46 protein-coding genes and 2 pseudogenes (1 of these 48 cut by a window edge) are annotated in these 57,538 nt (G+C 70.2%); 14 read left to right on the top strand and 34 right to left on the bottom strand.

Annotated elements, in window-relative coordinates; all coding sequences use genetic code 11:
- Positions 1-1,125, bottom strand: partial view of a SpoIIE family protein phosphatase gene (locus ACZ5VQ_RS30525; RefSeq protein WP_469107688.1) — the 5' portion only. It extends 951 nt beyond the left edge of the window; only the first 1,125 of its 2,076 coding nucleotides appear in the window; it begins with the start codon at positions 1,123-1,125; its stop codon lies off the left edge, out of view.
- Between the two features lie 99 nt (positions 1,126-1,224).
- The gene (locus tag ACZ5VQ_RS30530; protein ID WP_469107689.1) at positions 1,225-2,514 is read right to left on the bottom strand and encodes a DUF6777 domain-containing protein; all 1,290 of its coding nucleotides are present in this window, start codon (positions 2,512-2,514) and stop codon (positions 1,225-1,227) included.
- A 79-nt stretch (positions 2,515-2,593) separates the two neighbouring features.
- Between ACZ5VQ_RS30530 and ACZ5VQ_RS30535 the strand changes: the two genes are divergently transcribed.
- A complete protein-coding gene (locus tag ACZ5VQ_RS30535) occupies positions 2,594-4,015 on the top strand; it encodes a lipase maturation factor family protein (protein WP_469107690.1) in 1,422 nt (473 codons plus the stop codon).
- 20 nt (positions 4,016-4,035) lie between these two features.
- Here the strand turns inward: ACZ5VQ_RS30535 and ACZ5VQ_RS30540 are convergent, their stop codons facing one another.
- The 8 genes from ACZ5VQ_RS30540 to ACZ5VQ_RS30575 all read right to left on the bottom strand — a co-directional run bounded on the left by ACZ5VQ_RS30540 (position 4,036) and on the right by ACZ5VQ_RS30575 (position 12,110).
- Positions 4,036-4,902, bottom strand: coding sequence for an amidohydrolase family protein (locus ACZ5VQ_RS30540; protein ID WP_469107691.1), 867 nt, complete (start codon positions 4,900-4,902; stop codon positions 4,036-4,038).
- Positions 4,887-5,201 carry an L-rhamnose mutarotase gene (locus ACZ5VQ_RS30545; protein ID WP_362083780.1) on the bottom strand — a complete coding sequence of 105 codons (315 nt, stop codon included), beginning with the start codon at positions 5,199-5,201 and terminating at the stop codon, positions 4,887-4,889. Before ACZ5VQ_RS30545 ends, ACZ5VQ_RS30540 begins: the two co-directional genes overlap by 16 nt.
- A gap of 10 nt (positions 5,202-5,211) precedes the next feature.
- Complete coding sequence (locus tag ACZ5VQ_RS30550) at positions 5,212-6,216, bottom strand: aldo/keto reductase (RefSeq protein ID WP_469107746.1); 1,005 nt, start codon at positions 6,214-6,216, stop codon at positions 5,212-5,214.
- A 20-nt stretch (positions 6,217-6,236) separates the two neighbouring features.
- Positions 6,237-6,992, bottom strand: a complete 756-nt coding sequence (locus ACZ5VQ_RS30555; RefSeq protein ID WP_469107692.1) for an SDR family NAD(P)-dependent oxidoreductase — start codon at positions 6,990-6,992, stop codon at positions 6,237-6,239.
- Complete coding sequence (locus ACZ5VQ_RS30560; protein ID WP_469107693.1) at positions 6,989-8,341, bottom strand: L-fuconate dehydratase; 1,353 nt, start codon at positions 8,339-8,341, stop codon at positions 6,989-6,991. Before ACZ5VQ_RS30560 ends, ACZ5VQ_RS30555 begins: the two co-directional genes overlap by 4 nt.
- Before the next feature lie 154 nt (positions 8,342-8,495).
- Positions 8,496-9,533, bottom strand: coding sequence for an ABC transporter permease (locus ACZ5VQ_RS30565; RefSeq protein WP_307519318.1), 1,038 nt, complete (start codon positions 9,531-9,533; stop codon positions 8,496-8,498).
- On the bottom strand, positions 9,526-11,028 hold the full coding sequence (locus ACZ5VQ_RS30570; RefSeq protein WP_469107694.1) for a sugar ABC transporter ATP-binding protein: 1,503 nt from the start codon (positions 11,026-11,028) through the stop codon (positions 9,526-9,528). Before ACZ5VQ_RS30570 ends, ACZ5VQ_RS30565 begins: the two co-directional genes overlap by 8 nt.
- Entirely contained in the window at positions 11,025-12,110 is a 1,086-nt protein-coding gene (locus ACZ5VQ_RS30575; RefSeq protein WP_469107695.1) for a sugar ABC transporter substrate-binding protein, read from the bottom strand. Before ACZ5VQ_RS30575 ends, ACZ5VQ_RS30570 begins: the two co-directional genes overlap by 4 nt.
- 166 nt (positions 12,111-12,276) lie before the next feature.
- Here ACZ5VQ_RS30575 and ACZ5VQ_RS30580 point away from each other — a divergent pair, with 166 nt between their 5' ends.
- Positions 12,277-12,999 carry a FadR/GntR family transcriptional regulator gene (locus tag ACZ5VQ_RS30580; protein WP_361059993.1) on the top strand — a complete coding sequence of 241 codons (723 nt, stop codon included), beginning with the start codon at positions 12,277-12,279 and terminating at the stop codon, positions 12,997-12,999.
- A 118-nt stretch (positions 13,000-13,117) separates the two neighbouring features.
- On the opposite strand, the gene ACZ5VQ_RS30585 is transcribed toward ACZ5VQ_RS30580, so the two are convergent.
- The 6 genes from ACZ5VQ_RS30585 to ACZ5VQ_RS30610 form a co-directional block, all read right to left on the bottom strand.
- Positions 13,118-16,135 (bottom strand): alpha-mannosidase, encoded by a 3,018-nt coding sequence (locus ACZ5VQ_RS30585; RefSeq protein WP_469107696.1) that lies wholly within the window; start codon positions 16,133-16,135, stop codon positions 13,118-13,120.
- An 88-nt stretch (positions 16,136-16,223) separates the two neighbouring features.
- Positions 16,224-18,239, bottom strand: a complete 2,016-nt coding sequence (locus ACZ5VQ_RS30590; protein WP_469107697.1) for an endo-beta-N-acetylglucosaminidase — start codon at positions 18,237-18,239, stop codon at positions 16,224-16,226.
- A gap of 36 nt (positions 18,240-18,275) precedes the next feature.
- Positions 18,276-19,502 carry a glycoside hydrolase 5 family protein gene (locus tag ACZ5VQ_RS30595; RefSeq protein ID WP_469107747.1) on the bottom strand — a complete coding sequence of 409 codons (1,227 nt, stop codon included), beginning with the start codon at positions 19,500-19,502 and terminating at the stop codon, positions 18,276-18,278.
- Between the two features lie 140 nt (positions 19,503-19,642).
- Positions 19,643-20,554: a carbohydrate ABC transporter permease gene (locus tag ACZ5VQ_RS30600; RefSeq protein WP_469107698.1), complete on the bottom strand. Its 912-nt coding sequence runs from the start codon at positions 20,552-20,554 to the stop codon at positions 19,643-19,645.
- Complete coding sequence (locus ACZ5VQ_RS30605; RefSeq protein WP_469107699.1) at positions 20,551-21,492, bottom strand: carbohydrate ABC transporter permease; 942 nt, start codon at positions 21,490-21,492, stop codon at positions 20,551-20,553. The genes ACZ5VQ_RS30600 and ACZ5VQ_RS30605 overlap by 4 nt, the downstream gene beginning before the upstream one ends.
- 5 nt (positions 21,493-21,497) lie before the next feature.
- Positions 21,498-22,781: an ABC transporter substrate-binding protein gene (locus ACZ5VQ_RS30610; RefSeq protein ID WP_469107748.1), complete on the bottom strand. Its 1,284-nt coding sequence runs from the start codon at positions 22,779-22,781 to the stop codon at positions 21,498-21,500.
- 259 nt (positions 22,782-23,040) lie between these two features.
- On the opposite strand from ACZ5VQ_RS30610, the gene ACZ5VQ_RS30615 reads away from it, so the two are divergent.
- Positions 23,041-24,129 carry a LacI family DNA-binding transcriptional regulator gene (locus ACZ5VQ_RS30615; RefSeq protein ID WP_469107700.1) on the top strand — a complete coding sequence of 363 codons (1,089 nt, stop codon included), beginning with the start codon at positions 23,041-23,043 and terminating at the stop codon, positions 24,127-24,129.
- 149 nt (positions 24,130-24,278) lie between these two features.
- Here the strand turns inward: ACZ5VQ_RS30615 and ACZ5VQ_RS30620 are convergent, their stop codons facing one another.
- Both ACZ5VQ_RS30620 and ACZ5VQ_RS30625 read right to left on the bottom strand, forming a co-directional pair.
- The gene (locus ACZ5VQ_RS30620; protein ID WP_469107701.1) at positions 24,279-25,871 is read right to left on the bottom strand and encodes an alpha-L-fucosidase; all 1,593 of its coding nucleotides are present in this window, start codon (positions 25,869-25,871) and stop codon (positions 24,279-24,281) included.
- A 58-nt stretch (positions 25,872-25,929) separates the two neighbouring features.
- A complete protein-coding gene (locus ACZ5VQ_RS30625) occupies positions 25,930-27,822 on the bottom strand; it encodes a family 20 glycosylhydrolase (protein ID WP_469107702.1) in 1,893 nt (630 codons plus the stop codon).
- Positions 27,823-28,086: 264 nt separating this feature from the next.
- Here ACZ5VQ_RS30625 and ACZ5VQ_RS30630 point away from each other — a divergent pair, with 264 nt between their 5' ends.
- Positions 28,087-29,496, top strand: coding sequence for an amidase (locus tag ACZ5VQ_RS30630; RefSeq protein ID WP_469107703.1), 1,410 nt, complete (start codon positions 28,087-28,089; stop codon positions 29,494-29,496).
- Between the two features lie 49 nt (positions 29,497-29,545).
- Here the strand turns inward: ACZ5VQ_RS30630 and ACZ5VQ_RS30635 are convergent, their stop codons facing one another.
- The gene (locus tag ACZ5VQ_RS30635) at positions 29,546-30,028 is read right to left on the bottom strand and encodes a GNAT family N-acetyltransferase (RefSeq protein WP_469107704.1); all 483 of its coding nucleotides are present in this window, start codon (positions 30,026-30,028) and stop codon (positions 29,546-29,548) included.
- A gap of 65 nt (positions 30,029-30,093) precedes the next feature.
- The gene (locus tag ACZ5VQ_RS30640; RefSeq protein WP_189839336.1) at positions 30,094-30,264 is read right to left on the bottom strand and encodes a hypothetical protein; all 171 of its coding nucleotides are present in this window, start codon (positions 30,262-30,264) and stop codon (positions 30,094-30,096) included.
- Between the two features lie 392 nt (positions 30,265-30,656).
- On the opposite strand from ACZ5VQ_RS30640, the gene ACZ5VQ_RS30645 reads away from it, so the two are divergent.
- From ACZ5VQ_RS30645 to ACZ5VQ_RS30660, 4 genes are all read left to right on the top strand, one after another.
- Positions 30,657-31,745: an S-(hydroxymethyl)mycothiol dehydrogenase gene (locus ACZ5VQ_RS30645; protein WP_469107705.1), complete on the top strand. Its 1,089-nt coding sequence runs from the start codon at positions 30,657-30,659 to the stop codon at positions 31,743-31,745.
- Complete coding sequence (locus ACZ5VQ_RS30650) at positions 31,745-32,374, top strand: MBL fold metallo-hydrolase (RefSeq protein ID WP_469107706.1); 630 nt, start codon at positions 31,745-31,747, stop codon at positions 32,372-32,374. The genes ACZ5VQ_RS30645 and ACZ5VQ_RS30650 overlap by 1 nt, the downstream gene beginning before the upstream one ends.
- 185 nt (positions 32,375-32,559) lie before the next feature.
- The gene (locus tag ACZ5VQ_RS30655) at positions 32,560-33,015 is read left to right on the top strand and encodes an HD domain-containing protein (RefSeq protein WP_469107749.1); all 456 of its coding nucleotides are present in this window, start codon (positions 32,560-32,562) and stop codon (positions 33,013-33,015) included.
- A gap of 75 nt (positions 33,016-33,090) precedes the next feature.
- Positions 33,091-33,903, top strand: a complete 813-nt coding sequence (locus tag ACZ5VQ_RS30660) for an SDR family oxidoreductase (protein WP_469107707.1) — start codon at positions 33,091-33,093, stop codon at positions 33,901-33,903.
- A gap of 70 nt (positions 33,904-33,973) precedes the next feature.
- On the opposite strand, the gene ACZ5VQ_RS30665 is transcribed toward ACZ5VQ_RS30660, so the two are convergent.
- The 6 genes from ACZ5VQ_RS30665 to ACZ5VQ_RS30690 form a co-directional block, all read right to left on the bottom strand.
- On the bottom strand, positions 33,974-35,470 hold the full coding sequence (locus ACZ5VQ_RS30665; protein WP_469107708.1) for an SDR family NAD(P)-dependent oxidoreductase: 1,497 nt from the start codon (positions 35,468-35,470) through the stop codon (positions 33,974-33,976).
- A gap of 158 nt (positions 35,471-35,628) precedes the next feature.
- Positions 35,629-36,972: a wax ester/triacylglycerol synthase family O-acyltransferase gene (locus tag ACZ5VQ_RS30670; RefSeq protein WP_469107709.1), complete on the bottom strand. Its 1,344-nt coding sequence runs from the start codon at positions 36,970-36,972 to the stop codon at positions 35,629-35,631.
- A gap of 165 nt (positions 36,973-37,137) precedes the next feature.
- Positions 37,138-39,486 (bottom strand): GH92 family glycosyl hydrolase, encoded by a 2,349-nt coding sequence (locus ACZ5VQ_RS30675; protein ID WP_469107710.1) that lies wholly within the window; start codon positions 39,484-39,486, stop codon positions 37,138-37,140.
- A gap of 131 nt (positions 39,487-39,617) precedes the next feature.
- Positions 39,618-40,838, bottom strand: a complete 1,221-nt coding sequence (glgC, locus tag ACZ5VQ_RS30680; protein ID WP_307519348.1) for a glucose-1-phosphate adenylyltransferase — start codon at positions 40,836-40,838, stop codon at positions 39,618-39,620.
- Between the two features lie 93 nt (positions 40,839-40,931).
- Positions 40,932-42,083: a glycogen synthase gene (glgA, locus tag ACZ5VQ_RS30685; protein ID WP_469107711.1), complete on the bottom strand. Its 1,152-nt coding sequence runs from the start codon at positions 42,081-42,083 to the stop codon at positions 40,932-40,934.
- A 128-nt stretch (positions 42,084-42,211) separates the two neighbouring features.
- Positions 42,212-42,922, bottom strand: coding sequence for a (2Fe-2S)-binding protein (locus ACZ5VQ_RS30690; RefSeq protein WP_469107712.1), 711 nt, complete (start codon positions 42,920-42,922; stop codon positions 42,212-42,214).
- A 243-nt stretch (positions 42,923-43,165) separates the two neighbouring features.
- Between ACZ5VQ_RS30690 and ACZ5VQ_RS30695 the strand changes: the two genes are divergently transcribed.
- Complete coding sequence (locus tag ACZ5VQ_RS30695; RefSeq protein ID WP_469107713.1) at positions 43,166-44,446, top strand: DMT family transporter; 1,281 nt, start codon at positions 43,166-43,168, stop codon at positions 44,444-44,446.
- Here ACZ5VQ_RS30695 and ACZ5VQ_RS30700 read toward each other — a convergent pair.
- A pseudogene (locus ACZ5VQ_RS30700) lies at positions 44,436-45,125 on the bottom strand (M23 family metallopeptidase); the annotation flags it as partial. The gene ACZ5VQ_RS30695 and the pseudogene ACZ5VQ_RS30700 overlap by 11 nt on opposite strands.
- 192 nt (positions 45,126-45,317) lie before the next feature.
- Positions 45,318-45,608, bottom strand: a pseudogene (locus ACZ5VQ_RS30705) (transglycosylase family protein); the annotation flags it as partial.
- A 316-nt stretch (positions 45,609-45,924) separates the two neighbouring features.
- Here ACZ5VQ_RS30705 and gndA point away from each other — a divergent pair.
- Positions 45,925-47,364 (top strand): NADP-dependent phosphogluconate dehydrogenase, encoded by a 1,440-nt coding sequence (gene gndA / locus ACZ5VQ_RS30710; RefSeq protein WP_469107714.1) that lies wholly within the window; start codon positions 45,925-45,927, stop codon positions 47,362-47,364.
- A gap of 468 nt (positions 47,365-47,832) precedes the next feature.
- Here gndA and ACZ5VQ_RS30715 read toward each other — a convergent pair whose 3' ends face one another.
- The 3 genes from ACZ5VQ_RS30715 to panD are packed head-to-tail and all read right to left on the bottom strand — an operon-like array spanning position 47,833 to position 49,338.
- On the bottom strand, positions 47,833-48,489 hold the full coding sequence (locus ACZ5VQ_RS30715) for an aspartate/glutamate racemase family protein (protein WP_362086650.1): 657 nt from the start codon (positions 48,487-48,489) through the stop codon (positions 47,833-47,835).
- Positions 48,489-48,881 (bottom strand): GNAT family N-acetyltransferase, encoded by a 393-nt coding sequence (locus ACZ5VQ_RS30720; protein WP_469107750.1) that lies wholly within the window; start codon positions 48,879-48,881, stop codon positions 48,489-48,491. The genes ACZ5VQ_RS30715 and ACZ5VQ_RS30720 overlap by 1 nt, the downstream gene beginning before the upstream one ends.
- 37 nt (positions 48,882-48,918) lie before the next feature.
- On the bottom strand, positions 48,919-49,338 hold the full coding sequence (gene panD, locus ACZ5VQ_RS30725; RefSeq protein ID WP_469107715.1) for an aspartate 1-decarboxylase: 420 nt from the start codon (positions 49,336-49,338) through the stop codon (positions 48,919-48,921).
- 268 nt (positions 49,339-49,606) lie between these two features.
- Here panD and ACZ5VQ_RS30730 point away from each other — a divergent pair, with 268 nt between their 5' ends.
- Both ACZ5VQ_RS30730 and ACZ5VQ_RS30735 read left to right on the top strand, forming a co-directional pair.
- Entirely contained in the window at positions 49,607-50,224 is a 618-nt protein-coding gene (locus ACZ5VQ_RS30730; protein ID WP_469107716.1) for a TetR family transcriptional regulator, read from the top strand.
- A gap of 1 nt (position 50,225) precedes the next feature.
- Positions 50,226-51,170 (top strand): hypothetical protein, encoded by a 945-nt coding sequence (locus ACZ5VQ_RS30735; RefSeq protein WP_469107717.1) that lies wholly within the window; start codon positions 50,226-50,228, stop codon positions 51,168-51,170.
- 25 nt (positions 51,171-51,195) lie between these two features.
- On the opposite strand, the gene ACZ5VQ_RS30740 is transcribed toward ACZ5VQ_RS30735, so the two are convergent.
- A complete protein-coding gene (locus ACZ5VQ_RS30740; RefSeq protein ID WP_469107718.1) occupies positions 51,196-52,749 on the bottom strand; it encodes an amino acid adenylation domain-containing protein in 1,554 nt (517 codons plus the stop codon).
- Between the two features lie 217 nt (positions 52,750-52,966).
- Between ACZ5VQ_RS30740 and ACZ5VQ_RS30745 the strand changes: the two genes are divergently transcribed.
- Positions 52,967-54,301 (top strand): KamA family radical SAM protein, encoded by a 1,335-nt coding sequence (locus tag ACZ5VQ_RS30745; RefSeq protein WP_469107719.1) that lies wholly within the window; start codon positions 52,967-52,969, stop codon positions 54,299-54,301.
- An 11-nt stretch (positions 54,302-54,312) separates the two neighbouring features.
- Positions 54,313-55,566 carry a pyridoxal phosphate-dependent aminotransferase gene (locus ACZ5VQ_RS30750; RefSeq protein WP_469107720.1) on the top strand — a complete coding sequence of 418 codons (1,254 nt, stop codon included), beginning with the start codon at positions 54,313-54,315 and terminating at the stop codon, positions 55,564-55,566.
- Here ACZ5VQ_RS30750 and ACZ5VQ_RS30755 read toward each other — a convergent pair.
- A complete protein-coding gene (locus tag ACZ5VQ_RS30755; RefSeq protein ID WP_469107721.1) occupies positions 55,550-56,326 on the bottom strand; it encodes a thioesterase II family protein in 777 nt (258 codons plus the stop codon). The two genes, ACZ5VQ_RS30750 and ACZ5VQ_RS30755, sit on opposite strands and share 17 nt — an antisense overlap.
- A 134-nt stretch (positions 56,327-56,460) precedes the next feature.
- Entirely contained in the window at positions 56,461-57,462 is a 1,002-nt protein-coding gene (rfbB, locus tag ACZ5VQ_RS30760) for a dTDP-glucose 4,6-dehydratase (protein WP_469107722.1), read from the bottom strand.
- Between the last annotated feature and the right edge of the window lie 76 nt (positions 57,463-57,538).

Consider the following 57,538-nt stretch of genomic DNA (forward strand, 5'->3'; position numbering starts at 1 on the left):
GCCGATGACGGCCCCGACGCGGCCGCCGGGCAGCGGGATCACGTCGTACCAGTCGCCGCCGATGTCCCGCCCGAGGGAACCGGAGCGGTAGCGGACCGCGATGTCGGCGCCGGGGACGCTGGGGATGGAGCGCGGCAGCATGGCCTGCTGGAGTCCCTGGGCGAGGTCCTTCTCCTGCTCGTAGAACATGGCCCGCTGGAGGCTCTGCGCGATGCTGCTGCCGAGCGCGACGAGGACGTTGCGGTCCTCCGACGAGAAGCCGTGCCGGTCGTTGTAGAGCAGCCCTATGGCGCCGATGGGTCTGGCCTGGGCGATGAGCGGCAGATAGGCGGCCGAGGTGATCTCCAGACCCGTGATGTGCGGCCAGAGCAGCGGGTACCGCTCGGCGAACTCCTCCGGCGACTCGATGAAGCGCGGGGCGAGCGTGCGCACGGCCTCGCTCATCGGGTACTGCTCGTCGATACGGGTGACCAGCGTGCCCGGTACGAAGCTGCCCTCGGGGCCCTCGGCGACCAGCCGGATGCGGCCGGCCTCGACCAGGCCCATGACGAGGCTCTTGGCACCCAGGTGGGTGACCCCGTGGGTGTCCTTGAGGACGTCGATGACGTCCTGGACGGTGTGGGCGTGCGCGAGGGCCGCGGTGGTGATCTGCACGACGTTCGTCTGCTGGCGGCGTGCCTCGTCCTGGGCGGCCTGCTCGCGGCGGGCCTCGGCCTCGCCGAGTTCCTCCGTGGCGTCACGGACGATGCCGATGATGCGGCGCGGACGGCCCGTCTCGTCGCGCCGGATGTAGCCCTGGGTGTGGGTCCAGCGCAGGGTGCCGTCACGGCGGCGGACCCGGAAGTACGCCCCGTAGTTCTCGCTGCCGTCCTTGATGGCCTGGGAGACGTGGGCGTCCAGGCGGCGGCCCTCGGTCGGTGGCACCCGGGGGCTCAGCGATTCGGGACGGCCGTCGAACTCGTCGGGGCGCACGTCGAAGATCTCGTGGGCCAGGGCGTCCATCTGAAACGTTCCGGCGTCCAGGTCCCAGTCGAAGCTGCCCATGCGGTTGAGCGCCAGGATCGGGTCCGGGTGGGCGGGCCAGTCGTCCGGGAGTGACAGGGCGCTCGCTCCCCGATCAACCATGGGCCCACCTTGCCAGGATTTGGGCGATTCCTCGACCCGTGGGACGCCCCCGGGGACCGCTCGGCCGAGGGATGTACGGCAGGTTGCGCACGGCTCGGCCTAGTCGGGGATCAGGCCGCCGCCGGGCAGGTCGGGGCCTTCCGGGACGGTGTCGGGGCCGGCCTCGCTCTCCGGGGTGTCGGCCGGGGAGTCGTCCAGCGGCGGTTCGGGCTGCTCGACGGTGGGCTCGTCGGGGACGTCCGTGTCGGGCGGCGTGCCCGTGTCCGTGCCGTCCGGGGGTGACACCAGGTCGTCGGAGGGGTCAGGGGTGGCCGTCACGGTGACCGTGGGGCAGTCCGAGGGGTCCGGGGACGTGGTGTCCGTGAAGTCGTCCGTCGGAGTGCCCTCGGTGGTGCCGGGGGTGACGGTCACGGTCGGCGTCACGCAGTCGCTCGCGGATTCGTCGGCGCCTTCCGAGGAGCTCTCCGACGACGATCCGTCGGGCGACGACCTGTCGGGCGACGACTCGTCCGGCGGCAGCGAGGATCCGTCCGGGCGCGGGCTGTGCGGGTCGACGACGGGCGCGGGCACGATGCGGTCCTCGTCGCCGTCGTGGTCACCGATCCTCCGCTCGATCCAGGTGTTGTTCTGGATGTTGATGATCGTGATGTTGACGATCACCCGTGGGGCCGGAGTGACCACGATGACCTTGGTGGGCTCGTAGCCGGACCACGGGCGGCCGTTGTGTCCGGGGGTTCCCTGGAGGGCGACCGGCGGCTTGAGGGGGTTCCCGCAGGCGCAGCGCACGCGCGGTGCGCCCCGGTTGTCGACGAGGACGGCGGTGCCCGCCTGGAGGACGGCCTGGTACTCGGTGGCGCGCCCGTCCCGGAAGCCGTGGTTCGTGACCCTGGTGTCGGCGCGCAGCACGACCGAGGTCAGTCCCCGCAGATAGTCGGGGATGCCTGCCTGGGCGATGCCGGCGGCCTGTGCGAAGGCTCGCGCCTTGACCTGGTCGGCGGTGAGGAAGCGGATCTGCCGCTCGACGTCACAGCTGCCGACACGCTCGGTACCGCCGTAGAGGCCCGGTGTGCCGCCGGAGACGGACCGGACGCCCTCCGCCGTGGCGCTGCCGGTGGGGGCCGTGGACCGGGGCGTACGGGTGACGGGTGGCGGGGTCGTGGTCGTGGTGGCCGTGGAGTCGGTGAACGGGTCCGGACCCTGGGCCGCGACCGGCTGGAGGAAGACCTCTCCGCCGGAGGTGGTGGAGTCGGACGCCTTGTCCCCGTCGCCGCCGCATCCCCCGGTGAGGAGCGCCGCGGAGAGCGCGCAGGCCGTGACGAGGGTTCTGGTGGGTATGCGCACCACGTTCTCCCGTCCGTCCCGGTCCACCCCGGGCAATATGTCCACCATTGTCTGCGTCGGTCCTGGGAACTCCGCAAGCCGGAGAGAGTCACACAGCGTCACAATGGAAGGGAAGGGAGCGGGCTCCGTGGAGTGGTTCACAGCCCCCGAGTACTGGATGAGCCGGCTGGTCCTCCAGAAGGCTCTGGCCGTGATCTATCTCGTCGCGTTCCTGGGCGCGGCGCTGCAGTTCCGTGCGCTGATCGGCGAGCGCGGGATGCTGCCGGTGCCCCGGTTCGTGGCGCGGGTGCCGTTCAGGCAGGCGCCGAGTGTGTTCCATCTCCACTACTCCGACCGCTTCTTCGCGGCCTGGGCGTGGACCGGCTGTGCGGTGTCGGTGGCGCTCGTCGCCGGGCTCGACGGCCGGCTGCCCCTCTGGGGTGCCATGCTGCTCTGGCTGGTGCCCTGGGTCCTGTATCTGTCGATCGTGAACGTCGGCCAGACCTGGTACTCGTTCGGCTGGGAGTCCCTGCTCCTGGAGACCGGCTTCCTCGCGGTCTTCCTGGGCAACGACGAGGTCGCCCCGCCGGTCGTGGTGCTCTTCCTGCTGCGCTGGATCCTGTTCCGCGTCGAGTTCGGGGCGGGGCTGATCAAGATGCGCGGCGATGCGTGCTGGCGCAAGCTGACCTGCCTCGACCACCACCACGAGACCCAGCCGATGCCGGGCCCGCTGAGCTGGTTCTTCCACCATCTGCCGAAGCCTCTGCACCGGGTCGAGGTGGCCGCCAACCACTTCACCCAACTCGTCGTGCCCGTACTGCTGTTCACCCCTCAGCCTGTCGCCACGGCCGCCGCCGCCCTGATGATCCTCACCCAGCTGTGGCTGGTCCTGTCCGGCAACTTCTCCTGGCTGAACTGGATCACGATCGTGCTGGCCCTGTCGGCGCTGGAGCTCCCGGGCACGGCCCCGGACGTCCCCGGCGCCCCGCTCTGGTACGAGGTCGTGGTCCTCGCGGTCGCCGCGCTGCTCGTGACGCTGAGCTACCGCCCGGTCCGCAACATGGTCTCCCGCCGCCAGGTCATGAACCGCTCCTTCGACCCCCTCCACCTGGTGAACACCTACGGGGCGTTCGGCAGCGTCAGCCGCATCCGGTACGAGGTGGTGGTCGAGGGCACGGCCGACGCCGTACCCCACGAGGACTCCGACTGGCGGGAGTACGGGTTCAGGGGCAAGCCCGGCGATCCGAGGCGCTGGCCGCGTCAGTTCGCCCCGTACCATCTGCGGCTCGACTGGATGATGTGGTTCGCCGCCCTCTCCCCCGCGTACGCCGAATCGTGGTTCGGCGCCCTGGTGGAGCGGCTCCTGGAGAACGACCGGGACACGCTCCGACTGCTGCGCCGCTCCCCGTTCCCGCCGGACGCACCGCCCCCGTACGTCCGGGCCCGCCTCTTCCGCTACCGGTACACGACCTGGCAGGAACTGCGGGAGACGGGCGCCTGTTGGGAGCGGACGTATGTACGGGAATTCCTACCGCCGACGCGGCTCGACTCGGTGGCTCAGAAGTCGTAGATGCGGGTCGGCACCGTGCTTCAGAGGCCGTAGACGCGGGTGGCGGTGTCCGCGAAGATCTCCTCCTGTTCGCTCTCGCTGAGTTTCCCGGTCAACTGACTCGCGATATCGGCCACTTCGGCGTACGAGGCCACGAGGGAGCACACCGGCCAGTCGGAGCCGAACATGAGCCGGCCGGGACCGAAGGCTTCCAGCGCGGTGTCCGAGTAGCGGGTCAGGTCGCCCACCCTCCAGCCGTTCGGGTCCGCCTCCGTGACCATTCCGGACAGTTTGCAGACGGTGTTCGGCAGGGCGGCCAGCGCGTGGATGCCGGTGGCCCAGGGTTCCAACTCGCCCGCGGCGATCGGGGGCTTGCCCAAGTGGTCCAGGACGAAAGTGAGTTCGGGGTGGCGCTCCGCAGCCCTTGCGCAGGCCGGGAGTTGCTGCGGGAGGACCACCAGGTCGTAGACCAGGCCCGCTTCGGCGACCGCCGCCAGTCCTCGGCGTACGTCCTCGAGCAGGAGCCATTCGGGGTCCGGTTCGCCCTGGACCTGGTGGCGGATGCCCTTGAGGTGGCGGCCGCCCGGCAGTTCGCGCAGCCGGGCCAGTTCGTCGGCTACGCCGGGGCTGGTGAGGTCGGTCCAGCCGACGACTCCGCCGATCAGGTCGTGTGCCTCCGCGAGGGCCAGGAACTCCGGGGTCTCCTCCACCACCGTGACGGTCTGCACGAGGACGGTCCGGGAGACTCCGACGGCACGCGCCTCCGGTTCCAGGTCCTCGACGGTGAAGTTCCTTCGAAGGGGCGCCAGTTCGGGCCCGGTGATCCAGTCCTGGTCCCGTACGGAGAGGTCCCAGACGTGATGGTGGGCGTCGACGGCACCCGTGCGTACCGTCACGGCAGCTCCCATACGACCGGCAGCTCCGCCCGCGAGCCCTCGGCCGAGTAGTCGTGGACCACGTCGAGGAGTTCCGCCATCCGGGCCTGCCAGGCGACGTTGATGGGCAGTTGCTCCAGTTCGGCGAGGAGTCTCGGGTAGTCCTCGCACTCCAGGACGTGGAAGAGGTCGGTACCGCTGCGCCAGATCGTCCAGGAGGAGGCTCCCGCGGCGCGGATCGCGTCCGTGAGCTTCTCGGGGACCTCGCGGTGGGCGGCGTCGTACTCGGCGATGCGGTCGGCGCGGACCTTGGTGTGCAGGGCCACTCTCATGACGGCTCCTTCATGACGGCTCCTTCGGCTTCGACGCGTTCTCGCCGGGTACGGGGGCGTCGGCGGGAAGGAGGTCCGCGTCCCGCACCTCCTGCCAGAAGGCGGCGGGCACGGGCGCCGCGAACTGCTCGGCGCAGTCGCGGACTTCGTGCGGCGACTTGGCTCCCACGAGGACGCCGGCGACGGCCGGATGGGCGGCGCAGAAGGCCAGGGCGGCAGCACGCAGGGTGGTCCCGTGCCGTTCGGCCATGGCGTTGAGAGCGAGGGCGCGGTCCAGCATCTCGGGCGGTGCGGCCGCGTAGTTGAACGTCGCTCCCGGCCTCGGGTCGGCCAGCAGACCGGAGTTGAAGGCGCCGCCGATCACCACCGAGGTCCCGCGCTCCTGCGCGGCCGGCAGCAGTCCGGTCAGCGCGCCCTGGTCGAGGAGGGTGTAGCGCCCGGCGCAGAGCACCACGTCGACGTCGGTGTCGACGATGAAGCGGGTGAGCATCCCGGCCTGGTTCATACCCGCGCCGATCGCGCCCACCACGCCCTCCGCGCGGAGTTTCTCCAGCGCCGGATAGCCCTCCCGGAAGGCCTGTTCGGCGTGGTCGTCCGGGTCGTGGAGGTAGACGACGTCCACCCGGTCGAGGCCGAGCCGTTCCAGGCTGGCCTCCAGGCTGCGCCGTACACCGTCAGCGCTGAAGTCCCATACGCGGCGGTGTGTGGCGGGCACGGCGAAGCCGTTGGCGAGGTCGTCGCCTCCCGCGTCGCTTGGCTCCAGACGGCGGCCCACCTTGGTCGAGATGGTGTACGCCGACCGGGGGCGCTCGCTCAGAGCCGCGCCCAGGCGGCGTTCGGAGAGGCCGATGCCGTAGTGGGGCGCGGTGTCGAAGTACCGGACGCCCGCGTCCCAGGCGGCGCCCACGGTCTCCTGCGCCTGCTCGTCGGGGACCTCGGTGAAGAGGTTGCCGATGCCGGCCGCGCCGAGGGCGAGTGCGGTGATCTCGACGCCGCTGCGGCCGAGCCTGTTCACCGGCTCACTCACTGACCCGTTCACTGGGCCGCCGGACGCAGTCGCAGCCCCTGCATACCGCCGTCGACGGCGAGCGCGGTGCCGGTGGTGGCGCCGGACAGCGGGCTCGCCAAGTAGGCGACGGCGCCCGCGACTTCGGACGCGGTGACGAGGCGGCCGGTGGGCTGGCGGGCCTCCAGGGCGGCCCGTTCGGCGGCGGGGTCCGTCGCGGCGTCGAGGAGGCGGCCGACCCAGGGGGTGTCCACGGTGCCGGGGTTCACGCAGTTGACGCGGATGCCCTCGCGGACGTGGTCGGCGGCCATGGCGAGGGTCAGCGACAGGACGGCGCCCTTGGACGCGGAGTACAGGGCGCGCTGCGGGAGGCCCGCGGTGGCCGCGATGGAGCAGGTGTTCACGATGGCCGCGTGCGAGGACTTCCGCAGGTGCGGCAGGGCTGCCCGGGCGGTGCGGACCATGCCGAGGACGTTGACGTCCAGCACGCGGTGCCAGACCTCGTCGTCGTTGTCCTCGACGGTGCCCTGGGCGCCGATGCCCGCGTTGTTGATCAGCACGTCGAGACCGCCCAGGTCGGCGACCGCGGCGGCGACGGCCCGGCGTACGGAGTCGTCGTCGGTGACGTCCGCCTGGTAGCCGAGCAGGGGCTTCTCGACGCTCGTGGGGTCCAGGTCGAGGACGGCGACCTGGGCGCCGCGGGAGGCGAGGAGTTCCGCGGTGGCCCTGCCGATGCCGGAGGCGCCGCCCGTCACCAGGGCCTTGAGGCCCTCGAAGTCGCTCATGCCGCCTGCTCCTTCTGCCGGTCGAGGTCGGCGGCCCAGAAGGTGCCGCCGGGGAACGTGAACTCCGCGATGGACTCCGGCCGCATGGTCGCCGAGAAGCCCGGTGAGGTGGGTGCCATGTAGTGACCCTCTCTGATCACCACCGGGTCGAGGAAGTGGGCGTGCAGATGGTCCACGTACTCGATCACGCGGTCCTCGGTCGTGCCGGACAGTGCCACGTAGTCGAACATCGAGAGGTGCTGGACCAGTTCGCACAGGCCGACGCCGCCGGCGTGCGGGCAGACCGGCACGCCGAACTTGGCCGCGAGAAGCAGGATCGCGAGGTTCTCGTTGACCCCGCCGACACGGGCCGCGTCGATCTGCAGGACGTCGATGGCCCCCGCCTGGAGCAGTTGCTTGAAGATGATCCGGTTCTGTACGTGCTCGCCGGTGGCGACCTTGACCGGGGCTATCGCCTTGCGGATGGCGGCATGGCCGAGGACGTCGTCGGGGCTGGTGGGCTCCTCGATCCAGTACGGGTCGAACTCGGCGAGCGCCTTGGTCCACTCGATGGCCTCGTCGACGTTCCAGCGCTGGTTGGCGTCGATGGCGACACGGATGTCGGGGCCGACGACGGAGCGGGCCACCCGGCAGCGGCGTACGTCGTCCGCGAGGTCCGCGCCGACCTTCAGCTTGATCTGGGTGAAGCCGTCGGCGACGGCCTGGCGGGCCAGCCGGGTGAGCTTCTCGTCGGAGTAGCCGAGCCAGCCGGGCGAGGTGGTGTAGCCGGGGAAGCCGCGCTCCTTCAGCAACGTGGCGCGTTCCGTCGCGCCCTCCCGGCCCGCGGTCAGCAGGCGAAGGGCGTCCTCGGGGGTGAGGACGTCCGCGATGTAGCGGAAGTCCACCTGGGACACGAGCCATTCGGGCGTGGCGTCGGCGAGCAGCTGCCAGAGCGGCTTCTCGGCGCGCTTGGCTGCCAGGTCCCAGACGGCGTTGACGACGGCGCCGATCGCCATGTGCATCACGCCCTTCTCGGGCCCGAGCCACCGCAGTTGGCTGTCCCCGATCAGGTCCCGGCTCAAGGCGCCCGGATCCGCGCACAGTTCGTCCACCGGCCGGCCCAGTATGTGCGGGCGCAGCGCCTCGATCGCGGCGACCTGGACATCGTTGCCCCGCCCGATGGTGAAGGTGAATCCGTGTCCCTCCAGGCCGTCGGCCGTGTCGTCACTGCCTGTGCGCAGCACGACGTACGCGGCCGAGTAGTCGGGATCCGGGTTCATCGCGTCGGAGCCGTCGAGCTCACGCGAGGTGGGGAAGCGGATGTCGTAGGTGTCGACCGCGGTGATGCGGGAGGCGGCGGATGCGGACACAGAAGTGCCTTTCGGTCAGGGACAAAGGGAAGCGGACGGCTGAAGTCCGGTGCGGCACGGCGCCCCCTAAGGGGCGCGGGGAACTGCGCGACCTGGGGGCACCTCCCGGCCGAAGGCTGGGGGACCACAACGAACCCGCACCTGCACACCACGCCTAGTCCTGCGCACGGCCGGTCGTCACGCGGGCGATCATGAGGGCGACCAGGATGATCCCTCCATAAATGGCCTGGATCCAGAAGGACGGCACCTGCGCAAGGGTGAGCAGGTTCTGGACCACCCCAAGAAGGAGGACGCCCGTAAGGGCGCCGAACATCGTGCCCTTGCCGCCGTCGAGGCTGATGCCGCCGATGACCGCGGCCGCGAACACCGTGAAGATCATGTTCTGACCCTGGTTGGCGTTGATCGCGCCGACGTAGCCGGTCTGCATCAGTCCGCCGACCGCGGCGAGCGTCCCGGCGACGACGAACACGCCGAGCATCACGCGCTCGACACGGATGCCGGCCGCGCGTGCCGCGTCCGCGTTGCCGCCGATCGCGTAGAGCGCACGCCCCAGGCGGTGGTACTTGAGGAAGAACCCGGCGACCCCGAACGACGCCGCCGCCAGCCACACCGAGATGGGAACGGTCAGGAAGGTGGTGGTGGCGAGCGTGTAGAAGGCGTCGGGCATCCCGAACAGCGTCTTGCCCTCGGTCGCGCCGACCAGCAGACCGCGCAGGATGATCAGCATCGCGAGCGTCACGATGAACGCGTTGAGCTTGAGCTTCACCACGAGGATGCCGTTGAAGCCGCCGATGATCGCGCCCACCACGAGGATCGCGAGCAGGGCGACTCCGGCGGGCAGTTCCGTGCCCCAGCCCGACTGTGCGGCGGGCAGCAGCAACAGCGCGCCGACGGCGGGCGCGATGCCGACGACCGACTCCAGCGACAGGTCGAACTTGCCGGTGATGAGCACGAGCGACTCGGCGAGGACCACCATCGCCAGGGCCGCCGAGGCACCCAGGATGGAGATCAGGTTCTGCTCGGTGAGGAAGGCGTCGTTGACGAACGCACCGAGGACCAGCAGCAGCAACAGGGCCGGTACGAGGGCGAGTTCGCGTGCCCTGCGCAGGAGTACGGCCTTGGCGTCGGCCTTGCTCTTCAGTGGCCGTAGGGGGGTGGAGGCCGAGGCCGACGGGGCCTTCGTGTCAGCCATGGTGGTCCACTCCTTCGATGGAGGCGATCAGCTCGTGGTCGCGCCAGCCCGCCGGGTGCTCGGCGACGACGCGGCCGTGGAAGAGGACGAGGACGCGGTCGCAGCGGCGCAGGTCGTCGAGTTCGTCGGAGACGACGAGGACGGCGGTGCCGTCGTCACGGGCCGAGTCCATGCGGGAGAGCAGGGACTCCTTGGACTTCACGTCGACGCCCGCGGTGGGGTTGATCAGGACCAGCAGCCGGGGGTCGGAGGCGAGGGCCCGGGCCATGACGACCTTCTGTGCGTTGCCGCCGGAGAGGTCGGACACGGGCTGGTCGGGCCCCTGGGTGTGGATGTCGAGGCGGTCGATCAACTCGTCGGCGAAGCCCCGCTTGCGGTCGGTGCCGACGAATCCGTACCGGCCGAGGCGGTCCAGGACGCTCATGGTCGCGTTGTCGCCGACGGTCATGCCGAAGACGAGACCCTGCCCGTGCCGGTCGCGCGGTACGCAGCCGACACCGGCCCGCAGAGCGGCCGTCACATCGCCGAACGGCAGTTGCCTGCCCTCCAGTCGGGCAGTGCCGCCGGTCGGTGTGTGCAGTCCCGCGAAGGACTCGGCGAGCTCGATCTTGCCGCTGCCGCTGGATCCGGCGAGGCCGACGACCTCACCACCGCGCACGGTGAGGTCGATGCCCTCGTACGCATCCGACGTGAGCCCGTGTGCTTCCAGGACGACGGGCGCGCCGGCGGCCACGTCGCCACGGGCGGCCTTCTCCTCCACGGCGGCGATGGACTCCCCCGCCATGGCCTCGACCAGGGCCGCCCGCGGCAGTTCGGCCACCGGGGCCGTGGTGATCCAGCGGGCGTCGCGCAGGACCGTCACGGTCTGGCACACCTCGTACACCTCCTGGAGGTGGTGCGAGATGAACAGGAACGTGACGCCGGACTCCTGGAGCGCGCGCATGCGGGTGAAGAGGCGCTCGATCTCCCGGTTGTCGAGCTGGGCGGTCGGTTCGTCGAGGACGATGAACCGGGCACCGAAGCTCAACGCCCGGGCGATCTCCACCATTTGACGGTCCTCGACCTTGAGGTCGGCGGTCCGCGCGTCCGGGTCGACGTGGACGTCCCAGGTGTCGAGCACCTCGGCGGCCTCGGTCCTCAGCCTGCGCCAGCTGATGAAGCCTCCGCGGCCCTGCGGCTGCCGGTTGATGAAGAGGTTCTCGGCGACCGTCAGTTCGGGGACCACGGTGGGCTTCTGGTAGACGCAGGCCACCTTGCGCCGCCAGGCGTCCCGGTCGGTGAGGGCGGGCGCGGGCTCGCCGTCGAAGCTGACCGTGCCCTCGTCGGGGGCCTGGAGGCCGGTGAGTACGGTGACGAGGGTGGACTTGCCCGCGCCGTTGCGGCCGACGAGGGCATGGGACTCGCCCGCGTGCACGGTCAGCTGTCCGTCGGCGAGGGCGACCGTGGGGCCGTACCGCTTGGCTATGCCCCGCGCCTCAACGAGTGGTGTGCTCATTTGACCGTGTTGCCCCACAGCTCGGGGTCGTCGACGTTCTCCTTGGTCACCAGCGGTGCGGGCAGCTGGTCCTCCAGGATGCCGCTGGGCAGCTTGACGATCTCGGAGTCGTGGTCGGTCGGGCCCGGCTTGAAGGTCTTCCCCTCCATCGCCGCCTTGATGTAGTACATGCCGTACTTGGCGTAGAGGTCGGCCGGCTGCGAGACGGTGGCGTCGATCTGGCCCTTGCGGATGGCGTCGTACTCCTGCGGGATGCCGTCGTTCGAGACGATCGTGATGTGGCCCTTCTGGCCGACCGTCTTCAGCAGCCCCTTGGACTTCAGGGTCTGCAGCGTGGGCGCGAGATAGACGCCGCCCGCCTGCATGTAGATGCCCTTGATGTCCGGGTTGGCGTTGAGGAGCGTGTCCAGCTTGGAGGCCGCCGTGTCGGACTCCCACTTGGCGGGGATCTCCAGGACCTTCAGCTTCGGGAACTTCTCCTTGACGCAGGCCCGGAAGGCCTCGGAGCGGTCCCGGCCGTTGACCGAAGCCAGGTCGCCCATGATCTGCACGACCTTGCCGGAGGGGATCTGCTTGCCGAGGTACTCGCAGGCCTTCTCCCCGTACGCGACGTTGTTGGCGCGTACGACCATCGCGACCTTGCCCTTCTCGGGCGCCACGTCCACGGCGACCACGGGCACGCCCTTGCGCTCGGCCTGGTCGAGACCGGCGGAGATCGCGGCGCTGTCCAGGGGGGCCACGACGAGGCCCTTCACGCCCTGGTTGAGCTGGTTGTTGATGTCCGTGATCTGCTGCGACGGGTCGCTGTTGGAGTTCACGGTCTTGAGGGCGTCGACGTCCTCGGTCTTCGCCATCTTGGGTACGTAGTCGTTGTACGACTGCCAGAACGGCGAGGTCAGCAGGGGCAGGATGACGCCGACCTTGCCGCTGCCGTCGCCTCCGCCGTCGCCCTTGGAGGCGACGTTGTCCTTGGTGCTGCCGCATGCCGCGAGTACGAGCGTGGCGCAGGCGGCCACGGCCGCCGCACGTATCGCCCGTGAGGTGTTTCGACCGTTCCGGTACCGCACTGTTCTGCCGGCCATGTATCGGCTCCTCGTTGAGCGTGATCGAGCAGGTGCCACGCATATTTATCAGACCACTTCCCCCTGACAACACCCCTGGACCGCAATTTTCCCTGGTTTTCATACGTAGTGGTCCGACCACCTGAGTGGTTAGACTGCGGCGCACCCGGCAACAGGAGGACATGGCGTGGACGAGAGCCTGCCCCAGGGGACGACGGCGGCCCCGCAGAAGGGGACCGTGACGCAGCGCGCGATAGACCAGATCAAGGCGATGATCGGCGAGGGCCGTCTGGAGCCGGGCGCGCGGCTGCCGACCGAGCGGGATCTGGCGTCACAGCTGGGCATCTCGCGCAGTTCGATGCGCGAGGCGATCCGGGCGCTCACGGTCCTGGGCGTCCTGGAGGCCCGGCACGGGTCCGGGATCTACGTCACGCAGTTGGAGGCCGGGGACCTGCTGGAGACCTTCGGAGTGGTCGCGGACCTCTCCCGGGGGCCGCGGCTGGTCGAGCTCCTCGAAGTGCGGCGCATCCTGGAGTCGACGGCGACCGCGCTCGCGGCCGCACGGATCACTCCCGACCAACTGGCCGAGGTCGAGAAGCACTTGACGGCCATGAACGCGACGGACGATCCGGAGGAGATCCTCTCCCACGACCTGGCGTTCCACCGCGCCATCGGGGTCGCCGCGGGCAACGACACGATGGCGGCCATCCTGGAGGGGCTCTCCTCGCGCACGTTCCGTGCCCGGGTCTGGCGCGGTTACCAGGAGGAGGGGGCGTTCGAGCGGACCCGGCGGGAGCATGCGGCGATCCATCGTGCGCTTGTCGCCCATGATCCGGAGGCCGCGCGGGCCGCTGCGGCGGCCCATGTCGGTGAGGTGGAGCAGTGGTTGCGGACCCAGCTCCAGCCTTGAGGGCCGGAACCGGGTCCGAGATGATCAACCTGCGGGCCGGTGGGGGCTTGTCGCGCCCAGGCGGCGGAGCCGCACATGTCACGGCCCCGCCCCTGAGAGGCTGCGCCCCCTGAAAAGGTCAGGCTCGCTTGAGCCTGAGCGTCACCAGCTCGAACGGGCGGAGTTTCAGGGTCAGCCTGCTGCCGTCGCGGTCCGGGGCGGTGGCGTCGGGGAGCGGGCGCTCCAGCAGGTCCGTGACCGTGGCGGAGGCGACTTCGAAGCCCGCCGTGAGCGTCGCCCGGCTGCGGCCGCCGCGTGACTCGTGGAAGCGGACGATCACGTCGCCGCTGCCGTCGTCGGCGAGCTTCACCGCGGTGACCACGACCGCGTCCTGGGCGACGGCCACCAGGGGCGCGACCTCCGAGGCCCCGCCGACGACCTTGCGCTCGGGCAGGTTGATCCGCCAGCCCTCACGCACCGCGTCGCCGATCGCGGCACCGGGCACCAGCGCGTGCCGGAAGCGGTGGACGCCCTGGTCGGTCTCGGGGTCGGGGAACCGCGGGGCGCGCAGCAGCGAGACGCGGACCGTGGTGGTCGTACCACCGTCGTCGCGCACGGCCCGCGTCACGTCGTGACCGTACGTCGAGTCGTTGACGACCGCGACGCCCCAGCCGGGCTCCTCCATGTGCACGAACCGGTGGTTGCAGGCCTCGAACTTGGCGGCCTCCCAGGACGTGTTGGTGTGCGTCGGCCGGAAGAAGTGCCCGAACTGCGTCTCGGACGCGTACCGCTCGGCGTGCACGTCGAGCGGGAAGGCCAGCTTCAGGAACTTCTCCGTCTCGTGCCAGTCGACCTCGGTGTCGATGTCGAGCCGCCACTCCCCCGGCGCGAGCGACAGCACCTGCGTGACCTTCGACTCGCCGAAGGTCCGCACGATCCGGACCGAGACGCCGTCGTCACCGGGGGCGACCTCGTCGGCGTCGACCAGGTCGGTGACCGTGTTGCGGTAGAACTCGTCGACGTCCCAGGCGTCCCACATGTTGGGGAAGTCGGGGTGGATCTGGAGCAGGTTGGCCGCCTTGCCGGGCGCGAGGGTCTCGCGGTCCGCGGCGAGGTCGAACGCGGAGACCACGAGTCCGCGCTCGTCGATCTCGATCCGAAGCCGCCCGTTCTCGATCACGTAGCCGCCGTCCGTGCGCGGCACCAGTGTGCACTCGCCGCCGACGGCCGGGGTCCGCGCTCCGCCGGCGGGCACCCCGTCGCGGGTGTGCGGCGCCGAGTTGAAGGCGAGGGCGGTCGTCCCCTCACCGGCCAGTGCGCGTTGGGCGGAGCCGATGATGCCGTTCAGCTCCTCGGCGACCGCCTCGTACGTCTTACGGGCCTCGCGGTGCACCCACGCGATGGACGAGCCGGGCAGGATGTCGTGGAACTGGTGAAGCAGGACCGTCTTCCAGAGGCGGTCCAACTCCTCGTACGGGTAAGGGAATTTGGTGCGCACGGCCGCGGTCGCCGCCCAGAGCTCGGCCTCGCGCAGGAGGTGCTCGCTGCGTCGGTTGCCCTGCTTGGTCCTGGCCTGGCTGGTGAGCGTGGCGCGGTGCAGTTCCAGGTACAACTCACCGACCCAGACAGGGGCGTTGGGGTACTCGGCCTCCGCCTTCTCGAAGAACTTCTCCGGGGTCTCCCAGACCACGGTCGCCGAGCCTTCGAGGTCTCGGAGCCGGGCCGCCTTGGCGACCATCTCGCGGGTCGTGCCACCACCGCCGTCGCCCCAGCCGGTCGGCGCGAGGGAGTGCCGGGCGGCGCCCTTGTCCTTGAAGTTCTTCGCCGCGTGGGCGATCTCGCTGCCCTTCATCGAGCAGTTGTACGTGTCCACGGGCGGGAAGTGCGTGAAGATCCGCGTGCCGTCGATGCCCTCCCACTGGAAGGTGTGGTGCGGGAACTTGTTGGTCTGGGACCACGAGATCTTCTGTGTGAGCAGCCACTTGGAACCGGCCGCCTTGATGATCTGCGGCAGTCCGGCGGCGAAGCCGAAGGTGTCGGGCAGCCACGCCTCCTCGTTCTCGACGCCGAACTCGTCGAGGAAGAACCGTTTGCCGTGCACGAACTGACGGGCCATCGCCTCGGAGCCCGGCATGTTGGTGTCCGACTCGACCCACATGCCGCCGGCCGGTACGAACCGCCCGTCGGCGACCGCCTTCTTCACCCGGGCCCACACCTCGGGCCGGTGCTCCTTCACCCAGGCCCACTGCTGGGCCTGCGACATGGCGAAGACGAAGTCGGGCTCGTCCTCGATAAGGGCCGTCATGTTGGAGGTGGTCCGGGCGACCTTGCGTACGGTCTCGCGCAGCGGCCACAGCCATGCCGAGTCGATGTGGGCGTGGCCGACCGCGCTGATGCGGTGGGCGGAGGGGACGGCGGGGGCGGCCAGCACCCCTTCGAGGTGCGAGCGGGCCGCGGCCGCCGTGCCGCCCACGTTCTGCAGGTCGATGGCGTCGAGGGCCTTCTCCACCGCCCGCAGGATGTCCCAGCGGCGCGCGGACTCCACCGGCAGCTCGGCCATCAGCTCGCCGAGCACCTCCAGGTCGATGACCAGCTGCCACACCGTCTCGTCGAGGACGGCGAGGTCCATCCGCTCCAGCTTGTACTGCGGTTCACTGCCGGCCGTCTCCTTGTCGCCCAACTGCGTGGGCCGGAAGGGGTGGTAGTCGAGGATGACGGGGTTGGACGCGGCCTCGACATGCAGCCGCACCTCCTCGCCACCCTCGACGGGGGCGCCGATGCGCACCCACTGGTTGCGCGGGTTGAGGCCCTTCACCGGGGTGCCGTCGGGCCGGTAGACGAGGCCCTCGCACTGAAAGCCCGGCATGTTCTCGTCGAAGCCGAGGTCGAGGATCGCCTCGACGGTCTTCCCGGCCCATTCCGCGGGCACGGTCCCGGTCACCCGGAACCAGCTGGTGCCCCACGGAGCACCCCACCGCGCGCCCGCCTCGATCGGTTCGACCGGGGCGGAGAGCCCTTCGTCGACCGGCACCGGCTCGCCGGGCGCGTGCCACACCGCCACTTCCAGGGGTACCGACTCGGGGTACACGGCGGGTCGTATGCGCTCGTCGAGCACACGCTTGAGGCGGGCTTCGACCAGGCTGCGGTCGTCATGCATGTGAGGTGCTCCGTAACTCCGTTGTGCGGATTGCTGCTCGGTGTCGGTGGTCAACACCGGCTTTCGACGGTGACCACCTGGTCGGCGGTCACCAGGTGTGTGTGACGGTAGCGGGGGCCGACGCGGTGTAAAGCTCCCCCACGGCCCGCAGTTCGAACCTCGCCGTGGACTCACCGCCCTCGGGTGTCAATCCGCCGACGAAGAAGGCCCGCTGGGCGGTGCCGCCGAGGAAGCGCCGGGTGCCGTCGGGCAGGACCCGGTGCAGCGTGTAGTGGCGTACGTCGCCGGGGACGGCCCGCCACGCGAAGCGCAGGTCGCCTCCCGAGGCGCCGGTGATGCTCAGGTCGGCCGGGACGGACGGGCTCTGGGCGGCCTGGTTCCGTACGGCGAGTCCGCCGAGCCGCCACTTCACGGCGCCGCCGGACCCGGTGAGCCGGACACCGAGGCCGTGCACGGTGCCGCCGGCCGGCAGACCGGTCAGCCGTACGGTCGAGGTCCCCCAGCCGCTGCCTACGGTGACCGGGAAGTACGTGTACGCGTACGGCTGGCCCGCGCCCGACGGTTCGGCGGTGGCGACGGCCAGCTCGACCGTCGCACTCCCCGAGTCGACGCGGTGGGTCAGCTCGACGACCGTGTCCTCGCCGATCGGGAGCCTGGTCGCGTACAGGTCGAGGGTGGCGGGCGCGTCGAGGGCGCCGGTGACCAGGACGCTGCTGCCCCCGCTCCAGGCGTCGGCGAAGTCGAAGGTGACGGCGGGGCGCGCGCCCGTCGTGCGCACGACCCAGCGCCGGGACGGCAGCCGGTCCTGGAGGCCGAGGTGGTTCCAGGGAGCCGTCGAGGTGACCTTGCCGTCCTCGTACCAGCGCAGTCCGTGGCCGGTGTTGAAGGTGCTCGCGAAGGGGACCGAGGTCACCGTCGAGCGGTCGGCGACGGACACGGCGGGGGCCCGCCAGGTGTCGGTGGCGTCGGGCTTCGCCGGATCGAGCGAGCGTCCGGTCCAGAAGCGGTCGTCGGCGGCGTGGAAGTCGCCGGGGGTGCGCCCGGCGGGCAGGTGGTTGCGGGTCCACTCGGGCCGGTAGAAACCCACCGAGACGACATGGGCCGAGCCGCTGGGCACCATGGCGTCCCAGTTCACTGAGCGGTTCCAGCCGTTGGCCTCCACATCGACGCCGGCCCACAACTCGTAACGGCTGCGGCCGAGTTGCTGGGCCGTCGTGCCCGAGGAGGCCAGACTGCTCGACGACCAGCGGAAGTCGACGAACATCGAGTCGGCGGCCTGGAAGAACATCCTGTTCTGGTTGTTGAGGGCGCCCTGCCAGCTCACCGAGCCGCTCACGGTCATGGAGTCGTACCAGGTGACGCGCTGCCCCTTCGCCGTGCCGAGCGTCTTGAGCTCGGTGAGGAAACCGAGCATGTCGGTGGCGAGGGCGGCGTTCCCGCCACTGGTCTCGGCGTTGATGAACCAGCCGTCGAACCCGTACGCCTCCGCGACCGCCACGAGCTGGGCGGCGAGCGGATAGTGCCCGGACGCGTCCTTCTGCACCAGGTCCCGGGTCCACTGCAGCTGTCCGCCGTACGCGACGGGCGGCAGGAAGACATTGCCGAGGACGGGCACGCCGTGCCGGTGGGCGGCGTCCACGATCGGCGCGTTCGGGGCCAGGATCAGGCCCTCGCCGGAGGAGCCGCCCCAGAAGATCAGCTCGTCGACGTACGACCAGTGGGTGAGTGCGTAGTAGTCGGCGTTGGCCGCGCCCTGCGAGGGGTTGCTCGCGGTCGGGCCGAAGGAGACCAGGGACTGGATACGGGCCTGGCCCGAGCGGGCCGTCGTGTTCGCCGGTGTCGGGGTGAAGCGGGCGGCGAGCGGCACGGACGCCGCGTTGAACGCCAGGTCGGTGTCGTCGGCGGCACGCCAGGCCTTCAGGCTGCGCCAGGTGATGCCCGCGCCCGGGGAGCCCGAGGGGAACGAGTCCGGGTACCAGTAGGACGCGTACGGCTGGAGTGCCGCTGCGGCCTTCGGCCCGGCGGTGGCGGGTGAGGCCGGGAGCAGGGCTGCCGCGGCTCCGGTGCCGGCGGCGAGCAGGACGGTGCGTCTGGTGGGGTTCACGAGCAAGTGCCTCCTTGTGGGAGTTCTTGTGGGGGTCTACGGAACCTGTTCGGGAGTGACGACTTCGGTGATGCCACGGGCGGCGAGGTGTTCCTCGTCGTCCGCGCGTGAGGCGAGCACGGTGGCCGGGCGGGCGCCGTCCGCGGTGAGCCGGAAGAACGCCTCGAAGACGGGTCCGCCGGGTGCGCAGAGCGAGCGGCCGGCGGGGCTGTCGGGGACGACGAGCGCGGTGGTGCGGGTCTTGGGCGCGTAGGTGTGCTCGCGTGCCGAGCCGGCCATGCGCGCGAGCGCCCGTGCGCTGTCCTTGGGGCGGCGGTCATTGGTCAACAGGCCCAGCCCGTACTCGAGTTCGGGGAAGTCGGCGAGATCGCGGGACACGTCGTGGGAGCACCACCAGGTGATGCCCCACAGGTCGGTGCAGTCGAGCGCGTTCGCGACGGTCGCCTCGGTGAAGGCGGCGGCGTGTTCGGCGGGGACCAGCGGCGCCGGTGCGCCGACCTCCTGGAGCCAGACCGGCCGGGACGGGTCGTCGGCCCAGGCTTTGGACAGCTCGATCAGATAGGCGGCGTGGTGCTCGGTCGCGACTCCGGTACGTCCGTGCCGCTGGGCCGTGCCGTTGAACACCCACGAGTGCACGGCGGTCACGGCGCCGCGCCGGGCGGCCTGGGCCGGGGTGAACGGCATGTCGTCCTGGTACCAGGCCGCGTCGTACTCCGCGTGCAGATGCAGTTTGCCCGGCGCGCCCTTCTCACAGGCGGTGAGCATCCGCTCCAGCCAGGCGTCGATCTGCGCGGGCTCCGCCCGGTCGGGGTCCGGATGGGGGCCCGCCGAGAACTGGTTGACCTCGTTGCCGACGGTCATGCCGATGAAGTTGGGCCGGTCCGCGAGGGCCGCCGCGAGAGTCCGCAGGTACTCCGCCTGCCCCTCGACCACCTCGGGGTCGGTGAACAGACTGCGCCGGTGCCAGGTCTGCGTCCACGCGGGCAAGAAGTCGAAGCTCGACAAGTGCCCTTGCAGACCGTCGACGTTGACGTCGAGTCCGCGCTCGGCGGCCGCGTCCGCGAGGTCCACGAGCTGCTCGACGGCCCGCGGGCGGATCAGCGAACGGTTCGGCTGGAAGTAGGGCCAGATCGGGAAGACCCGGATGTGGTCCAGGCCGAGTGCGGCGATGGAGTCGAGGTCGGCCCGTACGGAGTCGAGGTCGAAGTCCAGCCAGTGGTGGAACCACCCTTCACTCGGGGTGTAGTTGACGCCGAAGCGCACGACAGAAGGCGGCATGCGGGAGTCCTGGTTCTGGGGTGCGTACGTGGGGGTGTGTGGGACTTGCGGGCGGCTCAGCCCGGGGTCGGTGTGGGCGGCTGAGCACGTGGTGGTGTGGGCGGGTGAGCCCGTGATTGCCGGGCTCAGCCCTTCACCGCACCCTCGCCGACCCCGCGGAAGAAGTACCGCTGGAGGCAGGCGAAGAGGGCGATCAGCGGTGCCACGGCGATGATCGTGCCCGCGGCGACGAGCCGTTCGTCGTTGGCGAAGGTGCCGTGCAGATAGTTGAGGCCGATGGTCAGGGTGAACTTGTCCGGGTCGCTGAGCACGATGAGCGGCCACAGGAAGTCGTCCCAGGCGCCCATGAAGGCGAAGATCGCGACGACGGCGAGGGTGCCCTTCACCGAGGGCAGGGCGATCCGCAGGAACCGCTGCCAGACGTTCGCCCCGTCCACGTAGGCCGCCTCCTCGATCTCGTAGGGGAGGTTGAGGAACGCGTTGCGCATCAGCAGGACGTTCATCGCGCCGATGCAGCCGGGCAGGACGACCCCGATGAGGGTGTTGTTCAGACCGAGCTCACGCATCGTCGTGAACTGGGCGATGATGATGCCCTCCACGGGCACCAGCATCGCGAGGATGAACACGAGCGTGGTCACCTTGCGGCCGCGGTAGCGCAGCCGGGCGAGCGCGTAGCCCGCGAGCGCCGAACCGACGCAGTTCGTCACGACGTTGGCGGTGGCGACCTTCAGCGAGTTGAACGCGTAGTCCCATACGGGGATGGTCTCGGCGACCCGGTCGTAGTTGTGCAGGGTCGGTTCGCTCGGCAGGAACTTGGGCGGCGAGCTGAAGATGTCCTCGGTCGGGCCCTTCAGCGAGGTGGACAGCTGCCACACGAACGGCCCGACGGTGAGCGCGAGGACGGCGATCAACAGCAGGTAGCGCAGGGCGAGTTCCCACACCCGGACGCTCCGGCCGTGCTCGTCGGTGACGCGCTTGCGGCGGGGCGCCACCTCCACGGCGGCCGGTGCCTCGCGCACCTTCTCGGCGATGCTCACGCGTCCTCCTTCCGGTCGGCGCGCAGTACGAGCAGCATCAGCGCGACGGTGACGACGAAGACGACGACCGAGATGGCGGAGGCGTAGCCGACCCGGCCGGTGAGGCCGGTGCCGGTGCGCTGCACGAGCATCACGAGCGTGGTGTCCTCGCCCGCCGGGCCGCCGTCCGGGCCGGCCATCAGGTAGACCTCGGAGAACACCTTGAAGGCGGCGACCGAGGAGAGCGCGCCGACCAGCACCATGGTGGAGCGGACGGCGGGCACGGTGACCGTGAGGAAGCGGCGGATCGCGCCCGCGCCGTCCACCGCAGCGGCCTCGTGCAGCTCGCGCGGCACGTTGGCGAGCGCGGCCAGATAAATGATCATGTAGTAGCCGAGGCCCTTCCAGACCGTGACGGCCATGGCGCTCAGCAGGAGCAGCCACTGGTCGCTGAGGAAGCCGACCCTGCCGACGCCGATCGTCTCCAACAGCGAGTTCACCAGGCCGCGTTCGTCGAGCAGCCACACCCAGATGAGTCCCACCACGACGATGGACGCGACGACCGGGGTGTAGAAGGCCGACCGGAAGAAGGCGATGCCGGGGATGTTCTTCTGGACCAGGAGCGCGAGCAGCAGGGGCAGCAGAACGAGCGCGGGGACCACCCCGAGGACGTACAGCGTGCTGTTGCGCAGGCCGATCCAGAACATCTCGTCGTGCAGCAGCTCCCGGAAGTTGGCCAGGCCCACGAACTCGCCGGGGATCAGGGTCCGGCGGTCCGTGAAGGCGTTGACCAGCGTCGAGACGAAGGGGTACAGGATGAAGATGCCGACGACCAGCAGTCCCGGGGCGGCGAACAGCCAGGGACTGGTGGGCAGTTGGCGCCGCACCCGCGCGGTTCCGGAAGAAGCGGCACGGTGAGGGGCAGCGCCGGAGGAAGCGGTACTGGAAGAACTCGCCATGTCGGTCAGCCCTGCTGCTTGAGCAGCCGGTCGCACGCCTTGACAGCGTTGTTGAGCGCTTCCTCGGGGCTCACCTTGCCCTGCAGCGCCTTGGCGACGGAGTTCCGCAGCTCGGTCTTCATCTGCTCGCTGAACAGGACCGGCGTGTAATTGACCGCGTTCTTCAGGGACTTGGCGGCGGCGATCCGGACGCGGGTCTCGTCCGTGCCGTCCTCCTTCGTGAAGTACGGGTCGTCCAGCGAACCGGCGGTGCTCGGGAAGATCGCGACCTTCTTCGCGAACGACATCTGGTTCTGCGCGTCGGTGACGAAGTGCGCGAAGGCGACCGCGGCGGGCGTCCGCTTGGTCTGGGCGTTGACCATCACCCCCATCACGTACATGTTCACCTTGCCGGTGCTGGTGATCTGGTCGGTGATGCCGATGTTCTTGTAGAGGTTCGGCGCCTGCTTCTTGAAGTTGCCCAGGTCCAGGGCGCTGCCCGGGTTCATGGCGACGGCCCCGGTCAGGAACTTCTTACCGGAGGACTCGGGGGTCGCGGTCAGCGCCTGCGAGTCGAGCGCCTTGGCGTCGTACAACTCCTTGTACCTGGTGAGGAGTTCGACCCCCTTGGCGTCGTTGAACGCGAAGGCGGTGCCCTCCTCGTTCATCAGCTCGACGCCGTACCGGCCGAAGTCCTCGATCGTGGGCACGTTCGCGAGGGTGGCGACCTTGCCGTCACTCTTGTCCGCCAACTCCAGTGCGTCGTCGAACAGTTCGTCGTACGTCTTCGGAGGCTTCGAGGCGTCCAGGCCGGCCTCCTTGAACAGCGACTTGTTGTAGAAGAGCGGGCCGGTGTTCAGGTACCAGGGGAAGGCGTACGTGCCCTCCATGCCCGGTATCTCGTGGCTCGCCCAGGCGCCCGGCAGGTACTCCTTCTTGTACTTCGCGGCGGACTTGTCGAGGTCGAGCGCGAGGCCCGCCTTGGCGAGCGGGGCGACGAGGTCCGGCGAGACGTTCACGACGTCGGGCAGGGTGCCGCCGGCCGCGTCCGCGCTGATCTTGTCGGCGTAGCCCTCGGCGGGCTGGTCGACCCACTTCACCTTCGTGCCGGGGTACTTCTTCTCGAAGTCGGCGATCAGGCCCTCGAAGTACGGCTTGAAGTTGGCCCTCAGGTTCCAGGTCTGGAAGGTGATGTCGCCCTCGACCTTGCCGGAGGCGTCCGTGGAACCGCCCTCGTCATCTCCGGAGCCGCAGGCGCTGAGCGGCAGTACCAGGGCGACGACAGCGGCGGCGAGTGCTCTGCGAGGCATGCGCACGGTGACCGGGCTCCTTTGCGACGGTGTGGGTCGGAGGTGACGGGCAGACCTTGCATCCATCGCGGTGGGGAAGTCAATGGATTCCGCCTCGCTAAATTCATTATCTGGACATCAGCCCAGGTCATGAGCTTGCAGATCGCCTCTTGCAACCGATCACTAATGCGCTTTAGAGTGACCTGACTCAAGCGCATTAGTGCGGAGCTCCATTGAGCGGGGCTTCATTGAGTACGGCTTCATGAAATGGGGAGCAAGGTTGCCAGCCAAGCGGTCTCCCGCGCGCCGGCCGACGATGAAGGACATCGCGCAGCGCGCCGGGGTCTCCGAGAGCGCGGTCTCCTTCGCGCTCAACGACCGGCCGGGGGTCTCCGAGATCACCCGGGACCGGGTGCGCCGGGTCGCCGAGCAACTGGGCTGGCGGCCCAGCACGGCGGCGCGCCAGCTGTCGGGCGAGGGCGCGGCGACGGTCGGTCTCGTCCTGGCCAGGCCCGCGGACACCCTGGGTGTGGACTCGTTCTTCCTGCAGCTCATCTCCGGTATCCAGGAGGTCCTGGCGGAGCGTCATCTCGGTCTGCTCTTCCAGGTCGTCGAGGACGTCGACGACGAGTGCGCGGTGTACCGGCGCTGGTGGGCGGAGCACCGCGTGGACGGGGTGCTGGTCGTGGACCCCCGGACGGACGACGCGCGCCCGGACCTGCTGGACGAACTGGGACTGCCCGCGGTGGTCATAGGCGGTGCGCCGGACGCGAGGCACCCGGGTCTGTCCACCGTCTGGGCGGACGACGCGGGCGCGATGGCCGCCGTCGTGGACGAGTTGTCCGCGCTGGGGCACCGCCGGATCGTGCACATCGCGGGCCTGCCGGGCCTCGCGCACACCGAGCGCCGGATCCGTACGCTGCGCGCCGAGGCCGAGCGGCGCGGGCTCGCCGAGGTGCGCTCGGTGACCACGGACTACTCGGACGCGGAGGGTGCCGCTGTCACGCGCCGGGTGCTGGGGGGCGGGGTTCTGGAAGACGGCACCCTGGAAGGCAGCGATACGGAGGGCGGTTCGCGGCCGACCGCGCTGATCTACGACAACGACGTGATGGCCGTCGCCGGAGTCGCTGCGGCCACTGAGCTGGGCTTCTCGGTGCCGGGGGACGTCTCCGTCGTCGCCTGGGAGGACTCGGCGCTGTGCCGCATGGTCAAGCCGTGGCTGTCGGCGCTCTCCCGCGACACGGTGGAGTTCGGCCGGACAGCCGCGAAGGAGCTGACCTCACTGCTGGACGGGGGGCCGGCGCGGGCCGTGCGGGTGCCCGTGCCGCGGTTGATTTCCCGGGAGAGTACGGGGCCCTGCGGGGCTTGAGCGGGAGGGTGTTGGGGGTGGTCGTCGCTGTGCGGCGGCCACCCCCTGTTAGTAGGCGTGGCGGGGGCGGTATTGCGTCTGCGGGTTCGTTGGTGCTGGTCGCGCAGTTCCCCGCGCCCCTGAAGGGGCGCCGGTGTGGGGCCGTGCGCTCAGAGGCGCGAGCGATAGAGGGCGAATTGGGCGAGGTGTGCCGGTCGGCGGGACTGTGTCACGCGTACCCGCCAGTGTCTTGCCCGTACGGGAGTCGCCAGTAGCAGGATGCGGCTGGCGCCGAGTGTGCCCGCCGCGGTGGCGCGCTTCCAGGCTCCGCCGATGTGGGCCTCGACCACGACGCTCTCGACCTGCTGTCCGTGCCTGATGTCCTCGGCGAGGCGGATTCGGTCGATCTCGCGGGTCCGGCCGAGGTCGACCGTGATCGTGCCCGGGGAGGTGGTGACCCGGGCTCCGCGGGCCAGGTCCTCCGGCAGTTCGCGGTCGATTCGTTCGCGGAACTCCCGTAGGCGGGTGACGTCGGCGGCCGGGAGGAGGCCCTGCTTGTCCGGCGGGATGTTGAGCAGGAGTACCGCGTTGCGGCCCACCGAGCCGAAGTAGATGTCCGTCAACTGCTGGACCGACTTGGGCTGTTGGTCGGCGTGGTAGAACCAGCCGTCGCGGATGGAGACGTCGGCCTCGGCCGGCCACCACTGGAGGTGGTCGGCCACGGACTGCGCGGTGACGAGGGCGTCCCGGCCGCCCATGTCGGGCGCGTCGTACGAGAGCGCGAAGTCCATGCGCCCGTTGTCCTTCTCCTGGACGGGGACGACACTCCACTCGTTCTCGCGGGCGAATCCGCCCTCGTTGCCGACCCAGCGCACGTCGGGTCCGGACACGGCGACCGTGGCGTCCGGCACGAGCGTCCGGATCAGCGTGTACCAGCTGTCCCAGTCGTACTTCTCGACCTTGTCCGGCGGGATACGGCCCTGGGCACCGTCGAACCAGACCTCGTCGACGGGCCCGTACTCGGTGAGCACCTCGTAGAGCTGGTCGAGCATATGGGCGCCGTAGTCGGTCGCCGGGAGCGTGAAGGTGGGCCCGTCCGGGCGGTCGTCACCCGGGACGCGGGTGGGGATGGTGCGCTCGGATCGGGCACTGCCGTTGGCGTACACGCCGTGCAGGTACTGGTTCTCGTCGGCCGGTGAGATGTAGACGCCGACCTTGAGGCCGTGGCGCCGCATCGAGTCGGCGAACGAGCGCAGGACGTCGCCCTGTCCGCCCTGCCAACTGCTCGACGCCACCGAGTGGTTGGTGTAGCGGGACTGGTAGAGCACGAAGCCGTCGTGGTGCTTGACGGTGAGGATGGCGAGCTTGAAGCCGCCGTCGCGCAGGGCGCGGGCCCACTGATCGGTGTCGAGTCCGACCGGCTGGAAGACTTCGGGGTCCTCGTCCCCGGTACCCCATTCGAGACCGGTGAAAGTGTTCACGCCGAAGTGCAGGAAGGCGGTGCGTTCGAGGGCCTGCCAGGCGATCTGCCGTTCCGTGGGCCGGACTTGGGAAGCCTTGCGGACCAGTTCCTCCGGGGTGTCGTCGGGGCTGACGGGGATTCGGTACCACGGCTCTTCGCCTGCGACGGAGGCCGAGGCGGAAGCCGGGACAGAGGCCGTGGATGCAGAGGCGGAGGCGGAAGGTGCGAGCGCCAGGGACGTACCGCTGGACGCCACGAGCGAGGCGGCGGCCGTGACGAAGAGACGTCTGGAGACTGCCATGCGGGTCGGACTCCTCAGGTCAGCGGGTCAACGGGGTTACGGGCTACGGCTCGGCGGGTCATCCGGCGGTCAACTGCCATACGGCGGGCGACTGTTGGTCCGGCGGGTACTGCACGAGCCGACCGTCGTCGGTCACGTGCACGGCCATCTGCGTGATCGCGTTGACGAGCCGGTAGCCGTCCCGCGCGGGCGCCAACTGCCAGCGCTGCAGGGTGTTCGCGGGGTCGCAGGTCTGCCGGGAAACCTCGACACCGGGCTGGAGCGGCACGTTGAGGGTGAGCTTGCCGCCGCGTACTTCGAGGCAGCCGTTCGCCGCCTTCAAGGTCACGTAACCGTCCGGGGTGCGCTTCACCTCGGCCGACATGGACGCGGTCCCCGCGCGGAAGGTGTACGTCCCGTCCGCGACCGGCACACGGGTGAGGTCCCGCCATCCGGGCGCGTGGCCCACGACTGCCGCGCGGGCGGTGAACTGCGCGTACGTGGCGTCCGGGTGGGGGCTGCCCCAGGTGGCCTGGGCGACGTGACGCAGGGCCGGGTCGGTGTCCTGCGCCACCTTGTTCTCGGTCTCGCCGCGCCCGTTGTCGGGCCAGAGGCTGATCTTCGCCCCGGTGATGCCCTCGCGCGAGGCGAGCTTCTCGCCCTCGAAGCTGCGCGGATCCCAACTCTGGTCGTACAGGCCCTTGGTGTCCGAGTGGAAGCCGCCGCGTACCAGATAGAGGGCGTAGGCCGCGTTCATCAACGGATAGCCCTGGTCCCGGAGTTGGCTTGGCTTCGTCGCCACGTTCAGCCAGTGCTCGACCGTCGTCCCGGCAGTGACGGGCACGGTGTTGGCTCCGGTGAGCCCGTCGTTCCAGATGCGTAGCTTCTTGCCCGTGCCCGCCGCGTAGGCGTGGACGCGGTTGACGAAGTCGATGAACGCGTCCTGGGGCGTGGCGTTCGTGCCGAACTTCGCCCTGGCGTACTCCAGGACCTGCGGGTACTTGGCGAAGTCGGAGCCGAGCATGTACTCGTCGGCGCCCATGTGCCACGAGTCTGCCTTGAAGACCTCCGCGTACTCGTCCATCAGGCTTGTGTAGTAGGCGAAGGCCTCAGGACGCGTGATGTCGAGCCGGGACGGCTGCTTGTTGCCGTCGGAGTCGGTGAGCTGGAGATCCGGGCGGTTCTCGATCCACGGGTCCATGTGCCCCGGGGAGTTGATCTCCGGAATGATCGTGACGTGGTACTTCTCGCCGAGGGCGACGAGGCGTCGTATCTCGTCCTTGGTGTAGTAGCCCCAGGTGTTGGCCTCGGGGTGCGCGTCGCTCTTCACCTTCAGTTCGAGCAGCAGCTGGTTGAGCTTGTTGTACGCCATGTCGCGTACGAGGTTCTCCAGCCAGTCCGTCGTGATGTGGATGTAGCAGGCGCAGACGCCGACGCCGCGCTCCTCGTACTGCGGCACGTCGACCGTGCGCCCGGCGGGCAACCGGTCGCCCTGGGCGAGGAGTTGGAGGATGGTCCGGGTGCCGTAGAAGGCGCCGGTCTCGGTGGCGCCCGTCACCGACAGGCGTTTGCCCGCGCGGAGTTCGTATCCCTCCTTGCCGAGCCCCTCCTTGCCGAGCGCGGCACGCTTGGGCGCGACATCGACAACGATGTCTCCCGTACGCGCTCCCCCGCTGACCACGGGGACGCTGCCGTGGCCCGCCGCGCGCAGGTCGTCGGCGAGGGTGTCGGCGACGCGGCGCTCGGCCCTGCCGTCCGCGACGAGGCGTGTGCCGCGGCCGTAGACGTACTGTCCGGATTCCGGCGCCCATTCGGACAGCGCGGGAACGGTGACAGGGGTCGCCGGGCCGGCCCCCTCGGCCCCGCCGGCCGCCCGGGCCGCCGGGACCGGGGCCGCGAGCAGCAGCAGCGCCGCCACGACGCCGACCAGCCGGGACCGTCTTGGATACGTACTCCTGGCATCCGTACGCACGGGCACCTCCCAATCATCGGAGGTGTGATGATTGGGCCGGCTTCAGGGCCTGTCAATGGGGTCTGAAGTCAGCCAAGTTGGCCGAGTGGTCGGATGACCTGCCACTCCGCGAGAACAGCGGGACGACCTCGGCGTGAAAAGTCCAAGAGGACCAGAGCGAATGTCCAAGCGCGGCGGCTCTCGACGGGATGCCCCGCGCCGGGGCACAGTGCTCCTCGTACTTGCTCGTACTCATCGGTAATCACACGCCCCCGAGGAGCCATCGTGACCAGCTGGGCCGGCCGGACCGCCGCCGAGATTGCCGCCGCCGTAAGGGAGAAGCGGGTCACACCCCGCGAGGTGGTGGCCGAGCACCTCGCCCGGATCGAGCTGCTCGACGCCCGCGTGGGTGCCTTCCGCACGCTGCGCGCGACGGCGGCGCTCGCCGAGGCGGACGAGGTGGCGGCCCGCGCCGACCTGGCCGAACTCCCCCTCGCTGGCGTGCCGGTGGCGGTCAAGGACAATCTGGCCGTGCGCGGCGAGTCGACCCGCAACGGCACCGCCGCGAGCCCGGACACTCCGGCCGACGAGGACCATGTCACCGTCGCGCGGCTGCGGGCGGCGGGCGCGGTCGTGGTGGGGCTGACGAACTGCCCGGAACTCTGCGTCTTCGGCACCACGGAGGGCGTGCACGGCACGGCCCGCAATCCGTGGGACACCACGCGCACGGCGGGCGGCTCGTCCGGGGGCAGCGCGGCCGCGGTCGCCGCCGGCATGGTGCCCATCGCGCTCGGCAACGACGGCATGGGGTCGCTGCGCATACCCGCGGCCAACTGTGGGCTGATCGGGCTGAAGCCGGGGCATGGTGTCGTCCCGGCGGGCATCGGCCACGGTGACTGGTTCGGGATGTCCGAGAACGGGCCGCTGGCGACGACGGTCGAGGACGCGCGGCTGATGTTCTCGGTCCTTGCCGGGACGGAGGCCGGCACCGAAGGCACGACGGGAGCCGGGGCCGAGGCCGCGACCGGCGTCGTACGGGCCGGGGAACCCGTCACCCGGACGGTGGCCGTCTCCGTGCGGAGCCCTCTGATGGGGGTTACCGTCAGCCGGCCCTACGCCGACGCGGCCCGTGCGGCGGGCGAGTTGCTGGCGGGTGCGGGGCATCGGGTCCGGCGGGCGGATCCGCCGTATCCCGTGTGGCTGGGGACGACCTCGCTCGCGCACTGGACCGCGGGAACGGCGGTGGATGCGGAGGGGCTCGATCCGCGGCGGCTTGCTCGGCGGACCCGGGTGCACGCGGCCTTGGGGCGGCGGTTCGTGGGGTCGGTGCGGGGCGGGGTGCGGCGGGAGCAGTTGCGGGAGCGGTTCGAGCCGTTCTTCGCGGAGCACGAGGTGCTGCTCACGCCCGCCCTTGCTCGGCGGGGGCCCGCCGCCGCTGAGTGGCATCGGCGCGGGTGGCTGCGGAACGTGCTCGTCAACACGAACTATTCGCCGTTGACGCCGCCGTGGAATCTGACGGGGTGGCCGGCGATGGCTGTGCCGTTCGGGACGTTGCCCTCGGGGGTGCCGGGTGCTGTCCAGTTGGTGGGGCGGCCCGGGAGTGAGGCGGTGTTGCTGGAGTTGGCGGGGCAGTTGGAGGAGTTGCGGCCTTGGACGCGGACGGCTCCGCTGGGGGGTGCGGGGGAAGGGGAGTAGGTCGGCTGCGGGTCGGCTGTGGCTGGTCGGGGCCCCGTACCCCGACCGGTCAGAGGGCCCGGTGCATCACGTGCAAGCCCACTCTGCCCTTGGTCGGGTGGGCGTAGGCCTCCGGGATCGTGCCAACGATGGTGAAGCCCAGGGAGAGCCAGAGGTTGACCGCGGGGTTGGTTTCGACGACGGCGTTGAAGACCATCGCCCGGTAGCCGTCGGCCTTGGCCGTTTCGAGCACGTGGTCGGCCAGGGCCCGGCCGATGCCCCGGCCCGAGTGGGCGGGGTCGACCATGAAGCCGGCGTTGGCGATGTGGGAGGCGGGGCCGCCGTAGTTGGGGGTGACGTAGGCGGAGCCGACCACCACTCCGGTGGCGTCCTCGGCGACGTACACGCGCTTGCCCGGGGCCATCCACAGGGCGCGGGCGTCCTCCTCGGACATGTCCGGGTCCCAGGCGTAGGTCTCGGCGGCGGCGACGATCCGGTGCCAGAAAGGCCAGATCCGCGGCCAGTCACCGGCCGCGGCTTCTCTGATCAGCATGGACGTGAGTCTGGCACGCCCATGCCGATCAGCGATCGTGCGGGTCCTGCGGTGGACCTGGGCGGTCAGTCCACGCTGGGCAGGATGTGTGGCTCGGCGAGGTCGTCCTCGTAGCCCGCCAGGCGGATGGGTGCGGACCTGGCCCAGACGTCGAGGCTGCCGAGCTTCTCGGCCCGGCCTGCGTGCTCCGTACGTTCCTTGGGGCCCTGATCGAGATTCGTCTTCTCCGGTGTCACCGCGCACTCCTTTTGTGTCGGTCACCCTCGGGGCGTGCAGGACCACTCTGCTACCGGTCGCCTGACGCCCGCTCGGGTCTGAGTAGAGGCAGTTCGGACGCGGTGGCGCCAGTCAACTCATATGAGAGCAGGCCGTGGTGACCGGCTTGTCCCGGGACGGACCGTGGGTGTGGGTGGGACCCAAATAAGCTGTCCGTCCCGTACAGGGTAACCAAATGAGCGGGCGTCCGCTCGATGGGGCTGAAAACAAGGTGTAACCGTCTGAAGTCTTTCAGGGTCCGTTCAGGCCCCGGTTGGGCGTGTTTCACTCGGTTGTCCACAGGCTCGGATCCACTCGACCGGCCCTGTGCCAACATGATCAACGCCCCATTGTCCACGCGAAGGAGCCCGACATGGCCGCCCAGCAGGTACGCGGTGTCATCGCCCCCGGTAAGAACGAACCGGTGGAGATCCGGACGATTCTCATCCCGGACCCGGGTCCCGGCGAGGCCGTCGTGAAGGTGCAGGCCTGCGGGGTCTGTCACACCGACCTGCACTACAAGCAGGGCGGCATCAGCGACGACTACCCGTTCCTTCTCGGCCACGAGGCGGCCGGTGTGGTGGAGGCGGTCGGCGAGGGCGTGACCGACGTGGCGCCCGGCGACTTCGTCGTCCTCAACTGGCGTGCGGTGTGCGGCCAGTGCCGTGCCTGTCTGCGCGGCCGCCCCTGGTACTGCTTCGACACGCACAACGCCAAGCAGAAGATGACCCTGGAGGACGGCACGGAGCTTTCCCCCGCCCTGGGCATCGGCGCCTTCGCCGAGAAGACCCTGGTCGCGGCAGGCCAGTGCACCAAGGTCGACCCGTCGGTGTCCCCCGCGGTCGCGGGCCTCCTCGGCTGCGGGGTGATGGCCGGCATCGGCGCCGCCATCAACACCGGCAACGTGGGCCGTGGCGACTCGGTGGCCGTCATCGGCTGCGGCGGCGTCGGGGACGCGGCGATCGCCGGTGCGAACCTCGCAGGCGCCGCGCGGATCATCGCCGTCGACATCGACGACCGGAAGCTGGAGAAGGCCCGCACGATGGGCGCCACCCACACGGTCAACTCCAAGGAAACGGCCCCCGTCGAGGCGATCCGCGAGCTGACCGGCGGCTTCGGCGCCGATGTCGTCATCGAGGCGGTCGGCCGCCCCGAGACGTACAAGCAGGCGTTCTACGCCCGGGATCTCGCGGGCACGGTGGTCCTGGTCGGCGTGCCGACCCCGGAGATGAAGCTGGAGCTGCCCCTGCTGGACGTCTTCGGCCGCGGCGGCGCCCTCAAGTCGTCCTGGTACGGCGACTGCCTTCCCTCCCGCGACTTCCCGATGCTGATCGACCTCCACCAGCAGGGGCGCCTCGACCTGGCGGCCTTCGTCACGGAGACGATCGAACTGGACGCGGTGGAGCAGGCCTTCGACCGCATGCACCAGGGCGACGTCCTGCGCTCGGTGGTGGAGCTGTGATGGCGGCCCGCATCGAACATCTGGTCACGTCGGGCACGTTCAGCCTGGACGGCGGCACCTGGGACGTCGACAACAACGTCTGGATCGTGGGTGACGACTCCGAGGCGGTGGTCATCGACGCGGCGCACGACGCGGACGCCATCGCCGAGGCGCTCGGCGACCGCACGCTGAGGGCCATCGTCTGCACCCACGCGCACAACGACCACATCGACGCGGCCCCCGCCCTCGCGGCCCGCACCGGCGCTCCGATCCTGCTCCACCCGGACGACCTCCCCCTGTGGAAGCAGACCCACCCGGACCGCCTGCCGGACGGAGACCTGACCGACGGTCAGCAGCTCTCCGTGGCGGGCGTGGAGCTGACCGTCCTGCACACGCCGGGACACGCGCCGGGTGCGGTGTGCCTGTACGCCCCGGAGCTGGGCACGGTCTTCACCGGGGACACCCTGTTCCAGGGCGGCCCGGGCGCGACGGGCCGGTCGTTCTCCCACTTCCCGACGATCGTCGAGTCGATCCGGGCCCGGCTGCTCGCCCTGCCCCCGGAGACGGTGGTCCGCACGGGCCACGGCGACTCGACGACGGTCGGCGCCGAGGCCCCGCACCTGCAGGAGTGGATCGACCGGGGGCACTGATCCGAGGCCGTCGGGAGACAGCACTGCCCGCCCCAGGAACCGTGGCCCGGGGCGGGTGGAGCGGGGCGGGGCATGCCCGGGCATTCCACGGCTCGCAGTTCAGTTCCCGTTGGTTCGGTTGAAAGCTGGCCATGATCTGCTGACGCGTGGCAACGGCCTTTCTCGCCCGCAGGGAGGACTGGCGCATGGAGCTGCGCAGTGTCGAAGAGCTGATGGATCTGCTGCACGCCTGCCGAGGGTCCCGGAACTCCGCCGGCCACGGCGGCGCTCCGGTCGATCTCCACGACCACGCGCTGCAGACCGCGGCGCTGCTGCGTCGAAGTCGCCCCGCCGACAAGGAACTCCAGGTGGCGGGCCTGGTGCATGTCATCGGGCAGCTGTTGCGGCCCGGTGATGTCGCGGGGCACGCGGACCACGCGGCCGACACGGTCCGCCCGCTGCTCGGCGAGCGCGTCTCCCGTCTCGTACGCCTGCACAGGGACGGGTGGGAGGACGACCCGGTCATGGAGGACGTCCAGATCCTGCGGCAGGCGGACGAGGCCTCGTGGGCGTCGGGTCTGGACGCGGGTGTCCTGGAGGACTGGCGCACGGTGCTGGAGCTGGTCGCGGCACGTCACGCACGGCCCAGGACCGTCGGCTGACGTCACCCGCCCACCGCCCGAGCACGCTCCGACGCAGGCCTGTTGACTGACGGTCCGTCATGAGACCGTACGCGGATGACGTCGTCGTACGGACTTCAGGGCAGGGTCGCCGTCGTCACCGGGGCGTCGCGCGGGATCGGGCTGGCCGTCGCCGAGGGGCTCGTGGCCGCGGGGGCACAGGTGTGTGTCACAGGCCGGGGCGCCGAGGACGTGCACCGGGCCGCCGCCGAGCTGGGTGCCGTGGGGATCGCGGGCACCGTCGCGGACCCGGCGCATCTGCGCGAGCTGACCGAGCTGGCGATGGACGAGTTCGGCCGTATCGACATCGTGGTGAACAACGCGGCGACCAACCAGCCCTACGGCCCGCTCATGGACGCCGACCCGGACCTCTGGCGTGAGGCGTTCACGGTCAACGTCGAGGCACCACTGCGGCTCGTCCAGTACGCGTGGCGGGCCTGGATGGCCGACCACGGCGGCTCGGTGATCAACATCTGCACCGAGGGCGCGACGCACGTGGGCCCGAACGTGGGCGCGTACGGCACGAGCAAGGCCGCTCTCCTGCACCTCACGCAGCAGCTCGCGGGCGAACTGGCCCCGAGGGTCCGGGTCAACTCCGTCTCCCCCGGCCTCGTCCGCACGGAGATGGCCCGCTTCGTATGGGAACAGGCCGAGGCCGAACTCGCCGCCGGGCTCCCTCTGGGCCGCATCGGCGAACCGGAGGACATCGCCCGGGCGGTGGTCTGGCTGGCCTCGGACGCGGCGGAGTGGATCACGGGGACGGACTTGCTGGTGGACGGCGGCACGAGGGTACGCGGGGCACACACAGCAACGCCGTACGCCGTGCACGGGCGCCTGCGCTCACAAGCCCCGGGGCGCGACGCCTCCTGACCCGCGGGGTCGGCAGCGCCCCGTAAGGGGCGCGGGGAACTGCGCGACCAGCCCCCACACGCCCGCAGACTCACCACTTACCGGGCGCGTAGTCCTTCAAGAACACCCCGAACAGGTCCTCGCCCTGCTCCCCCCGAACGATCGGGTCGTACACCCGGGCCGCCCCGTCGATCAGGTCGAGCGGCGCGTGAAAGCCCGCGTCCGCGAGCCGCATCTTGTCCGGATGCGGCCGCTCGTCGGTGATCCACCCGGTGTCGACGGCGGTCATCAGGATGCGGTCCTTCTCGAACATCTCCTGGGCACTGGTGCGCGTGAGCATGTTGAGCGCGGCCTTGGCCATGTTGGTGTGCGGGTGGCCCGCACCCTTGTAGCCGCGGTTGAAGACGCCCTCCATGGCGGAGACGTTCACGATGTACGTGCGGTCGGCCCCGGCGGCCGACATCGCCGCGCGCAGCCGGCTGATGAGGATGAACGGCGCGGTGGAGTTGCAGAGCTGGACCTCCAGGAGCTCGACCGGCGTGACCTCCTCGACGGCCTGGATCCAGCTGTTGGTGTCGTGCAGGTCGGGCACGAGGCCGCCCGCGTCGATGGCCGTACCGGCCGCGATCCGCTCCAGGGACGCCGAGCCGGAGACGAGAGCCAGGCCGGTGACGTCCTCGGCGGTCAGCGCGCCACCCCCGGCGACCGGAAGCGCGGACACCGCTCCGGAGCCGAACGTGCCGATCACCTCGGCGGGCGGCAGTTCACCGGCGGGCAGCGGCCCCGACTCGGCGGCGAGGAGCTCGCTGTAGGCGCCCGGTGAGCGGCGTACGGTCTGGGCGGCGTTGTTGATCAGGATGTCGAGCGGGCCCTCGGCGGCGACCGAGTCGGCGAGGGCGACGACCTGGGCGGGGTCGCGCAGGTCGATGCCGACGATCTTCAGGCGGCCGATCCACTCGTCGCTGTCGGGCATGGCCTTGAAGCGGCGGATGGCGTCGTTCGGGAAGCGCGTGGTGATCGTGGTGTGCGCGCCGTCGCGGAGCAGCCGGAGGGCGATGTACATGCCGATCTTGGCGCGGCCGCCGGTGAGCAGTGCCCGCTTGCCGGTGAGGTCGGCGCGGGCGTCGCGGCGGGTGCGGTTCTCGGCGGCGCAGTTCTGGCAGAGCTGGTGGTAGAAGTAGTCGACCTCGACGTACCGCGCCTTGCAGATGTAGCAGGAGCGGGGGCGCTGGAGTATCCCCGCGATCTGGCCCTCGTCCGTCACCGACGACGGCAGGATGCCCTCGGTCTCGTCGTCGATGCGCTGGGCGGAGCCGGTGGCCGTGGACTCGGTGACCGCCTTGTCGTGGGCGGTCTTGGCGGCCCGGCGCTCCTGGCGGCGGCGCTGCTTGACCGTGCGGTAGACGCCCGCGGTGGCGCGGCGCACGGCGATGGCGTCGGGGTGGTCGACCTCGATCTTCTCGAGTTCGTCGAGCACGCTGAGGCAGACGGCCAGCCGCTCCGGGTCGATACCGGGACCGTACGAGCCCTCCGGAGCCTTAGCCGTGTCCACGGCGGGGGCCGCCTGGCTGTCCTCTGTCACCGTCATCGCCGTTGCCGTTCCTAGGGTTCCGCGCCGCGCTCGAACCGCGCTCGCTTTCGAAGGCGGAATTTTACGGAGCACAGGGCAAAGGCACCAAACCCGCGATGATCACCGGTCTCTTCCGGGCCCGTGGCGGGCGGTCCACGGGACCCGGAAACGGCGCCTCAGGGCGTGCAGGCGGCGAGCAGTTCCTCCACCTCGGCGGTGAGCGACTTGGCGAACCGGTCGAGGTCCGGCACGGCCTCCGCGTCGGCGACGAGACCGTAGTGGACCCGCCCGCGGAAGGTGGAGACCGCGACCGCGAGCGACTGGCCGCGGGCCAGCGGCGCGAGCGGATAGACCTCGGCGAGCGGGCAGCCGCCGAGTTTCATGCCCAGGCTGGGCAGCGGCACGCTGGTGACGAGGATGTCGAAGAGCAGCCGGGCGGCCTGGCCGACGACGGGCCCGCCGAGCCGGTGGCCGAGCGCCGGCACATGGTCGGCGAGCAGGGCGACGGCGCCCGCGCCGCGGTTGGGACCCGCGTCCTTGTTGCGGTTCATGGCCGTTCGGACCGTGTCGAGCCGTCCGAGCGGGTCCGGGTCGTCGACGGGAAGCCGTATCAAGTAGCCGGAGAGCCGGTTGCCCTGCGGGTGGGCGGTGCGCGGGCGGCGCCGCGAGACGGGGATCAGGGCCCGGGGCGCCACACCCTCGCTGCCGTCGCCGCGCTCGTCCAGCCAGCGGCGCAGGGCGCCGGCGACGACGGCGATCAGCACGTCGTTGACGGTGCCGCCGGCGCTCTTGCGGATCCTGTGGATCTCGTCGAGGTCCACGTTCACGCCCGCGACGCGGCGGGTGCCGGTCGGCTCGGAGACCAGGGCGGCACAGGAGCGTACGCCCCAGGTGGCGCGGGCGACGGAGGCGCCGATGTCGAGGGCCCGGCCCACGTCGGAGAGGGTGCCGCGGACGAGGTCGGGCAGCTTGCGTACGTCGGGGAGTAAGCCGCGCGAGGCCTCCTGGGGGCGGGGGCGGGGCGTCGGCATGTCCATGGGGTCCATGAGCGCCGCGGCGAGCGTCAGTGCCCGCAGTCCGTCGGCCAGGGCGTGGTGGAACTTGAAGAGCACGGCGAACGAGGTGCCGTCCACGCCGGGTACCACATGGGCTTCCCACGGGGGCTTTCCGCGCTCCAGGGGGCGTTGCATGATCGCGCCCGCGGCCGCGTGGAAGTCCGCGACGGGTGCGTGCAGCCGGATGTGGTCGAAGGGTTCGAAGTCGGTCGCGGGTTCGCGGGTCGCACCGCCGAAGGCGAAGGCCAGCGGCTGTCGCAGGTCGAACGGTTGCCAGATGTCGCGGATCCGCATCCGCAGCCCGGGGACCCCGGCCGCGCGGGCCGCGAGGAGGTCGGCCGCGTGCGCGGCCGCGGCGGGCGAGTTGGCCGCGAAGATCCCGAGGGCCCCGAGGTGCATCGGATGCTCCGCGGACTCGATGTTCCAGAACGCCAGGTCGAGAGGTGCGAGAAGGTCAGAGGTCAATGGCTTGGCTCTCGCGTCGACGACGGGTGAGCAAGCAGTCAATCCCGGGCAGGCGATTACGGTCAAGTACGATCAAGCTACGCTCAGTTAACAGCAGATTAAGTCCCGCCACCGATGGCGGTGGCGGGACTCGTGTGGCCTATGGGGTCAGGCCAGTGGGCGATGTCACTTCAGGACGGGCGGCGCGGCGTCCGGGTCCGTGCCCCAGTCGGACGGCTTCCCGCCCACGGTGAAGGCCAGCTCGCGGATGCCGCGCAGCTCGTCGGTCGTCAGATACGTACGGTCGTGCTGGGCCCCGTCACCACGTACCGACCGGATGTACCGGCGTCCGCCGGAGACGTCCGGCCCCGCCGTCACGGTCAGCGCGCCGAGGGGGTGGTAGCGGCGGTCGAGGGCCAGGTCGACCCGTTCGAAGACCGGTGTGGACAGGCCCCAGGTGTCGAACCCGGGCTGGACCGGGAAGATCCCGATGGCCGACAGGACGTGCCAGGCGGACATGGTCCCCAGGTCGTCGTTGCCGGTCATGCCGGTCGGCGCGTCCGTGAAGAGGGTCAGCGCGGCGTGCACCACGTCGGTGGTCTGCCAGGGCCTGCCGGTCGACAGATAGGTGTAGGGGGCGATCAGGTCGGGCTCGTTCTGGGGGTTGTACTTGTCGGCGTTGTAGTAGGCGTACGGTCCGTTGACCCACACCTCGCGGGCCGTCTTCGCGGGGTCCTTCATCAGCCGGTCGTAGGCGAAGAACGCGTCGAGCCGGTCGTTCGCGGCCTGTCTGCCGCCGATCAGGTCGATCATCCCGGGCAGGTCCTGCGGAACAAGCCACTGGTACTGCCAGGACGTGCCCTCGTGGAACCCCTCGGTCCTGGCCGGATCGGCCGCGCCCGTGAAGGCGCCCGAGGCGTCCCGGGCCCGGAAGAAGCCGGTCGACGGGTCGAAGATCCGCCGGTAGTTCTGGGCGCGGGCGGCGTACCGCGCGGCGTCCGCCTCGTGCCCGAGATCCCGTGCCATCTGGGCGAGCATCGCGTCGGACAGGGCGTACTCCAGCGTCGCGGACGCCCCGTGGTCGTAGTCCGAGTCGCCGGGCTTGGCATGTGGGCGGCCCTTGAGGCGGGGCACGAATCCGCCGGCGATGTACTCCTTGTTGCCCTCCCGCCCGAGTGCGGGCGAGTCGGCGGGCGGCACTCCGTCGGCGTTCTTCTTGAGCGCCCGATAGGTCCGCTCCTCGTGTCCGTCCAGCAGGCCCTGCTGGTAGGCGTTGGTGAGGAACGGGGTGACCGGGTCGCCGGTCATGATGTTGGTCTCGATCGTCCCGTAGCCCCACTTGGGCAGCCAGCCGCTCTCCTCGTCGATCTTCAGGACGGAGAGCGCCATGTCACGCGACTCGCGCGGCGCGAGCAGGGCGAGGAGCTGTGCCTGGGTGCGGTACGTATCCCACAGCGACCAGTTCTGGTAGTAGGTGAAGCCCTTCTCGCGGTGGATCTTCCTGTCCCAGCCGGTGTAGCGGCCGTCCGCGTCGCTGCCGATGTTCGGGGCGAGGAAGGACCGGTAGAGAGAGGAGTAGAAGGTGCGCCGGAGTGTGTCCTCACCGCCTCGCACCCGTACGTCGTCGAGCCGGTCCTCCCAGGCCCGCCGCGCCGAGTCCCGGACGCTGTCGAAGGAACGGCCACCTTCGGAGCGGAGGTTCACGGCCGCGCCGCGCGCGTCCACGTACGACAGCGCGGTGGTCGCCTCGACCGTGCGGTCCTTCGTCGTGTCGAAGCGGAGGTACGCGCCGTTGCGGCCCGTGCCGGCCGACCGGGTCGAGCCCTCGGCGACCGTGTCGCCCTGCCAGGTGCCGGACGTGGTGAACGGCCGGTCGAAGCGGGTGAGGGTGTGCACGGTGTACGGCCCGGTGGCGCGGCAGAAGCCGCTGCCGGTGATCGTGCTGCGCACGGTGCGGTCGTCCAGGATCTCGATCGTCGTGGAGACAGTCCTGTGCAGCGACTGGCCGGCGTTCAGGAGGACGTTCGCCTTGTCCGTGGCCGGAAAGGTGTAGCGCTGCACACCCGTGCGCGCGGTGGCCGTCAGCTCGGCGTCGATGCCACTCTTCAGACCGACCTTGTAGTAGCCGGGGCTCGCCTTCTCCGAGTCGTGGCCGAACTCGGCGGCGTACTTCGCGTAGTCGGTCTGTGTGACGTCACCCGTGGTCGGCAGGACCGGCAGATCCCCGCCGAGGCGACAGCCGACACCGGACAGGTGGACGAGGGAGAAGCCGCGGATGTGGCTCTGCGAGTAGTCGTAGCCGGTGTTGTGCCCGGTGTCCGGGGACAGCTGCACCATGCCGAAGGGCACGGCGGCGCCCGGGAAGGTGTTGCCCTCGTTCTGAGTGCCGATGAACGGGTTGACCAGCTCGGTGAGGCGGCCCTCCCCCGGCTCGGCGGCCCGGACGGCGGGAGCGGTGAGCCCGCCGCCCAGCCCGAGCAGGGCGGCAGCGATCACCGCCGCCGTACGCGGGCGCGGGCGTCCGGTCCATCTCATACGCGGGTCCTCCGTGTCGGGCTCGATCACCGTGCGGTCGTACTTATGAGACCGCTCGGTCCGCCCGTCACCTCGGACCTGCCGGGGTGGGCCGCGCCATTGCCACCCCGGCAGCCCAACGTGCCCGGCCGCTACGACACGTGCTGGCCCTTCCCGAGCCCGATCACGCCGCCCTTGGAGACCGTGTAGAGCTCCTGGTCCCGCTCCGGGTTGACGCCGATCGTCGCTCCCGGGGGCACCTGTACGTTCTTGTCGAGGACCGCGCCGCGCACGACCGCGCCCCGCCCCACGTGCACGTTGTCGTGCAGCACCGAGCCCTGGACGACCGCGCCCGGATCGATGACGACACCCGGCGAGAGCACCGAACGGGTGACCTGGCCGCGGATCAGGCAGCCCGCGCTGATGATGGACTCGCTCGCCATGCCGCCGGCGTTGAAGCGGGCCGGCGACAGCTGGCCGGAGTGGGTGTAGATGGGCCAGCTGCGGTTGTAGAGGTTGAAGGCGGGCCGCTCCGCGATGAGGTCCATATGGGCGTCGTAGTACGCGTCGAGGGTTCCGACGTCCCGCCAGTAGCCCTGGTCGCGGACCGTCTCGCCGGGCACGTGGTTCTGGCTGAAGTCGTACAGCTGGGCCTCGCCGCGGTCGGTGAGCGTCGGCAGGATCGAACCGCCCATGTCGTGCACGGAGTTCTCGTCCTCGGCGTCCCGGTGCAACGCCTCCACCAGGGTCTTGGTGGTGAAGATGTAGTTGCCCATGGACGCGAAGACGCACTCCGGGTCGTCCGGGAGGCCCGGCGGGTCGGCGGGCTTCTCCAGGAAGCCCCGGACGCTCTGGCCGTCCGTCCCGGGAGAGATCACGCCGAAGGCCGACGACTCGCTCCGGGGCACCCGGATGCCCGCGACGGTCACTCCCGCGCCGCTGTCGATGTGCTGGGTCAGCATCTGCCGCGGGTCCATGCGGTAGACGTGGTCGGCGCCGAACACCGCTATGTAGTCGGGCTGTTCGTCGTGCACGAGGTTCAGGGACTGCAGGAGCGCGTCGGCGCTGCCCAGGTACCAGCGCGGGCCGAGCCGCTGCTGGGCCGGGACCGGCGTCACGTAGTTGCCGAGCAGGCTGGACATCCGCCAGGTCGTGGTGATGTGCCGGTCGAGCGAGTGCGACTTGTACTGCGTCAGGACGCAGATGCGCAGGATGTCGGCGTTGACGAGGTTGGACAGAACGAAGTCCACGAGGCGGTACGTGCCGCCGAAAGTCACCGCGGGTTTCGCCCGGTCGGCGGTCAGGGGCATCAGCCTCTTGCCCTCGCCGCCCGCCAGTACGATTCCCAGTACCGAAGGTCCACCGCGTCGCATGCCGCCGCCCCTCTACCGCCCGGTTCGGGCCACGTTCTTGAACTACACCTGCCAGAGGACTACCCCTGTGGACGGGCGATCCGCGCCCGCGGGCTACCCCTGTTTGAGGATTTCCTCGTACAGCTGGACGGTCCGCCGGGCCACCGCGTCCCAGCCGAACTCCCGCACCGCCCGTTCCCGGCCCGCCTCGCCCATGCGCCGGGCGGCCTGCGGATCGGCGAGCAGCGAGTCGAGGGCACGCGCCAGCTGCGCCTCGAAGTCGTCCTCGACGGATACCAGCAGCCCGGTCTCGCCGTCCGCGACGACCTCGGGAATCCCGCCCACCCGCGAGGCCACGACGGCCGTGCCGCAGGCCATCGCCTCCAGGTTGACGATGCCCAGGGGCTCGTACACCGAGGGGCAGACGAACACGGCGGCGTGCGTGAGCAGTTGGATCACATCCGGACGCGGCAGCATCTGCGGGATCCAGTGCACGCCCTCGCGGACGCTGCTGAGCTCCTGGAACAGATCACGGAACTCCTGGTCGATCTCCGGTGTGTCAGGTGCTCCCGCGCACAGGACGACCTGGGCTGCCGGGTCGATGTCCCGTACCGCGCGCAGCAGATGGGGCACGCCCTTCTGGCGGGTGATGCGTCCGACGAACAGGACGTACGGGCGGCCGGGGTCGAGGCCGATGCGGTCGATCGCGTCCGTGCCGTGGTCCGGCCGGTAGAGGGAGGTGTCGATGCCGTTGTGCACGACGCGCACCTTCGCCGGGTCCAGGGAGGGGTAGCAGCCGAGGATGTCCTCGCGCATGGCCGTGGAGACGGCGATCACGGCGTCGGCGGCCTCGACGGCGGTGCGCTCGGCCCAGCTGGAGAGGGCGTAGCCGCCGCCGAGCTGCTCGGCCTTCCAGGGGCGCAGCGGCTCCAGGGAGTGGGCGGTCACGACGTGCGGGATGCCGTACAGCAGCTTCGCCATGTGGCCCGCGAGGTTGGCGTACCAGGTGTGCGAGTGGACGAGTTCGCGGCCTTCGAGGGCGGCGGCGATGGCGAGGTCCACGGAGAAGGTGCGCAGCGCGTCGTTCGCGCCGTCGAGCGTGGGCCAGGGCCGGTGGCGTACGACTCCGCCCGCGGCGCCCTCGCCCCAGCAGTGCACGTCCAGGTCGGTGAGGGGCCTCAACTCCCGGGCGAGGAACTCGACATGAACCCCCGCACCGCCGTACACATCCGGCGGGTACTCCCGGGAAAGCAGTCCCACACGCACCCGGAACCCCCTGTCTCAGCGGTTGGTTCCCACATGGTCACCCAGAAGTGGCCCTTGGGGAAGAGCGCGAGGGAAGGCACGGCCCACGGCTCGGCACCACGGTGCCCGGAGCCGCGGCACCACCGTGCTCAGAGTCGGCTCGGGGGATGCACGAAGCAGCAGTCGCCGCACACTCCTCCGCCGGGCACCCGGTAGTAGAGGCAGCAGCTGCGCCGCCGGAACGCCGTGCCGTTCAGGGTGCCGGTGTCCCGCAGGTCGGGGTGGTCGAAGAGTTCGGCGGCGAGCGAGCGGGCCCTCTCGCCGACCTCCGGGCGGCCGTTGGCACGGGCCCAGCGGTCGAGTTCGCGTGCGGCGCCCGCGAGCGCGGAGGCCGAGTTGCCCCGCAGCAGTCCCGCGGCGACGGGTTGCCGGGCCCGCAGCGCCGCGGCGAGGGGTTCGAGATGGCCGTCCTGTACGACCCTCCGGACGGTGACCGCGTCGCCGGGCAGGGCGCGCGTCTCGGCCAGCCAGAGGTCGTCGGGCGCGCTGCCGTCCGCGTCCCAGTGCAGCAGCCGGGGGTCGAGATCGGGAACCTGCCCGTAGAGCGCGGCCGCGCCCAGGGCCACCGACCACAGCCGGGCGGCAAGTCCCTGCTGCGCCACCGAGACCCCGATACGCGTCTCGGGCGCGTCCAGCAGCCGTACGACCTTGCGAACACGGAAAGTGAGCGGATCCGGCTCCGGTGTGACGCTCCGTGTCCCGTAGACCTCCGCGAGGGTCGGCAGCGACGGCCGTCCCGTGCGCAGGGCGAAGAAACCTTCGAGAGAGGCGAGTCGATTGAGATCCGGATCGAGGTTCACGGAGACCAAGTACACCAAGGGGGCATAACGGAGCCACTAGGGGGGTTGTACCCGGTGTCACCCGACCTGGGGAGGACTAGGCCCAAGACGTACTCCATCGGCAGTAGGACCCAATGACTGCTCAGGTACGACGACACGGGCGCTTTCAAAAGGGATCGTATTAACCATGGAAGCCGACCGATCGCCGCACCGGACTCCCCGCCTTCGGGAGAACGTCCGTCACACGCAGAGGAGGAGCGACACATGAACGCACTCGTGCTGTCTGTGCTGCTCTCTCTCGTCTCCGCCGTCGCGTACGCCGGCGGGGCGATCGTGCAGGAACGGGTCGCGGCGAACACGCCCGGCACCACCTACGCGCCCATGCACCAGCTCGCCTGGTGGATCGCGGTCGGCCTCAACGCCCTCGGCGGGCTGCTGCACGTCGTGGCGCTCGCCTACGGACCGCTCAGCCTGGTCCAGCCGCTGGGCGCGCTGACCATCGTCTTCGCTCTTCCCATGGCTGCCGTCTTCGTGCGCCGCAGGGCCGGGGCGACCGCCTGGCGCGGCGCGATCATGGCGACGGTCGGCCTGGCCGGTCTGCTCGCCCTGGTCGGCACGGCCGACTCGCAGTCCCTGAACAGCACCCAGCGCGTCGTGGTGGCCCTGGTCACCGGCGGCGCCATGGTGGCCCTGATGATGGCCGCCCGTGCGGTGCACCGGCACCCGGCCGTGCGCAGCGTGCTGCTCGCGACCGCGGCGGGTGTCGCCTTCGGTATGTCGTCGGTGTTCACGAAGACGGTCGCGGTCGACTGGACGGGCGGCGTCTCCCTCGCCGACGTGCCGAGCCTCGCCGTGATCGGCGTCCTGGCGACCGCCGGAATGCTCCTGTCGCAGGCCTCCTACCGGGGCGCCGGCCTCGCCGCGCCGCTGGCCACGCTGACGGTCATCAACCCCATCGTCGCGGCCGCGGTCGGTCTCACGATGTTCGGCGAGACGTTCCGCTACGGCGAGACGGGCACCGCCCTCGCGCTGGGCTGCGGGGTCGTCGCCGCGGGCGGCCTGATCCTGCTCACCACGGAGCGCATCAGCGGTTCGGAGCGTACGGCGCCGGTGTCCGTGCCCGCACCGGCACCTGTTCCTGTGCCGGCAGTGGCCGGAGCGGTGACGGACGCGGCCGTCAGGACCGAGCCGAGCCCTGCCGCCGAGCCGAGCCGCATCGAGGAGCCCGCCGCCGTTCCGCCCGACCGCGCCCTGCCGGAGCAACTTGTCCCGGCGGAGCGACTGGTGGTCCCGGCGGGAGTACGGGACGAGCCGCGCACCCGGGAGGAGACGCTCGCCCACGCCGGGATGTTCGCCTCCGCCTCGGCGCGGCAGGACGCGCTCCTGCCGCCGCCCGGGTCCAACGGACCCCCGCCGCCCGGCGACACGCCGGACGACATCGAGGGCATCGACGAACCGTCCTGGCCCAACGGCGGTTACTACGGCCTTCCCTTCCTGCCGTTGCTCCCCGCCCCGGTGGTGATCCGCTCCAGCGTCAAATCGTGACGCCACCCGCGCGCAGATAGGCGACAGGATCGACGTCGCTGCCGAAACCGGGCCCCGTCCGCACCTCGAAGTGCAGATGCGGGCCCGTGCTGTTGCCCGTGGAACCGGAGCGGCCGATGCGCTGGCCGCTCACCACGCTCTGCCCGGCCTTCACGGAGATCGCCGACAGGTGGGCGTACTGGGTGTAGCGGCCGTCGCCGTGCCGGATCACCACCTGGTAGCCGAAGGAACCGCCCCAGCCCGCGGTCACCACGCTGCCCGCGCCGACCGACTTGACGGACGTACCGGTGGGCACCGGGAAGTCGACGCCCGTGTGATAACCCTTCGACCAGGAGGAACCCGCGGCGTGGTACGGCGTTCCCGTACCGGCGCTCACCGGGGCGGTGAGGCCGCGCGTGGTCGAGTGGGTCTTCTTCTCCGACTTCTCCTCGACCTTCGCCTTTGCCTTGGCCTTTTCCTTCGGCTTCTTCTCCGTCTTCTCCGACGTGTCGGAGGCGGATCCCGCGCCCGGCGACGCCTTCGGCTTCAGGCTCAGCCGCTGGCCGGGAACGATCATGTCCGGGTCGGCGCCGACCGTCCTGCGGTTGGCGTCGTACAACTGCCGCCAGCCGCCCGGGACCTCACGGGCGCCCGCGATGCCCGAGAGCGTGTCGCCGCGGACGACGGTGTACATCTCGGCGGTGCCGGCCTGCGACTGTGGCGTGGTCTGCGGCTGTACGTCGCGGACGGTGCGCTTGGGCGTCTGGGCGGACTTGCCCGAGGGGTTGATGTCGGGGGTGTCGCCGCCGCGGGTGAGGCCCGCCCGCACCGAGCACGTCGGCCAGGCGCCGGGGCCCTGGCCCTTGAGGACCTTCTCGGCGACGGCTATCTGCTGGTCCTTGGAGGCGAGGTCGGCGCGTGCCGCGTAGGCCCTGCCGCCGTAGGCCTCCCAGGTGGACTGGCTGAACTGCAGCCCGCCGTAGTAGCCGTTGCCGGTGTTGATCTTCCAGTTGTTGGTGGACTCGCAGGCGGCCACCTTGTTCCAGGTGTCCACGTCTGCCGCGTTCGCGACGCCGGTACCGATGAGCGGTATCGCCATCCCGGCACCGCCCACCGTGACGGTGAGTGAGGCGCGGTTGATCCTGTTCGGCTGATACCGGCGGTGCCGGCCGCGTACGGCCATGAAGGTGCCCCCTCGACAAGCGTCAGGAGCCGCAAAAGTAAACGCTGCTAACAGGCCATGACAAGAGGGCAATCGGCCGCCCTATCCCGCCAACTGACCAGGAATCGACCCTCGTTCACGACTGTCGGCACGTATGCCCGGGGCAGATGTGACAGCGAAGTTCGGCGAGGCACTGAGGCAGGGGCGGCTCCGCTGCGTACACACCGTCGGAAAGTCAGGATGTGCGGTCGGCGAACCTGCAAGTCAGGATGGTCGGTGGGGCAAACTGGCAGGCATGACCGGCACTACCGATTCAGCACCTCTAGGAGCCAACCGTATGAGCACTTCAGCCCAGATCGGCGTCACGGGACTCGCGGTCATGGGGCGCAATCTCGCCCGTAACTTCGCGCGCAACGGATACGCGGTCGCCCTGCACAACCGGACGGCGGCGCGTACGCACGCGCTGGTGGAGGAGTTCGGCAGCGAGGGCACCTTCGTCGCGACGGAGACCGCCAAGGAGTTCGTCGCCGCGCTGGAACGTCCGCGCCGCCTTGTGATCATGGTGAAGGCCGGCGAGCCGACCGACGCGGTGATCCAGGAGTTCGCCCCGCTCCTGGAGCCCGGCGACATGATCATCGACGGTGGCAACGCCCACTTCGCGGACACCCGGCGCCGGGAGCGCGAACTGCGCGAGCAGGGCATCCACTTCGTCGGCGCGGGTATCTCCGGCGGCGAGGAGGGCGCGCTGCACGGGCCGAGCATCATGCCCGGCGGTCCGGTGGAGTCGTACGAGTCGCTCGGTCCGATGCTGGAGAAGATCTCCGCGAAGGCCGCCGACGGCGCCCCGTGTGTCACGCACGTCGGTCCCGACGGCGCCGGACACTTCGTGAAGATGGTGCACAACGGCATCGAGTACGCCGACATGCAGCTGATCGGCGAGGCGTACCAGCTGCTGCGTGACGTGGCGGGCTACTCCCCCGCGCAGATCGCGGACATCTTCCGCACCTGGAACACCGGGCGGCTGGACTCCTACCTGATCGAGATCACCGCCGAGGTCCTGTCCCACGTGGACGCGGCTACGGGCAAGGCCTTCGTGGACGTCGTGCAGGACCAGGCGGAGCAGAAGGGCACGGGGCGGTGGACCGTGCAGATCGCCCTCGACCTGGGCGTTCCCGTGTCGGGCATCGCCGAGGCCGTCTTCGCGCGGTCCCTGTCCGGTCACACCGAGCTGCGTGAGGCCTCGCGGGGGCTGGCCGGGCCCAAGGCCACGGCGCTGAGCGAGACCGAGGCCGCGGCCTTCGCCGACCAGGTGGAGCAGGCGCTCTACGCGTCGAAGATCGTGTCCTACACGCAGGGCTTCCACGAGATCGCGGCCGGCAGCGCCGAGTACGACTGGAACGTCGACCTGGGCGCGGTCTCCGCGATCTGGCGTGGCGGGTGCATCATCCGGGCGGCGTTCCTCGACCGGATCCGTGCCGCGTACGACACGCGCGCCGATCTGCCGAGCCTGCTGGCCGACGAGACGTTCGCGCAGGAGATCGCGGCCGCGCAGGACGACTGGCGGGCCGTGCTCGTCTCCGCCGTGCGGCAGGGGGTGCCGACGCCCGGGTTCGCGGCGGCGCTGGCGTACTACGACGCGTTGCGTGCGGAGCGGTTGCCTGCGGCGCTCACTCAGGGGCAGCGGGACTTCTTCGGTGCGCACACGTATCGGCGGACCGACCGGGAGGGGTCGTTCCACACGTTGTGGGGCGGGGACCGGTCCGAGGTTGCGGGCTGAGGTTCGGTTTCGGGCTGCGGGTCGGTTTCGGGCTGCGGGTCGTGGGGGCTGATCGCGGCCACGCGGCGGGGCCGGCCGATGTCACAGCCCCGCGCCCCTGAAAGCCGGTGGGCCGGCGTGGACAAGGTCCACGCCGGCCCACCGGCTTTGTGCGTCCTCAGCCCAAGGGGCCCGGCTGGGGCTCCGGGGGCGGGGCCGGGGCCGGATCCGGGGGCTGAGGCAGCGGGGACGGGGACGGTTCCGGGACCGGATGGGGTTTGGGAGACGGGACCGGGTCCGGTTCCGGGAAGGGTTGGGGGTGGTCAGGACCCGGGCCCGGCGTGGGGCCGGGCTTCACGGGGTCGGGGTACGGGTGCGTCATGGCGTCCTCCAGCCAGTCGGTATCTCGGCCCTGGACTTCTCCCACGCGTACCCGTGCCCCGCGCGCCCACTCACCCCGTCGCAGGACGAACGGGGGACCAGGTGGGCCTATGCCCCGCCGGCAGCGCCGACCATGCCCGCCGCGGCCGCTCCCGCCGCCAGGCCGGGGCGCGGGCTGGACAGCACCGGTACGGCGGTCGTGGTGAGGTGCTGGGCCGGGGTCATCGAGGCCTGGGCGAGGACGATCGCGTCGGCGTCCGTGACGCTGTCGGCGGCGGACGCGACGGCACGGGCGTAGGCGTCGAGGTCGCCCGCCGCGAAGTGGTCCCAGGCGTCGGCCGCCAGCAGGGTGCGTACGGCGGTCGGGGATCCCGCGCGGGCGGCCTCCTCCTCGACGAGGGCCACCGTCGGGCCCAGGGTGCTCTCCACCGTGGCGAGCACGACGACGCGCGGGCCGGCCGCCACCGCCGCGGCCGCCATCGGACGGTCCACCCGGAGCACGGGCACACCGGGGCCGGCGGCCTCGGCGACCGCGCCGATGGTGGAGCAGGTGCAGAGCACCGCCACAGCCCCGTCGGCGACCGCCCGGTCCAGCATCGCGCGCACCTCGTCGGCCACCGCCTCCGGTCCTTCCACCCGGGCCCGTTCCAGGAGCTCCTCGGACACGAAGTGCCGTAGTTCCAGGGCCGGGTGGTCCTCGTCGCGCAGCGCGTCGAAGACGGGGACGTGGACGGGCGAGGTGTGCAGCAGGGCGAGGGGTCCCATCAGAACCGGCCCGGGTGGGCGGCCAGCCATGCGTTCGCCGCGCTCAGCAGCTCGGGGTCGGCCGCCGGGGCCTCGTCGGGGTGGCGTGCGGCCCACTTGACGACGTACGGGCAGAGCGGGGCGACCGGGACTCCCTCGCGGGCCGACATGGCGTACAGCTCTCGGGCGAGGGAGCCGGCGATGCCCTTGCCCTCATGGGCGGGCTCCACGATCGTGTGGACCGGGACGAGTGCGCGCCCCGGGCTTTCGAGGACGAAGTACTCGATGTGGCCGACGACTTCGTCACCGGCGTACGCCTCCAGGCGGCCGGCCGGCCGGTCGTCGCGGATCGCGGTCTCGCTCATGGTCTCTCCTCGCGGATGCGAATGCGGATGCGAATGCGGATGGGGGATGCGGATGGGGGATGCGGATGGGGGATGCGGATGGCGGTCAGACCGAGACGGCCTGGGGGCTGCGCTCCTGGTCCGAGCCCGGTACCGGCTCGGACGGATCCGCGCCAAGCGCCACGATCCGGTTCCCCGCGTCCACGTGCACGACCCGCGGCCTCAGCGACCGGGCCTCGGCGTCGGAGACCTGAGCGTAACTGATGATGATCACCAGATCTCCGGGGTGCACGAGGTGCGCCGCCGCCCCGTTGATACCGATGACACCGGACCCGCGCTCCCCCTCGATGACATACGTCTCCAGGCGTGCGCCGTTGTCGATGTCGACGATGTGCACCAGCTCGCCCGGCAGCAGGTCGGCGGCGTCGAGGAGATCGGCGTCGATGGTCACGGATCCGACGTAGTGCAGGTCGGCCTGGGTGACCGTGGCACGGTGGATCTTGGACTTGAACATGGTACGCAACATGGAGATACTCCCGGACCTAGGCTCCCTGCCTGCGTTTTTGCAGGTCAAGGGCTGTTTCCTTACCTTACGACGAGTCGCGTGTCCGGGCGGCACCGGCAGGGTCTCCCAGGACTCGCGCCGACCGGACACCGACTTCACCGACGTAGCGTCAGACTACGCATCGGCTTTCTCCGGGCTCCGTGACCTTCGCCACTGCGGGCCGGGGATCAGCTCGCCGAATTACCAGACTCGGTTCATTATTGGACTGGGTTCGGCTATTCTGGGCCCCATGGCAGGACTTCGTGAGCGCAAGAAGGAACAGACGAGGCAGCGGATCGCGGCGACAGCCTTGCGGCTGTTCGGCGAGCGCGGTTTCGACGCGGTGACGGTCAATGAGATCGCCGAGGCCGCGGAGGTGGCCAAGGCCACGTTGTTCTCGTACTTCCCCACCAAGGAATCTCTCGTCCTCGACGGAGTCGGGGAGGAGGATCTGGCCGGAATCGTCGCGGACCGGCCACGGGACAAAACCCCTTTGGACGCCCTCAGAGCGCACTACCGTGCGGCGACGGAGGAGCGTCTGACCGCGCTGGACAGACTGGACAGAGAGGCACTGATCGCGCGAATCGGCGTGATCTTCGATACCCCCGCCCTCGGCGGCGCCGCGAACACCCTGCTCTACCGGCAGCGCCAGTCACTGGCACGCGTACTGGCCGAGGAGCACGGCGAAACGGCGGCCGCACTGATGGCGGCCCAGATCGCCGCGTCGCTCCTCACCCTTCAGGAATCGTTCTTCCACCGGCTCGCCGACGGCGCGTCACCGCAGGACGTGGCCCCTCTGCTGGCCGCGGACGTCGAACTCGCCTTCGACCTGCTGGAAAACGGACTCAACCGAGCGAAGGGCCAGTGACATGCGTGCACGAGGGATCAACTACGACACCGGCTTCCTTCCCGGGGAGAACATCTCCCGCTCGGCCTTCGCTCCGGAGACCGTCCGGCACGACATCACGGTGATCGCCGAGGAACTGCGCTGCGACGCCGTACGGCTGTCCGGCCGGATTCCCGAACGGCTGAGCACTGCCGCCCGGTACGCGGCCGCCGCCGGACTCGAGATCTGGTTCGCCCCTTTCCCCGTCGACCTCTCCCCCGAGCAACTGCTCCCGTTCTTCGCCGACTGCGCGGAACGTGCCGAAGCCGTACGAGAGAGCGGCGCGGAGGTCGTGTTCGTCGTCGGGTGCGAGATGAGTGTCTTCTGTCATGGCTTCATCGCGGGTGAGACCTACGGCGACCGTCTGCAGGCCATGGCGACCGCCGACATGGACTGGTGGATGTCACTCGGCCCCGTTCAGGAGCGGCTCAGCGGATTCCTCGCCGAGGCCGCGGAGGTCGTCCGAAGTCGTTTCGGCGGCCGGATCACCTACGCCGCCGCGCCCTGGGAGGCCATCGACTGGGGTCCGTTCGACTTCGTCGGCGTCGACGCCTATCGAGCCGCCTACAACGCCGACACCTTCCGGTCCGAGGTGCGCGCGCACTTCGCCCACGGCAAGCCGGTCGCCGTGATCGAGTACGGCACCTGCGCCTACCGGGGAGCCGGCGAACTCGGCGGCATGGCCTGGCAGGTGCCACCGGGCGCGGTGCCCGACGAGAGCGAGCAGGTGCGCTACCTCACCGACCTGCTGGACATCTTCGAGGAGGAAGGTGTCGACACCGCGCTGTGGTTCACCTTCGCCGGGTACGGCAAGACCGCGCACCATGACATCAGTTCCTATGGCGTGGTCCGCATGCTCGACGCGGCACGCTGGGAGCCGCGGGAGGTCTTCCACACGATGGCGGCGAGGTACCGACGCGGGAACTGAGGCACGGCCGTGCGCCCGGGGCCGGTCAGCCGACGGCGACCAGAAGCTTCGTCAGAGCGGCCTTGTCCGTCTTCCCGTTGGGGGTGACCGGCAGCCGGTCGACGGTCCGAATCGTCTTGGGGATCATGTAGGCGGGCAGTGCCAGTCGGCAGAAGTCCCGCAGTTCCCGGACGTCGAACGGCGCGGCCCCGCTCCCGACGACCACGAACGCGCTCAGCGTGCCCTCCTGGGCGGCGTCGGCGCCGGGGACGACCACGGCGGCCGCGGCGGTCACGGCGGGGAAGTCCAGCAGCCGTCGCTCCACTTCTCCCAGCTCCACCCGGTTGCCCCTGATCTGCACCTGCGAGTCGGCCCGGCCGCAGAAGTACAGTTCGCCGTCGTCTCCTCTGCGCGCGAGGTCGCCGGTACGGAACACGGCTTGGCCCGAGCGCGGTTCGAGCGGGTCGGGGACCAGGGCCGCCCGGGTGGCCTCCGGGTCGTCCCAGTAGCCGGTGAACAGCGCGGGGCTGCGCAGATGGATCTCCCCGACGACACCGCTCTCGTCGATCGGCCGTCCTGCCTGATCCACCAGCGTCATCTCCGCACCGGGGTGGGCGAAGCCGATGGACAGTGCCTCCAGAGTCTCCGGGAGCGGACGGGGCACGTCCGTGAACGAGCAGGCCATCGACTCGGTCGCGCCGTAGCAGTTGACGATCCGCGCGGCGGGCAGCAGCTGTTGGAGGTGTCGGAGTTCCGGCATGGGAAAGACCTCGCCGCAGAACAGGATTCCCCGGATCCCGTCGAGGGCGGCGAGTTGTTCGCCTTCGTGGCGCAGCACCGACCGCCAGATGGACGGCACTCCGTTGACCTGGGTCACCTCGGCGGCCTTCAGCAGGTGCAGAAAGTGCCGGGGGAACTTCAGCACGTCCCGGGGCACGGGGACGACCGCGGCGCCACTGCCCAGGGCGAGTCCGATGTCCAGCAGGGAGAAGTCGAACTGGAGGGGCGACGTGGTGGCGACGCGGTCCTCCCGGCCGACGATGGAGTAGGCGAGCATCCCGCGGTAGAACGAGGTGACACCGCGGTGGCTCATGACGACCCCCTTGGGTCGCCCCGTGGTCCCCGAGGTGAAGATCATGTAGGCGGTGTCGGTGTCGGAGATCTCATGGCGGCGCCGCGGGCCCACCCGGGGTTTCCGCTCCACCGTCACCGCCTCCGTCCCGAGCCGTACGACGCCCGTCTCCGGGGGCAGCCACTCGGGCGCGCCGTTCACGTGGACGTACAGGGCGGGTGCGGTGGCGTCCACGATGGCGCGCAGGCGCTGGTCCGGGGATTCGGGGCTCACGGGGACGAAGGGCAGACCGAGTGAGGAACAGGCCAGGAACGCGGCGATGGCCGTAGCCGATGTGTCAGATTCGAGGATCACCCGGTCGCCGATGTCGAGTCCGAGGGTTCCGAGCGTCCTCGCATACTCACGGACCCGGTTGTCGAGCTGCCGATAGGTGAGCGTGCGAAATTCGTCCCTCTCGACGTTCTCGACAATGGCCGGCCGATCCGGAGTCGTTTTGGCGACCGCCAGCATGAATTCGTCCAACCGCATGAGACACCTCGTTTTCCCCCGCACCGAACGGTATCCTTCCGCCCAGCATCGTCCGGGGTGGAGGATCCGGTCAAGCGATGGCCCGGAAATGCCACACCAGTGTTTTACGGTCGGTCGACGATGGGGTCCCATAGGGGTCTCTAGGGGTTTACCTGGCAATGTTCCAGAATATCCTTGAAACGCTATGTCGTGGCCGCCGTCGACAAGGAATACCTAAATGTCACTGCTGGCTCCCAGCCTGTCCGGGACGGGCCGGTTCCACGCGTACGGACCACACCAGATCGATCAGATCGCGCAACGGTACGGGCTCCCGGACGAAATCCGTGAAGCAGTGCGCCTTGTTTCGAAGGTGCTGCCCTTTCGGGTCAACGAATATGTGCTGTCGCAACTCATCGAATGGCCCGCGGTTCCCGACGACCCCATGTTCCGTTTGCTCTTCCCGCAGCGCGGGATGCTTCCCGAGTCCGATCTCCGTCGGCTGGCGGAATTGACCGCCACCGGTTCCAGGACCGCGCTGCGAGCTGCGGTACGGGAGATCCGGGAATCTCTCAATCCACATCCGTCGTCACAGCGGGAACTCAATGTTCCCACACTGGACTCCGCGGAACTCCCGGGTATTCAGCACAAATATCGGGAAACCGTCCTTTACTTCCCCGGTCAGGGGCAGACATGTCACGCCTACTGCACCTACTGCTTCAGGTGGGCCCAGTTCGTCGGCGACGCCGATCTGCGCTTCTCCGCGCCCTCCCCCGACCGGCTCGTCGAATACCTGTGGAAGAAGCCCGATGTCAGCGATGTACTGCTGACCGGCGGTGATCCGATGGTGATGTCCACCGAACGGCTGCGGACCCATGTCGAGCCCCTGTTGGCCGTGGAGACGGTGCGGACGATCCGTATCGGCACGAAGTCGGTGGGCTACTGGCCGCAGCGCTTCGTCTCCGACCAGGACGCCGATGACGTACTGCGGCTGTTCGAACAGGTGGTGGCCTCGGGCCGGACGCTGGCGGTGATGGCCCACTTCAGCCATCCGCGCGAACTCACGACGGACGTGGCGCGGCAGGCGCTGGCCCGGATACGCGCCACCGGCGCCCTCGTCTACGGGCAGGCGCCGGTGATCGCGCACGTCAACGACGACGCCGACACCTGGACCGAGCTGTGGCGCCTGGAGCTCGCTCAAGGAGTGGTCCCGTACTACCTGTTCGTGGAACGCGACACGGGACCGCACCAGTACTTCGAACTGCCGCTGGCCGACGCGTTCGAGATCTTCCGGACCGCGTACCGGCGGCTGCCGGGGCTCGCACGCACGGTGCGTGGTCCCGTGATGTCGGCGACGCCGGGCAAGATCGTGGTCGAAGGGACCGAGGACACGCCGCAGGGGCGTTTCTTCCAGTTGAGGATGCTGCAGGCACGAGACCCGCAGTTGGTCGGCCGCCCCTTCCGGGCCCGGTATTCGACCGAAGCCACCTGGCTGGACGATCTGGAACTCGCCCCGGAGACGCCGCCCGAGATCGCTGCGGCGGTCCGGGGAAACACGGTCCAGCCGTCCGTATGAGGGGAGCATTCGTGACAGGCCATGGGGTGTCGCCGAATCTGGCGCTCAATCAACTCGTCGACGAGCGCCGCGCGAACGGCGAGTCCATCGTGCATCTGGGCTTCGGTGAGGCCCGCCTTCCCGTCTTCGCGCCACTGGCCGAGCGGCTCGCCTCGGGGGCCGGCCGCAACGCGTACGGTCCGGTGGCCGGCGGCCTCGACGTACGGCGGGCGGCCGCCGGTTACTTCGACCGGCGCCGCCTGCCCACGGATCCGGGCCACATCGTCGTCGCCCCCGGGAGCAAGCCTTTGCTGATGGCCCTGCAACTGGCCGTTCCGGGTGATGTTCTGCTGCCCCGCCCGTGCTGGAACACCTATGCGCCGCAGGCGCGGCTGGCGGGCAAGCGGGTGTACGGAGTCCCGATTCCCGGGGCGTGCGGCGGTGTTCCCGGACCGGCAGCGCTGCGCGAGACGATTCGTGAGGCCCGTCGGTCCGGAGGGGACCCGCGGGTCGTCGTGCTCACCCTGCCGGACAATCCGACCGGAACTCTCGCGCCGCCCTCGCTGGTGCGCGAGATCTGCGCCATCGCGGAGGAGGAGGATCTGCTGATCGTCTCCGACGAGATCTACCGCGATGTCGTACACGATCCGTCGACGCCGTTTCTCAGCCCGGCGGAGATCGCGCCACTGCGAACGGTGGTGACCAGCGGGCTGAGCAAGAGCCTGGCACTGGGTGGCTGGCGCATCGGTTTCGCCCGCTTCCCGGTTGGGCCGCGCGGCGAACAGATCCGGGACACGGTGGTCTCGATCGCCAGCGAGGTTTGGTCGACCCTGGCGGGGCCGATGCAGGAAGTCGCCGCCTACGCCTGCTCCGAACCACCCGAACTGCGCGGTCATCTGGCCGCCTGCGTCAGGCTGCACGGCGCGGTGGCCCGCGCGGTGCACACCATCATGGTCGACGCCGGCGCGACCTGCCGCCCGCCGACCGGCGCCTTCTACGTCTACCCGGACTTCGAACCGCTCCGGGCGCCGCTCGGCCGACTCGGGGTCGACGACTCGCTCTCGCTCCAACGCCATCTGCTCGACCGGTTCGGGATCGCCGTGCTCGCCGGACATCTGCTCGACGACGACGTGAAGGCACTGCGCTTCAAAGCGGCGACGAGCATGCTCTACGGAAGCACTCCGGAGCAGCGGACGCTGGCCCTGGGGTCCGGCGATCCGGTACGGCTGCCCCATGTGGCGGCCCAGCTCTCAAGGATCCGGGAGGCGTTCAGCTCGCTCGTGTGACCGGAGGGGTGAGGGCGGCGACGCACTCGGCCAGGTGGGCGAGCGGCTTGTCGGGGGCCGTACTGAAGTAGAAGTGGCCGCCCTCGAACACCTCCAGGGCGAAGTCGCCCGTGGTGTAGTCCCGCCACTGTTCCGCCTCGGCGGGGGTCACCTGGGGATCGTCGTCGCCCGTGAGGACGAAGAGCGGACAGCTCAGGGGAGGCCCCGGCCGGTAGCGGTACGTCTCCGCCGCCTTGTAGTCGCTGCGGATGGCGGGAAGGATCATGCTGAGAATGTCCGGGTCCGCCAGTACGCCTGCATCCGTGCCGCTCAACTTCTTGACGTGGCTGATCAGTTGGGCCTCGCTCGCCGTGTGCACCAGCTCCCGGCCGAGTTGCGCGGGAGCACGCCTACCCGAGACCACGAGTCCCGAGAACGCGATGCCGTCCCGCTCCAGCCTCCGTGCCACCTCGAAGGCGAGTGTGGCCCCCATGCTGTGGCCGAACAGCACGGTGGGCAGGTCCAGCCGCTCGCGCAGCGCGACCGTGACGGCGTCGGCGAGCTCGTCGGTGTCCTCGATGCACGGCTCGGCCCGGCGGTCCTGCCTGCCGGGGTACTGCAGCACCAGCACGTCGGCCACCTCGGCCAGTGCTCGGGACACCGGGAAGTAGTACGACGCCGATCCGCCGGCGTGCGGAAAACACACCAGCCGTACGCGAGCCGCCGGAAGCGGATGGAAGCTTCGGATCCACGCGTTGGCCTGCCCTGGGTTTCCTGCCATGACCTTGCGATGTCCTCTCGGCAGCGGACCCAAACGGGCAACTCCCCTTCGGGCCTCGGGTTCTGCTGTCCATGAACTCATGCCGACGCCCTGCGCGCCGCCTGGGCGAACCCCTAGCGGAGAGCAGGCCACCCCTACTTCCAGCTGCCCTCCGCGATGGGGCTGCGGCCGAGCAGTGGCTCCCACCAGGACCTGTTGTCGGCGTACCACCGGATCGTCTCCCGCAGACCGGACTCGAAGGGTACCCGCGGCTCCCATCCGAGTTCGTCGCGGATCTTGTCGGAGTTCAGCAGATAGCGCCGGTCGTGGCCCGGGCGATCGGGCACGGTCTCCTTCCGGGAGGCGGACAGGCCCAGCTCGTCCAGTACGCAGTCGGCGATCTGCCCGACGCTGGCCTCCACTCCCGTGCCCACGTGGTAGGTCTCTCCCGGCAGGCCCTTGAGCAGCACCGTTTCGATGGCCTCGCACTGGTCGAGGACGTGAATCCACTCCCGTTGGTTGTCGCTCGACGCGTAGACAGGCAGCCGCTCCCCGTTGAGGGCGCGGGTGGCGAACAGCGGAATCACCTTTTCCGGAAACTGGTGACTGCCGTAGTTGTTCGCGCTGTTGGTGATCGTCACCGGGAGGCCGTAGGTGTCCCGATAGGATCGGACGACGTGGTCGGCGGCCGCCTTGCTGGCGTTGTACGGGGTGCGAGGACGATAGGGACTCTCCTCGGTGAAGGCCTCATCGGAATCCAGTGAGAGGTCACCGTAGACCTCACAGGTGGATATCTGGTGAAAGCGCTCCACGCCCACCTTCCGACAGGCGTCGAGCAATGACTGGGTGCCCAGTACGTTGGTACGGAAGAAGCGTGCAGGATCCAGCACGGCGAGACTGTTGTGGGATTCGGCGGCGAAATTCACCACAACCTCCGTCCGGTGCTCCCGCAGCAGACGCTGCATCAGTGTGCCGTCACCGATGTCGCCATGAACGAATGTCACCCGATCCGCCACAGTTGCGAGATTGCTCTCGACTCCCGCATAGGTGAGTGCGTCCAGGGCGACCACGGTGTCGTCGGGATGGCGGGCCGTCCAGTACCGAACGAAATGAGAACCTATGAATCCTGCCGCGCCGGTGACGAGAAGTGAGGTCATACGTCTCAGGCTAGGGACGCACCACGCGGTTACCATCCGTTCGGCGATATGTAGGGGTCGCATTGTCCGCCACCCG

It is taken from the genome of Streptomyces sp. NPDC033178, assembly GCF_055577685.1.

Coding starts and splice junctions, on each gene's coding strand:
- ACZ5VQ_RS30740 (WP_469107718.1), bottom strand. CDS start 52,749: ATGCGGTTGGACGAATTCATGCTGGCGGTCGCCAAAACGACTCCGGAT.
- ACZ5VQ_RS30555 (WP_469107692.1), bottom strand. CDS start 6,992: ATGAGCGACTTCGAGGGCCTCAAGGCCCTGGTGACGGGCGGCGCCTCC.
- ACZ5VQ_RS30530 (WP_469107689.1), bottom strand. CDS start 2,514: ATGGTGGACATATTGCCCGGGGTGGACCGGGACGGACGGGAGAACGTG.
- ACZ5VQ_RS30755 (WP_469107721.1), bottom strand. CDS start 56,326: ATGGCAGGAAACCCAGGGCAGGCCAACGCGTGGATCCGAAGCTTCCAT.
- ACZ5VQ_RS30715 (WP_362086650.1), bottom strand. CDS start 48,489: ATGGGACCCCTCGCCCTGCTGCACACCTCGCCCGTCCACGTCCCCGTC.
- ACZ5VQ_RS30665 (WP_469107708.1), bottom strand. CDS start 35,470: ATGACGGTGACAGAGGACAGCCAGGCGGCCCCCGCCGTGGACACGGCT.
- ACZ5VQ_RS30570 (WP_469107694.1), bottom strand. CDS start 11,028: ATGAGCACACCACTCGTTGAGGCGCGGGGCATAGCCAAGCGGTACGGC.
- ACZ5VQ_RS30660 (WP_469107707.1), top strand. CDS start 33,091: ATGACGTCGTCGTACGGACTTCAGGGCAGGGTCGCCGTCGTCACCGGG.
- ACZ5VQ_RS30605 (WP_469107699.1), bottom strand. CDS start 21,492: ATGGCGAGTTCTTCCAGTACCGCTTCCTCCGGCGCTGCCCCTCACCGT.
- ACZ5VQ_RS30675 (WP_469107710.1), bottom strand. CDS start 39,486: ATGAGATGGACCGGACGCCCGCGCCCGCGTACGGCGGCGGTGATCGCT.
- ACZ5VQ_RS30565 (WP_307519318.1), bottom strand. CDS start 9,533: ATGGCTGACACGAAGGCCCCGTCGGCCTCGGCCTCCACCCCCCTACGG.
- panD (WP_469107715.1), bottom strand. CDS start 49,338: ATGTTGCGTACCATGTTCAAGTCCAAGATCCACCGTGCCACGGTCACC.
- gndA (WP_469107714.1), top strand. CDS start 45,925: ATGAGCACTTCAGCCCAGATCGGCGTCACGGGACTCGCGGTCATGGGG.
- ACZ5VQ_RS30650 (WP_469107706.1), top strand. CDS start 31,745: ATGGCGGCCCGCATCGAACATCTGGTCACGTCGGGCACGTTCAGCCTG.
- ACZ5VQ_RS30585 (WP_469107696.1), bottom strand. CDS start 16,135: ATGCATGACGACCGCAGCCTGGTCGAAGCCCGCCTCAAGCGTGTGCTC.
- ACZ5VQ_RS30655 (WP_469107749.1), top strand. CDS start 32,560: ATGGAGCTGCGCAGTGTCGAAGAGCTGATGGATCTGCTGCACGCCTGC.
- rfbB (WP_469107722.1), bottom strand. CDS start 57,462: ATGACCTCACTTCTCGTCACCGGCGCGGCAGGATTCATAGGTTCTCAT.
- ACZ5VQ_RS30610 (WP_469107748.1), bottom strand. CDS start 22,781: ATGCCTCGCAGAGCACTCGCCGCCGCTGTCGTCGCCCTGGTACTGCCG.
- glgC (WP_307519348.1), bottom strand. CDS start 40,838: ATGCGACGCGGTGGACCTTCGGTACTGGGAATCGTACTGGCGGGCGGC.
- ACZ5VQ_RS30645 (WP_469107705.1), top strand. CDS start 30,657: ATGGCCGCCCAGCAGGTACGCGGTGTCATCGCCCCCGGTAAGAACGAA.
- ACZ5VQ_RS30745 (WP_469107719.1), top strand. CDS start 52,967: ATGTCACTGCTGGCTCCCAGCCTGTCCGGGACGGGCCGGTTCCACGCG.
- ACZ5VQ_RS30635 (WP_469107704.1), bottom strand. CDS start 30,028: ATGCTGATCAGAGAAGCCGCGGCCGGTGACTGGCCGCGGATCTGGCCT.
- ACZ5VQ_RS30735 (WP_469107717.1), top strand. CDS start 50,226: ATGCGTGCACGAGGGATCAACTACGACACCGGCTTCCTTCCCGGGGAG.
- ACZ5VQ_RS30545 (WP_362083780.1), bottom strand. CDS start 5,201: ATGAGAGTGGCCCTGCACACCAAGGTCCGCGCCGACCGCATCGCCGAG.
- ACZ5VQ_RS30620 (WP_469107701.1), bottom strand. CDS start 25,871: ATGGCAGTCTCCAGACGTCTCTTCGTCACGGCCGCCGCCTCGCTCGTG.
- ACZ5VQ_RS30695 (WP_469107713.1), top strand. CDS start 43,166: ATGAACGCACTCGTGCTGTCTGTGCTGCTCTCTCTCGTCTCCGCCGTC.
- ACZ5VQ_RS30730 (WP_469107716.1), top strand. CDS start 49,607: ATGGCAGGACTTCGTGAGCGCAAGAAGGAACAGACGAGGCAGCGGATC.
- ACZ5VQ_RS30575 (WP_469107695.1), bottom strand. CDS start 12,110: ATGGCCGGCAGAACAGTGCGGTACCGGAACGGTCGAAACACCTCACGG.
- ACZ5VQ_RS30540 (WP_469107691.1), bottom strand. CDS start 4,902: ATGGGAGCTGCCGTGACGGTACGCACGGGTGCCGTCGACGCCCACCAT.